40 protein-coding genes and 1 pseudogene (1 of these 41 running past the window's edge) are annotated in these 57,671 nt (G+C 38.9%); 26 read left to right on the top strand and 15 right to left on the bottom strand.

Annotated features, from left to right (window positions below):
• Window positions 1-1,204, top strand: the 3' portion of a protein-coding gene (locus tag ESZ26_RS03565) for a DUF819 family protein (protein ID WP_146798116.1). The gene continues 59 nt to the left of window position 1, outside the view; the window shows 1,204 of its 1,263 coding nt (coding positions 60-1,263); the start codon falls outside the window, past its left edge; its stop codon occupies window positions 1,202-1,204.
• Window positions 1,205-1,240: 36 nt separating this feature from the next.
• Window positions 1,241-2,089: a 3-deoxy-8-phosphooctulonate synthase gene (kdsA, locus tag ESZ26_RS03560; RefSeq protein ID WP_146798114.1), complete on the top strand. Its 849-nt coding sequence runs from the start codon at window positions 1,241-1,243 to the stop codon at window positions 2,087-2,089.
• Window positions 2,090-2,270: 181 nt separating this feature from the next.
• Here the strand turns inward: kdsA and ESZ26_RS19330 are convergent, their stop codons facing one another.
• Together ESZ26_RS19330 and ESZ26_RS03550 are read right to left on the bottom strand one after the other, a co-directional pair.
• The gene (locus ESZ26_RS19330; protein ID WP_190278379.1) at window positions 2,271-2,807 is read right to left on the bottom strand and encodes a DUF805 domain-containing protein; all 537 of its coding nucleotides are present in this window, start codon (window positions 2,805-2,807) and stop codon (window positions 2,271-2,273) included.
• Between the two features lie 418 nt (window positions 2,808-3,225).
• Window positions 3,226-4,578, bottom strand: a complete 1,353-nt coding sequence (locus ESZ26_RS03550) for a dicarboxylate/amino acid:cation symporter (protein WP_146798112.1) — start codon at window positions 4,576-4,578, stop codon at window positions 3,226-3,228.
• Window positions 4,579-7,278: 2,700 nt separating this feature from the next.
• Here ESZ26_RS03550 and ESZ26_RS19670 point away from each other — a divergent pair.
• Window positions 7,279-7,641, top strand: a pseudogene (locus ESZ26_RS19670) (hypothetical protein); the annotation flags it as partial.
• 1,506 nt (window positions 7,642-9,147) lie between these two features.
• Here ESZ26_RS19670 and ESZ26_RS03540 read toward each other — a convergent pair.
• Window positions 9,148-10,254 (bottom strand): arginase family protein, encoded by a 1,107-nt coding sequence (locus ESZ26_RS03540; protein WP_146798108.1) that lies wholly within the window; start codon window positions 10,252-10,254, stop codon window positions 9,148-9,150.
• Between the two features lie 389 nt (window positions 10,255-10,643).
• On the opposite strand from ESZ26_RS03540, the gene topA reads away from it, so the two are divergent.
• Both topA and ESZ26_RS03530 read left to right on the top strand, forming a co-directional pair.
• Window positions 10,644-13,337, top strand: a complete 2,694-nt coding sequence (gene topA / locus ESZ26_RS03535; RefSeq protein ID WP_146798106.1) for a type I DNA topoisomerase — start codon at window positions 10,644-10,646, stop codon at window positions 13,335-13,337.
• A gap of 314 nt (window positions 13,338-13,651) precedes the next feature.
• Window positions 13,652-15,727 carry a spermidine synthase gene (locus tag ESZ26_RS03530; protein ID WP_146798103.1) on the top strand — a complete coding sequence of 692 codons (2,076 nt, stop codon included), beginning with the start codon at window positions 13,652-13,654 and terminating at the stop codon, window positions 15,725-15,727.
• A 55-nt stretch (window positions 15,728-15,782) separates the two neighbouring features.
• Here ESZ26_RS03530 and ESZ26_RS03525 read toward each other — a convergent pair whose 3' ends face one another.
• A complete protein-coding gene (locus tag ESZ26_RS03525) occupies window positions 15,783-16,202 on the bottom strand; it encodes a VOC family protein (protein ID WP_146798101.1) in 420 nt (139 codons plus the stop codon).
• A 273-nt stretch (window positions 16,203-16,475) separates the two neighbouring features.
• On the opposite strand from ESZ26_RS03525, the gene ESZ26_RS03520 reads away from it, so the two are divergent.
• Window positions 16,476-17,228 (top strand): substrate-binding periplasmic protein, encoded by a 753-nt coding sequence (locus ESZ26_RS03520; protein ID WP_223271562.1) that lies wholly within the window; start codon window positions 16,476-16,478, stop codon window positions 17,226-17,228.
• 35 nt (window positions 17,229-17,263) lie between these two features.
• Here the strand turns inward: ESZ26_RS03520 and nth are convergent, their stop codons facing one another.
• The 8 genes from nth to ESZ26_RS03480 form a co-directional block, all read right to left on the bottom strand.
• Entirely contained in the window at window positions 17,264-17,923 is a 660-nt protein-coding gene (nth, locus tag ESZ26_RS03515; RefSeq protein WP_146798099.1) for an endonuclease III, read from the bottom strand.
• Window positions 17,924-17,944: 21 nt separating this feature from the next.
• Window positions 17,945-18,652 (bottom strand): electron transport complex subunit E, encoded by a 708-nt coding sequence (locus ESZ26_RS03510; RefSeq protein ID WP_146798097.1) that lies wholly within the window; start codon window positions 18,650-18,652, stop codon window positions 17,945-17,947.
• A 5-nt stretch (window positions 18,653-18,657) separates the two neighbouring features.
• On the bottom strand, window positions 18,658-19,317 hold the full coding sequence (gene rsxG, locus ESZ26_RS03505) for an electron transport complex subunit RsxG (RefSeq protein WP_146798096.1): 660 nt from the start codon (window positions 19,315-19,317) through the stop codon (window positions 18,658-18,660).
• Window positions 19,317-20,393 (bottom strand): electron transport complex subunit RsxD, encoded by a 1,077-nt coding sequence (rsxD, locus tag ESZ26_RS03500; protein ID WP_146798094.1) that lies wholly within the window; start codon window positions 20,391-20,393, stop codon window positions 19,317-19,319. The genes rsxG and rsxD overlap by 1 nt, the downstream gene beginning before the upstream one ends.
• 4 nt (window positions 20,394-20,397) lie before the next feature.
• Window positions 20,398-22,605, bottom strand: a complete 2,208-nt coding sequence (gene rsxC, locus ESZ26_RS03495; RefSeq protein WP_146798092.1) for an electron transport complex subunit RsxC — start codon at window positions 22,603-22,605, stop codon at window positions 20,398-20,400.
• 10 nt (window positions 22,606-22,615) lie between these two features.
• Window positions 22,616-23,170 carry an electron transport complex subunit RsxB gene (rsxB, locus tag ESZ26_RS03490; protein ID WP_070376178.1) on the bottom strand — a complete coding sequence of 185 codons (555 nt, stop codon included), beginning with the start codon at window positions 23,168-23,170 and terminating at the stop codon, window positions 22,616-22,618.
• Complete coding sequence (gene rsxA / locus ESZ26_RS03485) at window positions 23,170-23,751, bottom strand: electron transport complex subunit RsxA (RefSeq protein ID WP_070376179.1); 582 nt, start codon at window positions 23,749-23,751, stop codon at window positions 23,170-23,172. Before rsxA ends, rsxB begins: the two co-directional genes overlap by 1 nt.
• A gap of 156 nt (window positions 23,752-23,907) precedes the next feature.
• Window positions 23,908-25,776 carry an EAL domain-containing protein gene (locus ESZ26_RS03480; protein ID WP_146798090.1) on the bottom strand — a complete coding sequence of 623 codons (1,869 nt, stop codon included), beginning with the start codon at window positions 25,774-25,776 and terminating at the stop codon, window positions 23,908-23,910.
• Between the two features lie 476 nt (window positions 25,777-26,252).
• Here ESZ26_RS03480 and rimP point away from each other — a divergent pair, with 476 nt between their 5' ends.
• The 9 genes from rimP (at window position 26,253) to ESZ26_RS03435 (ending at window position 37,977) form a co-directional block, all read left to right on the top strand.
• Window positions 26,253-26,720 (top strand): ribosome maturation factor RimP, encoded by a 468-nt coding sequence (rimP, locus tag ESZ26_RS03475; RefSeq protein ID WP_146798088.1) that lies wholly within the window; start codon window positions 26,253-26,255, stop codon window positions 26,718-26,720.
• Between the two features lie 94 nt (window positions 26,721-26,814).
• Complete coding sequence (gene nusA / locus ESZ26_RS03470) at window positions 26,815-28,308, top strand: transcription termination factor NusA (RefSeq protein ID WP_146798086.1); 1,494 nt, start codon at window positions 26,815-26,817, stop codon at window positions 28,306-28,308.
• A 20-nt stretch (window positions 28,309-28,328) separates the two neighbouring features.
• Window positions 28,329-31,001, top strand: coding sequence for a translation initiation factor IF-2 (infB, locus tag ESZ26_RS03465; protein ID WP_146798084.1), 2,673 nt, complete (start codon window positions 28,329-28,331; stop codon window positions 30,999-31,001).
• Window positions 31,002-31,171: 170 nt separating this feature from the next.
• Entirely contained in the window at window positions 31,172-31,606 is a 435-nt protein-coding gene (rbfA, locus tag ESZ26_RS03460; protein ID WP_146798082.1) for a 30S ribosome-binding factor RbfA, read from the top strand.
• An 11-nt stretch (window positions 31,607-31,617) separates the two neighbouring features.
• Window positions 31,618-32,580 carry a tRNA pseudouridine(55) synthase TruB gene (gene truB / locus ESZ26_RS03455; RefSeq protein ID WP_146798080.1) on the top strand — a complete coding sequence of 321 codons (963 nt, stop codon included), beginning with the start codon at window positions 31,618-31,620 and terminating at the stop codon, window positions 32,578-32,580.
• A gap of 247 nt (window positions 32,581-32,827) precedes the next feature.
• On the top strand, window positions 32,828-33,097 hold the full coding sequence (rpsO, locus tag ESZ26_RS03450; RefSeq protein WP_070376186.1) for a 30S ribosomal protein S15: 270 nt from the start codon (window positions 32,828-32,830) through the stop codon (window positions 33,095-33,097).
• A gap of 345 nt (window positions 33,098-33,442) precedes the next feature.
• The gene (pnp, locus tag ESZ26_RS03445) at window positions 33,443-35,560 is read left to right on the top strand and encodes a polyribonucleotide nucleotidyltransferase (protein ID WP_146798078.1); all 2,118 of its coding nucleotides are present in this window, start codon (window positions 33,443-33,445) and stop codon (window positions 35,558-35,560) included.
• A gap of 95 nt (window positions 35,561-35,655) precedes the next feature.
• A complete protein-coding gene (gene nlpI, locus ESZ26_RS03440) occupies window positions 35,656-36,552 on the top strand; it encodes a lipoprotein NlpI (protein WP_146798076.1) in 897 nt (298 codons plus the stop codon).
• Window positions 36,553-36,582: 30 nt separating this feature from the next.
• A complete protein-coding gene (locus ESZ26_RS03435; protein WP_146798074.1) occupies window positions 36,583-37,977 on the top strand; it encodes a hypothetical protein in 1,395 nt (464 codons plus the stop codon).
• Between the two features lie 49 nt (window positions 37,978-38,026).
• Here ESZ26_RS03435 and ESZ26_RS03430 read toward each other — a convergent pair whose 3' ends face one another.
• Window positions 38,027-38,302: a hypothetical protein gene (locus tag ESZ26_RS03430; protein WP_146798072.1), complete on the bottom strand. Its 276-nt coding sequence runs from the start codon at window positions 38,300-38,302 to the stop codon at window positions 38,027-38,029.
• Window positions 38,303-38,481: 179 nt separating this feature from the next.
• Here ESZ26_RS03430 and ESZ26_RS03425 point away from each other — a divergent pair, with 179 nt between their 5' ends.
• Window positions 38,482-40,152, top strand: coding sequence for a SufS family cysteine desulfurase (locus ESZ26_RS03425; RefSeq protein ID WP_146798070.1), 1,671 nt, complete (start codon window positions 38,482-38,484; stop codon window positions 40,150-40,152).
• A gap of 2 nt (window positions 40,153-40,154) precedes the next feature.
• On the opposite strand, the gene tcdA is transcribed toward ESZ26_RS03425, so the two are convergent.
• Both tcdA and ESZ26_RS03415 read right to left on the bottom strand, forming a co-directional pair.
• On the bottom strand, window positions 40,155-40,949 hold the full coding sequence (tcdA, locus tag ESZ26_RS03420) for a tRNA cyclic N6-threonylcarbamoyladenosine(37) synthase TcdA (RefSeq protein WP_146798068.1): 795 nt from the start codon (window positions 40,947-40,949) through the stop codon (window positions 40,155-40,157).
• A 709-nt stretch (window positions 40,950-41,658) separates the two neighbouring features.
• A complete protein-coding gene (locus ESZ26_RS03415) occupies window positions 41,659-42,945 on the bottom strand; it encodes a citrate synthase (RefSeq protein WP_146798066.1) in 1,287 nt (428 codons plus the stop codon).
• Between the two features lie 410 nt (window positions 42,946-43,355).
• Here ESZ26_RS03415 and sdhC point away from each other — a divergent pair, with 410 nt between their 5' ends.
• From sdhC to ESZ26_RS03365, 10 genes are all read left to right on the top strand, one after another.
• Complete coding sequence (gene sdhC / locus ESZ26_RS03410; protein WP_146798064.1) at window positions 43,356-43,730, top strand: succinate dehydrogenase, cytochrome b556 subunit; 375 nt, start codon at window positions 43,356-43,358, stop codon at window positions 43,728-43,730.
• Complete coding sequence (gene sdhD / locus ESZ26_RS03405; RefSeq protein WP_146798062.1) at window positions 43,724-44,071, top strand: succinate dehydrogenase, hydrophobic membrane anchor protein; 348 nt, start codon at window positions 43,724-43,726, stop codon at window positions 44,069-44,071. Before sdhC ends, sdhD begins: the two co-directional genes overlap by 7 nt.
• Window positions 44,072-45,844 (top strand): succinate dehydrogenase flavoprotein subunit, encoded by a 1,773-nt coding sequence (sdhA, locus tag ESZ26_RS03400; protein ID WP_146798060.1) that lies wholly within the window; start codon window positions 44,072-44,074, stop codon window positions 45,842-45,844.
• 13 nt (window positions 45,845-45,857) lie between these two features.
• Window positions 45,858-46,568, top strand: coding sequence for a succinate dehydrogenase iron-sulfur subunit (locus ESZ26_RS03395; RefSeq protein WP_146798058.1), 711 nt, complete (start codon window positions 45,858-45,860; stop codon window positions 46,566-46,568).
• Window positions 46,569-46,727: 159 nt separating this feature from the next.
• Window positions 46,728-49,535 carry a 2-oxoglutarate dehydrogenase E1 component gene (locus ESZ26_RS03390; protein WP_146798056.1) on the top strand — a complete coding sequence of 936 codons (2,808 nt, stop codon included), beginning with the start codon at window positions 46,728-46,730 and terminating at the stop codon, window positions 49,533-49,535.
• A gap of 19 nt (window positions 49,536-49,554) precedes the next feature.
• Complete coding sequence (gene odhB, locus ESZ26_RS03385; protein WP_146798054.1) at window positions 49,555-51,042, top strand: 2-oxoglutarate dehydrogenase complex dihydrolipoyllysine-residue succinyltransferase; 1,488 nt, start codon at window positions 49,555-49,557, stop codon at window positions 51,040-51,042.
• A 188-nt stretch (window positions 51,043-51,230) separates the two neighbouring features.
• Window positions 51,231-52,397 carry an ADP-forming succinate--CoA ligase subunit beta gene (sucC, locus tag ESZ26_RS03380; protein WP_070376200.1) on the top strand — a complete coding sequence of 389 codons (1,167 nt, stop codon included), beginning with the start codon at window positions 51,231-51,233 and terminating at the stop codon, window positions 52,395-52,397.
• The gene (sucD, locus tag ESZ26_RS03375; protein ID WP_070376201.1) at window positions 52,397-53,269 is read left to right on the top strand and encodes a succinate--CoA ligase subunit alpha; all 873 of its coding nucleotides are present in this window, start codon (window positions 52,397-52,399) and stop codon (window positions 53,267-53,269) included. The genes sucC and sucD overlap by 1 nt, the downstream gene beginning before the upstream one ends.
• Window positions 53,270-54,111: 842 nt before the next feature.
• Window positions 54,112-56,106 carry a hypothetical protein gene (locus ESZ26_RS03370; protein WP_146798052.1) on the top strand — a complete coding sequence of 665 codons (1,995 nt, stop codon included), beginning with the start codon at window positions 54,112-54,114 and terminating at the stop codon, window positions 56,104-56,106.
• 1,163 nt (window positions 56,107-57,269) lie between these two features.
• Window positions 57,270-57,548: a hypothetical protein gene (locus ESZ26_RS03365; protein ID WP_146798050.1), complete on the top strand. Its 279-nt coding sequence runs from the start codon at window positions 57,270-57,272 to the stop codon at window positions 57,546-57,548.
• The last annotated feature ends 123 nt before the right edge of the window (window positions 57,549-57,671 follow it).

The raw sequence follows: 57,671 nt of genomic DNA, 5'->3' as shown, positions 1-57,671 counted from the left end.
GTTACTCGCGATAATACTTGGATTCGTTTTTTATACTTCAAATAGCGAGCATCCCGCATTTAAGAAGTTCTACAAATACGTCCCAGCATTACTTATGTGCTATTTACTGCCGTCATTGTTAAACACTTTTGGCATTGTTAGTGCCGAATTGAGTCAAGTAGACGAAGTCGCCAAGTACTATTTATTGCCGGCTTGTTTAGTTTTACTAACTTTGAGCATCGACATAAAAGCAATTGTTGGTCTTGGCAATAAAGCCATTATTATGTTTTTAACCGGCACGGTTGGTGTGGTTATTGGCGGACCCATTGCCTTATTAGTGATCTCTGCTATTTGGCCTGAACTACTTGGTGTAACTGGTCCTGAAGCCGTTTGGCGTGGTATGGCAGCGCTTGCAGGTAGTTGGATTGGTGGTGGTGCTAATATGTTAGCGATGAAAGAAATTTATGGCGCTGATGGCAAAATATTTACCATTATGGTTACTGTTGATATTGTTGTTGCCAACTTGTGGATGGCGGTATTACTTTATTTAGCTGCCAACCATAAGCGTATTGATGCAAAAAGTGGTGCCGATACTTCTGCAATTGATAGATTAATTGATAAAGTAGAATCAGCTCAACGTGAAAATACCAAGTTGCCGTTACTAAAAGACTTTATGATGATCATTGCGGTAGGTTTTGGTGCTGCTGGTTTAGCTCATTTTGCCGCTGACTTTTTAGTCCCTTATTTTCAGACAAACTTTCCTGAATTAGAAAAGTTTAGCTTACACTCAAAACTATTTTGGATCATTGTCTTAGTGACCACTATAGGTTTAACGCTTTCATTTACTAAAGTGAGAAAGCTTGAAGCCGTAGGAGCATCAAAAGTCGGTAGTAGCCTATTGTATGTGTTAGTCGCGACGATAGGTTTGCATATGGATGTTACTCAAATTGTCGAGTCACCCAAATACATCGCTATTGGTGTTATCTGGATGTTAGTCCATGTTGCTTTACTGCTTATTGTTGGCAAAATGATTAAAGCACCTATCTTCTATCTAGCTGTTGGCAGTAAAGCGAATATAGGTGGTGCAGCGTCTGCACCGGTTATCGCTTCAGCATTCCATCCTTCTTTAGCGCCGGTCGGTGTGTTACTTGCGGTGTTAGGTTATGCTTTAGGTACCTATATGGCTTGGCTATGTGGCCAGTTATTAAGAATTATTGGTAGCTAATTATTGGTTAGCACTGGACTTTATTTTGGAAAAATTATGACAATAACTTCAATTAAATTGACTAAGTACGATATTGAAATTGCAAACGATAAACCGTTTGTATTATTTGGTGGTATGAATGTCTTAGAATCGCGCGATTTAGCGATGAGCATTGCAGAGCACTACGTAGAAGTGACTCAAAAGCTCAATATTCCTTATGTATTCAAAGCGTCTTTTGATAAAGCTAACCGTTCGTCAGTTCATTCATATCGCGGACCCGGTTTAGAGGAAGGTTTGAGAATATTTGAAGAGATAAAGTCGACGTTCAATGTACCTATCATTACCGACGTGCATGAAATACATCAAGCGCAGCCTGTTGCCGAGGTGGTTGATATTATTCAGCTACCCGCCTTTTTAGCACGCCAGACTGATCTGGTAGTTGCTATGGCTAAAACCAATGCAATTATTAACGTTAAAAAGCCACAGTTTCTTGCCGCCCATGAAATGCGTCATATTATTAATAAGTTTGCCGAAGCTGGTAATGAGCAAGTTATTCTTTGTGAGCGCGGCAGCTGTTATGGTTATAATAATCTTGTTGTTGATATGCTAGCGATGGATGAAATGAAAGATTATGCACCAGTAATTTTTGATGCCACTCATGCTTTACAGCAACCGGGCGGCCGTGCTGATTCTGCAGGTGGTCGTCGTGCTAAAGCGGCTCAATTAGCGCGCAGTGGTATGGCATTAGGTTTAGCGGGTTTATTTATAGAATCACATCCCGACCCTGATAACGCTAAATGTGATGGTCCTTGTGCATTGCCGCTTGATAAACTTGAGCCTTACTTACAGCAAATGAAATCAATTGATGATTTAGTTAAATCATTCAAGCCATTATTGACTGATTAGTACAAATAAAATTTATGTTCAAACACAAAAACCTGAGTCGCTACTCAGGTTTTTTTATAGCAGATATAATATCTTGCTTAGTCAGCTTAGTCGTATTGTCTTTGTCTTGGTTATTCGCGGTAGTGCTTAGCACGAGTATGGAAAAAAGGCTAAATTGTACTGAAGTCACCGAGAGTTATCCTCATCTGGGCTCTTTTGATTTAGTCTCGTAGGTGAGTAAGTAGAGCAGTACTAGAATTCCTGCAACGGGCGCTAAACTAATGAGCTGCCACCAAATACTTAGCCCAGCGTCACGCAGACGTCGAGTGCACGCAGCGACCCACGGCAGTAAAACCAGTAATGAGCCAATTTGCATTGGCAGCGGGCTAACGAAAGCCTCGCCAAGCAATTTAGCGAAGGCGAGTAATATAGTTATGGCGAGCGCGAGCCACCAAAAATCTGCGCGTGAAGTGATACCACTAAACTCTAGGCCTTTTAATATGCCTTTGTGGATTGCCGTGAGGGCAGGTTGGTTGGGTTTAGGGACACTTAATAGTAAGCTCTCTACAGGCACTTCAAATACGGCGGCAAGCGCTCGTAAAGACTCTGTCGATATCTTAGCACCAGATTCAAGGCGCTGGATTGTCCGAAGGTTTAAGGAGCTCAGTGTTGCGAGTTGATCTTGAGACCAATGCCTGGCAAGGCGCATCTCCCTGAGTTTTGAACTATTAATGTCCATTAATTTTCCTTGTACAGGTCTGTTAAGAATTTTCGCTACTATACTGCTGCATTGTGTTATACGTGACGACAAGGCGGTGACATCAACTCGACATGGAGCTGTCGGTAACAATTTTAGCTATTATTTGTCGAAAACCAACTTCAGCTTAACGTGATGGTCTGCTGAAATTAGCATGGTCAAACTTCAATGTTAGTTTCAGCGCTCGGTTTATTCCCATTATTACACCATAAATAGTATATCGCTGATCATTTATGCATAACGTAATACCTCTAAAAATCCAATAGTATTTATCAGCGGCGCATGAGGATTATCTTTGGTGAGTATTGTCTTGTGAAAGTTGATTTTTCGGCATTCAAAAAATAAAAAGGTGCTTAAAAGCACCTTTTTTATCGTTAATATGCTGTACTTTTAATGATGGCTAATCACCGCTTTGATTTTTGTCTAGGTCTTGAAAATCAATGTTTTCAACTTTATTACCGGCATTTTCATCGTTAAAAACGCTTTCATCAAATTGATTTTCTGACTTACCAACAACAATTGATACCATGCTATCGCCAGTGACGTTAACAGCGGTACGCGTCATATCAAGTAAACGGTCAACACCAATAATCAGTCCAATACCTTCTACAGGTAAGCCAACTTGACCCAATACCATCGCAAGCATAATTAAGCCAACACCGGGAACTCCTGCTGTGCCAATTGAAGCTAGCGTGGCAGTGAGTATAACCATTAAATAATCACTTAAGCTTAAATCTACATTAAATACCTGAGCAATAAATACAGTGGCAACACCTTGCATGATGGCCGTGCCATCCATGTTAATCGTGGCACCTAGTGGAACAGTAAACGAAGCAATGGAGTTTTTAACGCCCATTTTTTTTGTCACTGTCTCTAAGGTGATAGGCAGTGTAGCGTTACTGCTTGCTGTTGAAAAAGCAAAAATAACTGTGTTGCGCATTTTTCTTAAAAATACCAGCGGGTTCAAACCGGTTAGTACTTTTAGTATTACCGAATAAGTAACGGTGGCATGTATAACAAGGGCAAAGAACACTACCAGAAAATAGACCAATAAGTTTGCAAAAATATCAGGTGACATATCGGTGAATAGCGCCGCTAATAAACAAAAGACACCATAAGGAGCAAGATTCATTAAGATGGTTACTAAACGCATGATAACCGTACTCATATCTTCAAACAAGCTAGCAATACGTTCGCCAGCCTTACCAGATAAAGCAATGGCAATACCAAATAGTAAAGCAAATATAATGACTTGTAGCATGTTTCCTTGTGCGAAAGCAGCAAAAGGGTTACTAGGGAACATTTGAATAAAAACTTGTGCAAGAGAAGGTGCTTCACGACTAGCAAAGGTTGTTTCTGCAGTCATATTAACCCCTTCACCTGGGCTTATTAATAAGGCTAAAAACATCGCAAAGCTAATCGCTATTGCGGTGGTAACTAAATAGAGCGAAATCGCTTTACCGCCAATACGGCCTAACTTTGTGGTGTCTTTTAATGAGCAAGTGCCACAAATAAGCGAAACAAAAACCAGTGGTACCACTAACATTTGTAAACTAGAAATAAAAACCTGGCCAATAACTTCAAAAAAGCCATCAATTAATAACGCCCTTAAAGAAATATCGAAGAAATAAAGTGGAATGATAAAGTCTGATTTGTCGGGCATAAGCATCTGTAAGAAAATGCCGGTAAGGATACCTGCCCCCATGCCTGTAACTATTCTAGCGGTTAAACTTGCTTTTTTTTTGTCAGTCATAATGAAATGCAACTATGTTATTTTTTTATTATAAATTATGAAGAGTAGATTAACAGGTAATCCATTGATTAAAAAGCTAAGTATTTAAAAGCAACTATAGCGCTATTTTTAATGAAATTTTTAGAATATAAGTTACTATTAATAAAGATGTAATTAAAAAAATTAAGGGATACTTGCATGGCACTTTTTCAACGTTTGGGTTTTTGGCTTTTATTTTTCGCGCTAAGCGGTTGTGGTGGCAGTGGTGATGGGGGGTTATCTAGAACTGAGACTCCGGTTGCAGGTGGTGCAGGCGAAACATCCACTATTACCCTAGTGGTGTCGATTGATGATATTGATGTGCAGAATGCTAAGCCGGCTTTAGTTATTGCAACTCTTCAAGATAATGGTGCATCATTATCAGGTAAAGTGGTCACATTTACTTCGACGTTAGGAATATTAGATCCTTTGTCTGGCACAGCTTTGACTGATGAAAATGGCCAAGCGACTATTCAAGTTCATGCAGGGGCAACGGAGGGCGCCGGCGAAATAACGGCTAGTTATGGTGAAATCAGCTCATCGGCTATTGGTTTTACTTCTGCAGGCGATGGAGGAGAAGTTGCAGGGAAAGTTATTAATATAAGCTCTTCTAATTTAGCTATTACAGCCGCAACCCCTGCGATATTAAGTGCTACTATTACTGATGGTACTGTTCCAGTGGCCGGAGAAGTCGTAACTTTTACCACTACCTTAGGTGTTTTAGATCCAGTTACAGGAACTTCTCTTACTGGTTCTGACGGTATTGCAACTATCGCTTTAGCCGCAGGAACCAAAAAAGGAGCCGGTTTAATAACAGTAAGTACTATCTCAGGAGAATATAATACTTTAGGTTTCTCAACGGAAGGTGATGGTTCAGAAGTAGGAGGTAACGCATTAACTATTACGACTTTCACAAATAGTACATCAATTTCTAATGCAAGCCCTGCCAGTATTACTATTCATTTTGAAACGGCTAATGGCACTGATTTAAGTAATGAAGTGATTACTTTTACCTCCACTTTAGGTGTACTTGACCCTGAAACAGGCACGGTACTAACCAACAGTACCGGTGATGCAACAATTACCTTATCTGCAGGCACTATTCGTGGTGCAGGTGTCTTAACAGCGACCTCTAGCGCAGGTGATGTGGTGACACAAGGCTTCTTTACCCAAGGAGATAGTCCAAAAGATGGCGGGAACGTTTTAACGATCACTAGTTTTACTAACAGCACATCAATTTCTAATGCAAGTCCTGCGACTATTACTATTCATTTTGAAACGGCTAATGGCACTGATTTACGTAATAAAGTGATTACTTTTACCTCCACTTTAGGTGTACTTGACCCTGAAACGGGCACGGTACTAACCAACAGTACCGGTGATGCAACAATTACCTTATCTGCAGGCACTACTCGTGGTGCAGGTGTCTTAACGGCTAGCTCTAGTGCTGGTGATGTGGTGACACAAGGCTTCTTTACCCAAGGTGATAGCCAAAAAGAAAGAGGTAATACTTTAACAATTACTGCTTTTACTAACAGTACATCAATTTCTAATGCAAGCCCTGCAACTATTAAAATTCATTATGAAGCATCTGATGGTACAGATTTAAGCAATAAAGTTGTTACTTTTACCTCCACTTTAGGTGTGCTTGACCCTGAAATGGGGACGGTACTAACCAACAGTACCGGTGATGCAATGATTACCTTATCTGCAGGCACTACTCGTGGTGCAGGTGTGTTAACAGCGACCTCTAGCGCAGGTGATGTTGTGACTCAGGGATTCTTTTCTGAAGGAGATAGCGTTGGTTCAGGGGTTAATGTAAGCTTATTTTTAACTGATGATAATGGTACTAGAATTGAACAAATAAGCAGTATATCTTCAGGTAAATTAGTCGCAACAGTTACCGGCGTTAATAAAGCGGTAATTGTTACTTTTACAACTGATCTAGGCACTATTCCTATTCAAACGGCCATAGCAACAACGGATAATGCTTATATCGCAACTGTTGATCTTTTAGCCGGTAACTCGCTAGGCGCTGGTACGGTAACCGCTCAATTAGTAACAGGTGAATCAGAACAGTTGGTTTTTTCAATTGGCGCATCTTCTCTCGGTATGGGAAATGCTATTGATGGTGTTACTGGTTTTCCAAATGGTTTGATAGCTGTGCCAGTTGGCGTTATTTCTGCTGGTGCAACTGCGGGATTATCGGTAAGTATTTGGGATGTTTCCAATGCTTCACCAGCTGTTCCTGCTACGCTATTCACCACAGAAACAGTAGAAGTTAGCTTTACGTCAGGTTGTAGTAGCCTATCAGTACCAACGGCGAATATTGATTCTCCTGTCGCAACCATTGCTGGTATCGCACAAAGTACTTATTTAGCTCAAGGTTGCCAAGGGCCAGATATTGTTACGGCCACGGCTAATGCAGGCGGAACTGTTTTATCTGCTGCAGGTACTGTGACAATCAGTTCGCCTGATTCAGGCAGTATTGAATTTGTTTCTGCCACTCCTGAAAGTATTAGCTTGAAAGGTGTGGGCGGCATTGAAAGCTCAACAGTAGTATTTAGAGTCAGAGATACCAATGGTAATGTGGTCGCTAATAAAGATGTTGATTTCTCATTAAATACTGAAGTTGGTGGTATTGATTGGAGTCCCAAAGCAGCAAAAACTGACAGTAATGGTTTAGTCCAAACAGTCGTTAATTCAGGAACAGTGCATACGAGTGTGCGAGTTAGAGCAGAGTTAGCTGAGGATCCATCAATTTTTACACAATCTAACCTATTAGTTATCTCAACCGGTATTCCAGATCAAGACAGTTTTAGTTTGTCAGCCAGTGTATTTAATCCTGAGGCTTGGGATATTGATGGAACAGAAGTCACTATTATAGCAAGATTAGCAGATGCATTTAATAATCCTGCACCTAATGGCACAGCTGTTGCCTTTACCACTGAAGGTGGTTCAATAGAAGATTCTTGTGTTACCACTGATGGTGTTTGTTCCGTTATCTGGACCAGTCAAAATGTAAGACCAGAAGGGCAAGAATTAGGCGAAATCAATGACGGACCGACATTAATCAAGAGTACAACTAAGATAAATAAAGGTTTTGATTTTACCTCTAAAAATATTGTTTTTTCGGTAACTACAGCCAACGGAGCGGATAATCTTTCGTTAGCGGCTAACTTTGCCTCTAAAGCTGAATTACTCACGGCAACTAATCTTTTACTCGTTAATTCTGGTGTCAAAGCTGTAGCTGGTTTTGAAAATCTATTTGAACTGATCTCAACAGAAGGTTTAGATATCACTATCGCTGATGCTTCGGTGGGTTCAGTAACCACTTTGGATGTCTTAGGTATAAGAGATGGTACTAGCTATTATAATAATGCCACTGTTGTTTTAGGGGGAAATAATATTTCAGCAGGCAGAGACTTCACAGTTAATGATATTACTTTTGATGTCGAAACAGCAACGGGTACAGATACAGTGAGTCTTAATACCGATCTTGCAAGTGCTAATGCAATAGTTAACGCCATAAACGCAGCACTAACTACCTCATCAATTGTCGCTTCTGAGTTTATCTATTCACAAAGCAGTTATTTGTTATTAACATCTCCAACTCGCCTTGACGTGAAAATAACTGATGGTGGTGGTGCTAGTTCAACTTTTGCTCAGTTAGGTGTCGCTAACGGTACCACCTTCGCATCTAGAATTAATAGCTCATCGCCAAGACGAAGTAATTTTATGGCGCAAAAATATGGTGGTCGTGCAACTATTTCTGCAACAGCTATTGGTGAAGAATCATTTCCAGATTTTAATGGTAATGGTCTTTATGACAACGCTGAAAAAGAGGCCTTTTTAGGAAATAACAACAACTCAGGATTGGATGTTAATGGTCTGCCTTATGATTTAGCTGAATCTTTTATTGATTATAATGAAGATGGTATTTATAACCCACAATCAACTGCTGGCGATGGTGAAACCGGTGGTGAACAAGAGAAATTTGATGATTTTAATTCCAGTGGTGATTTTAACTTAAAAGATCGACTATATAATGGCTCATTGTGTGGTAACGCTGATAATTGCTCCACAGAGAAGTCTATTAATGTTAGAGGATCACTTGTCTTGGTTATGTCTGGTAGTAATCCAAAATTTGTTACTACCTTTCCTACAAATGGAGCTAGTATTGATATAGTTCAAGATGGAACGGCGGCAGCTTCGGTTACTATTGCTGATTTTCATAATCAACCTATGCCTGCAGGGACAGAGGTGCAGTTTGAAGCCATCGTCGGTGGTGTTGATGGGACAATTATGAAATGGCCTAATACTAACTTTAACGGTGGTAGTAGTTTCTCTGTTACCGTAGAAGGAGTGAAAGATAAAACGGTAAGTGGCCCTCTACTGGTTCACGTGACAACTCCTTCAGGTGTTGTCACCACTTACACTGTTGCAACTATTAATATAACACCCTAGGTTGAATTAATAGCAGTTAAAAAAAGGCTCCATAAGGAGCCTTGTTATTTTTTATATTAATTGTTTATTCAATATTAAATATATTTACTTACACATTTCTTTTATTAAAAAGGCAGAGATCTCAGCGCCAGCGGCTAAGGTTTTGTCACGACTCTCTTTTCCTAAACCTGTGCTGTCAGTAAATGGAGCAATCTCCATCATGTCTGCACCGGTAATAGGGTATTTTGCGGCTAAGGCACGAAGAATATCCATCGCTTCATTTTGAAATAAACCGTCTGGCTCTGGTGTTCCTGTGGCAGCAGCGACAGTTTCATCGAGCGCATCAATATCAAAGCTTACATACAATTCATCGATATTTTCATCTTGTAATTGCGCTAAAATGTTTTCAATGATCTTTTCAACACCGAATTCTTTAACTTCATGAGCCCAATGCTGTCTTACACCAAACGTGTTTTCCCAATGCGACTTAGGACGACCGCTCGAGCGAATACCAACTTGTATTAAATGATGTTTTTCATGTAAATCATCTAAAATATGGGTACACCAAGAGCCAAAGCATAAATCAATGCCAAGACGTTCAACCAATAAATCAGTATGCGCGTCAAAATGAATAATAGCTGCACGAATGCCGCGCTTTTTCTTTGCTTGCAAGTAAGCTTTGGTTAACGGGTAGCTTACTGAATGATCGCCACCAATGCCAAAAACACCTTTTTGTGGGAACTCAGCATAAAAATCGTGTAAGACATCTTCAGTAATGGTTAATGGGCTAACCGCATAAGGGCTGTTTTCATCTTTATAAAGGGCCTTTCTACAGTTAGAAAGCGTCGCTTCATTTAAATATTTATCATGAAGTAAATGGGGAATAACGCGAACATCTCCCATATCAAATGCTTCAAGCTCAGGATATTGTTCAAGTAAAGTTGAACGGACAAATAATGGTCCCCAGTTTGCGCCACGTAAAATTCCACCGCCACAATCGGAGGCAATACCTAAAATAACGGCATTTGAGGCATCAGGAAGCGCTTTTAATGAGTCTTTCCATATATTATCAATATCGGTAGATTGACCGAATAACGCTTGATGTAATTGCTCTTTACGCTCTTTAGCGGTATTGACGGTAAAAACACCGTTACCCGCTGGGCATAAACAGTTGGCTAGTTTTTCCTGTAAATTAGTCCATGATGTTGTCATATATTTGTACTCTTATTATTTTCCCAATAATTTATACTTACTATAAGTATTAAATGGGTATTGTTTTAACCGGTGATATAGGTTTTTCAACTGACAACAATTGAATTTAATACTGAATTAAATTATCGTTGCCAATAAATTTTTTATAATGATCACGCCGAAATATTGCCACCATTATAACGAAAATAGCTTAATTAGGCGATGTTATTAAAAATAATAACTTGTCAGCTTGCTTATTTACCGATATATCTAATAGGAATTCTAATTTCAATGATTTATGGTTTTTTTGTGCTAAAAATGAGTTGCTCGGCTAATTTTTAGACAGTTATGACCTAAATGTAATTATACTGGCAAAAAAAATAGCCAGTGACGTAGGAAAGTATATATATATGGCAAAATCTCTAGTTATTGTCGAATCACCAGCCAAAGCGAAGACAATTAACAAATATCTTGGTAAAGACTTTATTGTGAAATCTAGTGTCGGTCACGTACGTGATCTTCCTCACAGTAGTACTGGTAAAAAAGTTGCTGCGAAATCTCCTGCAGAAGTCAGAAAAATGGCACCCGCAGCGAAAGCTAAATATAAAGCTAAACGTGATAAGCAAGCACTTGTTAATCGTATGGGTATTGATCCTGAAAACGATTGGGAAGCCAATTATCAGATACTCGAAGGCAAAGAAAAAGTTGTTGCTGAATTAATCAAACTTGCCAGTTCAGCCGACACTGTCTATCTCGCAACCGATTTGGATCGCGAGGGAGAAGCGATTGCCTGGCACCTGAAAGAGATTATTGGTGGCGATGACAGTAAATTTAAACGTGTTGTCTTTAATGAAATAACTGAAAACGCGATTCAACAAGCTTTCTCTACGCCCGGTGAATTAAGCATGCCTGGCGTTAATGCGCAACAAGCACGACGTTTTCTTGACCGTGTTGTCGGCTTTATGGTTAGCCCGCTATTGTGGAAAAAAGTTGCCCGTGGTTTATCTGCCGGTCGCGTACAATCGGTAGCCGTAAAACTCGTTGTTGAAAAAGAACGTGAGATTAAAGCGTTTGATCCGAAAGAATTTTGGGAAATTACCGCTGACACAAAAACCGCTTCCGGTTTAGATTTTCCATTAGATGTTACCCACGAAAATGGTAAAGCGTTTAAACCAACTAATGAAAAAGATGCGAAAATAGCATTAGCAACCTTAGAAAGTTCAGCGTATACCGTAAATAAACGTGATGATAAACCTTCAAAAAGTACGCCATCAGCACCCTTTATTACTTCAACGTTGCAACAAGCGGCAAGTACTAAATTAGGTTTTGGTGTTAAACGTACTATGGGCTTAGCTCAGCGTTTATATGAAGCCGGTCATATTACTTATATGCGAACCGACTCAACCAATTTAAGTAAAGATGCGGTTGAAATGTGTCGAGGCTATATTGCTAAGAATTTTGGCGATAATTACTTACCTGAAAAAGCAAAAGTCTATAGTAGTAAGTCGGGTGCACAAGAGGCCCATGAAGCTGTTCGCCCATCTAATGTAAAAGTAGAATTAGCTTTTATGGAAGGTATTGAAGCGGATGCTAAAAAGTTGTACGACCTCATTTGGCGTCAGTTTGTTGCCTGTCAAATGACAGCCGCGCGTTACACCGTTAGTACTATTACTGTCGGTGCCTCGGGCTTTGATTTAAAGGCCAAAGGTCGTGTAATGCAGTTTGACGGTTGGACAAGAGTTCATCCGCAATTATCAAAAGGCGACGACAAGCATTTACCTGATTTATCTGTTGGTGAAGTATTAACCTTAGAGCAATTAAATCCAGCTCAGCACTTTACTAAACCACCGGCACGTTTTGGTGAAGCATCACTCGTTAAAGAATTAGAGAAACGTTCAATTGGTCGCCCTTCAACGTATGCGTCAATTATTTCTACTATTCAAGACCGTGGTTATGCGCGCTTAGATAAAAAACGCTTTTACGCCGAAAAAATGGGTGAAATTGTTACCGACAGTTTATCTGAAAGCTTTAAAGACTTAATGAACTATGATTTTACCGCCAACATGGAGCAAGAGCTCGATGAAGTGGCTGAAGGTAAAACCAATTGGAAAGATGTCCTTAATGGTTTTTATAAAAACTTTACTAAACAGTTAAGCCAAGCAGATATGCCAACTGAAGAAGGTGGCATGCGCAACAATGAACCGGTATTAACCGATATTGATTGCCCAACCTGTAGTCGTAAAATGGGTATCCGTACAGCCTCTACTGGTGTCTTCTTAGGTTGTTCTGGTTATGCATTACCGCCAAAAGAACGTTGTACGCAAACAATGAACCTTACTTCTGGCGAAGAAGCAGTCAGTGTATTAGTCGAAGACCAAGAAACTGATGCCTTACGTGCTATGCGTCGCTGTGATAAATGTAGTACAGCGATGGACAGTTATTTGATTGACGAAACACGTAAATTGCATGTTTGTGGTAATAACCCTGTTTGTGACGGTATTGAAGTTGAAAAAGGAGAGTTTAAAATTAAGGGTTATGACGGTCCTCTTTTAGAATGTGATCGTTGTGAGGCTGAAATGGAGCTTAAGTCAGGCCGTTTTGGTAAGTATTTTGATTGTACAAATGCTGAATGTAAAAACACCCGTAAGTTATTAGCGAGTGGTGAAGCGGCTCCTCCAAAAGAAGACCCTGTGCAATTACCTGAATTACCTTGTGAAAAATCAGAGGCGCACTTTGTCTTGCGTGATGGTGCAGCGGGTATTTTCTTGGCAGCGAATACTTTCCCGCGCTCAAGAGAAACACGTGCACCTAAAGTTGAAGAGTTACAGCGTTTTAGAGACAGAATTTCGAGTAAATTTTATTATTTAGCCGATGCACCTGTTAAGGATCCCGACGGAAACTTAGCCGTTGTACGTTATAGTCGTAAAACCAAAGAACAGTATGTAATGACAGAACTTGCACCTGAAACCGAAGGCGCAAAACCTAAAGCAACAGGCTGGAATGCAAAGTATGTTGAGGGTAAATGGGTTGAAGAAGCAAAGAAAAAAGTAAAACCCAAAGCTAAGCCAAAAGCTAAGCCTAAGGCAAAAGCAAAAGCTGAATAGTATATTTAGCTTAAAATAAAAAAAGCGCTATCTAGCGCTTTTTTTATGTTCAGGATGAACGGTATGTCATGATCACATGGATGTGAAAGCATGACGATGTTCAGGATGAACGGTATGTCATGATCACATGGATGTGAAAGCATGACGATGTTCAGGATGAACGGTATGTCATTTCGGCATTAAGACTCCATGTATGTCGAAGTGAGAGAACAATGATGTTTAGAAAGAAGGGTAATTAATAATGATTACCTTAGGTAATACAAACGTAACCAGCCATTAGCTAGTTACGTTGACGATTAAGAGAAATATATTAAATGCTATATCTGGCGATAATTTTTTTAAGTGCTTTTTTATTATTCCAAGTACAACCCCTTATTGCTAAATTGATTTTGCCATACTTTGGTGGTGGAGCAGCGGTTTGGACTTCATGTTTATTATTTTTTCAAGCTTTTCTATTATTAGGATATTTTTACGCTCATTGCTTAACACAAGTTAAGTCAGTAAAAAAACAGTTAATTATTCACTCGGTCATTCTACTTGCTAGTGTAATATTTCTTCCTATTGGTATTCAAAGTTGGGGAGATATTTCACAGACAAACTCGCCACTGCAAAATATTCTCCTGTTATTAACAGTATCAATCGGTTTACCATATTTTATTTTGTCGTCAACGGGTCCGTTAATACAGCGATGGTTAACCTATATCGAAATTGGCAAACTTCCTTATCAATTATATTCATTATCTAATGTTGGTTCTTTGCTGGCGTTAATCAGTTTTCCTTTTCTATTTGAACCTTTGCTAACAACAACGCAACAATCGAACTATTGGACGTTTGGTTATGGTTGTTATGCGTTACTACTTGTGACGTTATTATTGAAAATGTCTAAATTAGGTCTTGTTTCTGTCGAGCGTAATACTGGTGATATGGAGGATAAAAGTGCCACTAAGACCTCATTGTTAGATAAAGTTTTATGGATAGGATTGGCCATGGTCGGTGTCATTTTATTAGTCGCGACCACCAATGCGATGACACAAAATATTCCTCCCGTGCCGTTTTTATGGATACTGCCGCTTTGTTTATATCTACTTACTTTTATTATTAGTTTTCATAGCGCTAAGTGGTATGTAAGAGAGTATTGGTTTGCGCTGTTTGTGCTCACTGCTTGTTTAGCTTTGTTGATGTACTTTATTGGCTCCCAACTCGACATTATTTCGCAAATTGCTATTTACGCCTGCATATTATTTATTGCCTGTATGATTTGTCATGGGGAATTAGCGCGTTTAAAACCGCAAGTTCAGCATTTAACCTTGTTTTATTTATTTATGTCACTGGGTGGTTTTCTCGGTAGTGCTTTTGTCGCTTTTATTGCGCAAAATATCTTTGATCAATTCTTAGAATTCCCTTTGGCTATTATTAGTGTCTTTGTGCTTTTAGCTCTGAGTATTCATTCACAAAGGAATACAGTAATAAAAACGCAAACTTGGTTGGTGGCAACTAATATCACTTTAGCGATCAGTTTTATGGTGGGGTTGTTTTATCTAAATACGCTTTTTGTTAAAACTAATGTGGCGAGTGAACGTAATTTTTACGGCATTTTAAGTGTTAAAGATGTAGAGATAAATAAGAAAGTGCAACGTCGTTTGATTGATGGAACCACATCGCATGGCACGCAATCATTAGAGAAAGGCAATGAAAAAACGCCACTAAGTTACTATAGAAAAAATACCGGTGTTGCTCTTGTGCTCGAACAATTGGCCAAACAAAGGTTACAAGAGGGGAGTGTTCAAAATATAAATGCCGGTTTTGTTGGTTTGGGCGCAGGCACGTTAGCCGCTTATGGTAATAACACTGATCATTATATTTTTTATGAATTAAATCCTGCGGTTATTTTTGCCGCTAATAACTATTTTAGTTACCTAAACGATTCTGCTGCCAACATTGAAGTGATTTTAGGTGATGGTCGGGTTAGCTTACAGCAACAATTTGATGATTCAGGCAGTCAGCAGTTTGATACCTTAGTCATTGACGCTTTCTCGGGTGACTCTATTCCACAGCATTTACTAACAAAAGAAGCATTGATGCTCTATTTTAAGCACTTAAAGGATGATGGTGTTTTAGCGATACACATTTCAAATTCGCACTTAAATCTAACCCCTTTAGTACGTGGCTTGGCGGATGTGCTAGATAAAACAATTGTTTATGTTGAAACGGTTGCCGATAAAGAAAATGAACATAATGTCCAGTGGGTTCTGTTAACCAACAATGCGTTTTTTCTTAATGATGCGCGAGTAAAAATATATGCGAGTGCTTGGCCAAAGCCAAATGCTAGAGAAAAGAGTCGTATAATTTGGACGGATGAACACAGCGATTTATTATCAGTACTTAAGTAATGATTAATTATCTTGTCGAGTGAAATGTCATCGACAAGATAATTAAGCCGTATTTTTACCAGCTGCCTTGATTCTCCATACTCAACCAAGGCTCTTGTGGGGCTAATGCGTCATCTTTTTGCAATAACTCAATAGATATGCCATCTGGTGACTTTACGAAAGCCATGTGGCCGTCACGGGGCGGACGGTTAATAACAACACCTGATGCCATTAATGCAGCGCAAGTTTTATATATATCAGCAACTTCAAAGGCTAGATGACCAAAGTTTCTACCTATGGTGTACTCTTCTTCAGAACCCCAGTTATGGGTAAGTTCAATTTCAGGGCCACCCACTTCTGTCGCAAGAAAGATCAATGAAAACTTTCCTTTAGGTACATCGACACGTTTTGTTTCAATGAGCCCTAGTTGATTGATATAAAAATCGAGTGACTTATCTAAATCATCTACGCGGACCATCGTATGTAAAAATTTCATTTTGTACCTGTTTTCGCTTCGTTAGCTAATAAAATTAATTGCTGATTATATTAATTGTCTACTATAAACATCAAACACTTGATTTGTTGCCTAGATAAGAATTAATTGCTGATTATATTAATTATCTACTATAAACATAAAGTATTTTATTTACTATGGTAATTAAAGTTGAATATGAGCTAATACGTCGACTGAAAAATTAAATGACTTTATCAATAGACTATTTTATATTCCCTGTATAGCCTGTTAACAATATTACAACAACTTAATGACATGATGAAAATAATACGCCTCAAATATAGTTTACTTGCCTTTAGTTTATTGTTGTCTAACGCTAGTGGAGCAGCAGAAGTATCAATGGCTTTTAGTAAAGAGATTCCTCCCTATATTTTTGAGCACAATAATAGTGGGATCGAAATAGATATTATTACGGCGGCCTTAGCTCATAAAGGCCATACGTTAAAGCCGGTGTACTTTCCATTAGGGCGCATACCTTACGCTTTTTCGAATAAATTAGTTGATGCTGTAATGGGAGACATCGGGGTAAACTTAAAATCACAAGGCGGATTCTATGCCAAGGCAGCCGTTATCTATGACAATGTATTTATTACTTTAAAAAGTAGTGCTATTTCACTGAAAAAACCTACAGACTTTGATTTGTTGAGTGTTGTCTCTTTTCAAGGCGCAGAAAAACGCTACCCTAAATGGCTAAAAAAAGTAAAAGAACAAGATAGGTTTTATGGGGTTAGTGACCAGCTAACACAAGTTAAGTTACTCTATTTTGGGCGCTATGACGTGGTACTAAGTGATCGTTATATCTTTAGATTTTTTGCAAAAAAACTCAAGTTAATGCATGGTCTAGATGTACAAGAAGTTGTTGAACACAAACTTACTATCGATAAGCCAATGGACTATCGTCCAGTATTTAGGGATAAAAATATTCGAGATGATTTTAATTTTGGATTAAATAAAGTCAAGGAAAGTGGTGAGTTTGAGCGAATATATAGCAAGTATATAAGTTTATAATTAACGGTTATACGCAGATATTAACCAAGGGCTAATTAACTGGTTTTGTCCTTAAAACCGCATAAATCTTCGATGATACAAGAACCACAGCGGGGTGTTCTTGCTATACAAGTATAACGACCATGAAGAATGAACCAGTGGTGCAAGTTATAAAAAAATTCTGTTTTTCTTGGCGTGTTTTTAATAATATTTTTTTCGGTTTCTTCAACTGTTTTACCTTTCGCATAGCCGGTACGATTTGCCAGTCGCTGGATATGGGTGTCTACTGCGATAAAGTATTTGCCTTCATTATCTTTTAGTTGACCAAAAGCGGTGTTTAAAACAACATTCGCTGTTTTTCTGCCAACGCCAGGCAAGGCTTCTAATGCCGATCTTTCTTTGGGTACTTCTCCACCATGTAAATCAACCAGCATTTGACAAGTTTTCAGGGTGTTTGCTGCTTTAGTATTAAATAAACCAATCGTTTTTATATAAAACTTTAAGCCATCAAGCCCTAAATCAAGTATAGCTTGAGGGGTATTAGCAACGGGATAAAGCTTTGCTGTGGCTTTATTAACACCAACATCAGTCGATTGTGCTGAAAGCAGCACAGCAATAAGTAACTCAAAAGGTGAAGAAAAATTAAGTTCAGTGGTTGGATGTGGATTGTTATCTCGTAACCGAGTTAATATTTCTAAACGTTGTGCTTTATTCATAGCGTTATTCTTTTGTTGTTATTATTTTTCATCAAAGTTGACACGAACTCGTGCAATTTCCTGACTTTCTGTTTTAGGCTTAGCGGCGGCAACTCGATCGTCGATGGCATTTTTTAAAGCTATAAATAAGCCCATGACAATAAAAGCTCCTGGTGGCAGTATCGCGAGTAAGAATTGGCTATCTAGCGTATATACTTCAACGCGTAATACACTTGCCCATTCGCCAAGTAATAAATTAGCACCATCAAACAAGGTTCCTTGGCCAAGTATTTCTCTTACTGCGCCTAGTAACATCAATATTAATAAAAAGCCTAAACCCATCATTAAACCGTCAAAACTTGCTTGTTTGATTGGATTTTTAGAAGCGTATGCCTCAGCTCGACCAATAATGGCACAGTTAGTAACAATTAAAGGTAAGAATATGCCAAGTGACTGATATAAGCCAAAAGTATAGGCATTCATCAGTAATTGCACACAAGTAACAAAAGAAGCAATAATCAAAACAAAAATAGGGATCCTAATTTCTTTAGGTACCCATTTACGTATGGCCGATACGGTAGTATTTGAGCAAATAAGTACAAACAAGGTTGCTAGACCTAAACCAATAGCGTTTGTTAGGGTGGAAGTTACTGCTAATAATGGACACAATCCTAAAAGCTGTACTATACCCGGATTATTTTTCCATAAACCTTGCCAAGCTAATTCTTTATATTCATCGTTAATTTTCATGACGATTAAGCTCCCTCAGCAACATCTTGATTTGAACAATTACTCGTCGCTTGAAATAATTCATCTTGGTGAGCATTAAAATAATTAACCGATTTACGCACTGCTTTTACTACAGCACGGGGAGTTATTGTCGCGCCGGTGAATTGGTCAAACATACCACCATCTTTTTTTACTAACCAGCGGTTATCATTTTTATTGACTAATTTTTTGCCAGTAAAACTATTGATCCAATCGCTTTTCTTTTCTTCAATTTTATCACCCAGTCCAGGCGTTTCTTGGTGTTTTAATGTTCTAACACCACTAATGCTACCGTCAATGTTTATGGCAACAATAAGCTCTATATTGCCACTATAACCGTCTGGAGCGACGGTAGTAATTGCTGCCGCAACGGGGCTGTTATCATTTCTTGCACGGTAAACTTTTGGTGGGTTAACGGTACCTAATGCCTCATTAGGTAAAATAAAACAGTCTTTATAGATAACATTGTTGTAGCTGTTTTTGGCAATGATACTGTTTAAATTACGCAATAAGTCTTGTTGTTGCTGTAAAATAATTTGATCTTTGGTGAGTGAGTGCACCACACCTACGATTGCCGTACAAGCAATAGCAAATAAAGCGAGGATCTTGGCATTTTTACTGACTGCGCTGGTTAGAGAAAGGACCATTATTCTTTGCCTGCTTTACTTGATGAAATATTATGCCCATAAGTACGGGGACGGGTGTATTGGTCTATCAGTGGTGCAGCCATATTACAAATCAGCACCGCAAATGCTACGCCATCAGGGTAACCGCCATACTTTCTGATAATAAAAACTAAAAAGCCTGCTAATGCACCAAAAACGATACGGCCTTTAATACTGGTAGCGCCGGAAACTGGGTCCGTTAAAATAAAGAATGCCCCAAACATACATGCGCCATTAAACCAATGGAAAAGCGTTGAGGCGTTGGTATCTTGGCTATATAAAAAAGCGATTAATGAACAAATGAAGATGCTTACTAAAAAGCTAGCGGGTGTTGCCCAATGAATGGTTTTTTTGCCGATTAAGAATAGACCGCCAAGTAAAAATCCGGCACTAACCCATTCCCAACCTACGCCATAATTTTCACCAATCACTGGGCTTGTCATACTCTCAGCAATGTTTAAGCCCAATGTTAGGTTTGTTTTTACCGTATCTAGGGGCGTTGCCATGGTGTAACCGTCGACATGGGTTCGTAGTTGTTCAACAGAATAGCCATCAATGGTAAAGCTACTAAAAATTACCGAGAGTGTATCAACAAATTTTAATGGCAAGGCCATCAATTCAAGTGGCGGTAGCCAAGATGTCATTTGTAAAGGAAATGAAATCAGTAGCATCACATAAGCGGCCATAGCCGGATTGAAAGGGTTATGACCTAGACCACCGTAAAGCTGCTTAACAACAATAATGGCAAAAGATACCCCGATAACAGTGATCCACCACGGCGCTATGGCGGGTAAACTAATCCCCAGTAATACCGCGGTTAAAATAGCGCTGCCATCAAATAACTGCGCTTTTATATTTTTTTCTCGTAAAGATAATACCGTAAACTCGGCTACTAATGCGGTGATCACCGCGAGAGATATATGGATTAAATTTCCCCAGCCAAAAAAGTACCACTGGGCAAATATCCCTGGAATAGTGGCGTAAATAACCATACGCATCATTGAAGATGTTTCACTTTGAACATGATTATGTGGTGAACTTGCTATCCAAAAGGCCATAATATTATGTCGACTCTGATTTTACGTGTTTGTTGGTTTTTTCTTCGCTAGGAGTAGCGGCTAATTTATCTTGTTGCTGAGCCAGTTTACGGGCTTTAGCTTTTGCAACCGCGGCAGCAATTTTAGCTTTTTTATCATTCGCAGGAACGACTGCTTCAGCCTGACTTGCTAACACAGCGGCTTCGTTGGTAATGTTATCATCAACGGCTAAGTCGCTATCAACTGCGTTATCGTTATTTTTTTCAGCAAGCTTACGGGCTTTTGCTTTTGCAACCGCAGCAGCAATTTTAGCTTTTTTATCATTCGCAGGAACGACTGCTTCAGCCTGACTTGCTAACACAGCGGCTTCGTTGGTAATGTTATCATCAACGGCTAAGTCGCTATCAACTGCGTTATCGTTATTTTTTTCAGTAAGCTTACGGGCTTTTGCTTTGGCAACCGCCGCAGCAATTTTAGCTTTTTTATCGTCAGCGGTGGGTTTAACATCATCCAGCTTATTTTCTGGCTCTGATTTATACGTTGCTACATTTTTTTGAGCCGCTAGCTTTTTCGCTTTCGCTCTTGCAATAGCGGCGCTAACTTGGCTTTTTTGTTCATTATCTGCTGGCGGAGCTACTGTCTGTGCCGCGACACTATCACTACCTTGAGTTTGTTGAGCTTTTTTCGCTTTAACTCGTGCTAAGGCGGCAGCAACAGCTGATTTTTCAGTTTTTGCTTCGCTGGTACCTGAGTTCATCCGCGCTTTACGTGCTTGTGCTGCTGCTTTATGTTTTTCTTCTCGCGCTATTTTATCTCTGGCTAAACGCTCTTTTCGTGCTTCAAATCTTACTTTTGCATGTTCTGCTTTAATATCTAATTGTTTTTGTTGGCGAATTTCAGACTTTGCTACACGATAATAATGCACTAAGGGAATTTGGCTCGGACAAACATAGGCACAAGCACCACATTCAATACAATCAAATAAGTTTAATTTATCAAGTTGTTGGTGATCTTTTGCTTTAGCACTCCACTGTAACTCTTGTGGTAATAATTGGCTGGGACAGACGTCACTACACTGACCACATCTGATACATTCAACCTCTTTTGTACCGGTTGAATAAGGGGAGGATATTTCCTGCTCACTTGGTGCCAGTATGCAGTTTGTTGTTTTTACAACGGGAACCTGATCTGAGGGTAAGCTATAGCCCATCATTGGGCCACCCATAATAATATGCTTTTTATCTTTATTAGGGTAACCACATTGTTCGAGCAAAAAGCCTACAGGGGTGCCGAGTAATGACCAGACATTCTGCGGCTTCTGTAAGGCTTGGCCACTGACAGTTACCACTCTTTTAATTAAGGGGATATCGTTTATTACCGCATCAGCTATTGCAAAGCAAGTGGCGATGTTTTGCATAACAATACCCAGAGAGCTAGGAAAGACGCCGGAAGGAACTTCCTGACCTGTTAATATTTGAATTAATTGCTTTTCGCCACCCGTCGGGTATTTAGTGGGTAGTACACACACTTGAATTTTTTCATTGTTAGCGGTTGCTTGCTGCAGTACTTTTATCGCTTCAGGTTTATTATTTTCAATACCAATAAGAATATGTTCAGGTGAAAGAATACGATCAAGTATATTAATACCATCAAGAATTGATGGGCTGTGCTCGCGAATTAATAAATCGTCAGCACTAATATAAGGTTCACATTCAGCGGCATTAATAATAAGAAATTGTATTTTGTCCCGAGTGCTTATTTTAACTTGTGTAGGAAAACCAGCACCGCCCATGCCCGATATACCCGCTGAAGAAATTTTATCAATTATTTCATTATGGGATAATTTACTTACATCAGTACATATATGACGTTCTTGCCATGTATCTTCACCGTCAGGCGTAATAAATAAGCATAATTCGCTTAAGCCTGAGGGATGAGCAATAACGGCATCTTTGATTGCAGTAATAGTGCCACTGGTAGGAGCGTGAATAGGAACAGCCATAGGATGCATACTTTGGGTGAGTGCTTGGCCCTTAAGTACTTTATCACCTATTTTTACTCGTAAATCTGCAGCAATACCTATATGTTGCTGCAATGGCAGTATTAGCTGTTCAGGTATACTAACCGCTCTGATAGGCTTATCAGTGGTTAAGAACTTCTGTTCTGGTGGATGTATACCGCCATGAAAAGTCCAAAAATTAGCGCGCTTTATACGTTCAATAACTGATCCCACGAATCCTCACCTAATCAAGCTGTACCACAGGTATATTATTAAGATCCCATTGCCAGTTTTGTGGTGTTTTAGCGATAGGTATCATTATTATGCAATCAACCGGACAAGGGTCTATACATAAGTCACAGCCAGTACATTCGTCGGCTATTATGGTGTGCATTTGTTTGGTCGTACCTAAGATCGCATCAACTGGGCAAGCTTGAATACATTTAGTACAACCAATACAGTCTTCTTCAATAATAAAAGCAACTTTAGGAGAATTGTCTGTATCATGATTTTCGTCAAGAGGTGGTGGTTCAACCCCCATTAAGTCTGCTATTTTTTTGATGGTATCTTCGCCGCCAGGTGCGCATTTATTAATAGCCTCACCGTTAGCGACTGCTTCTGCATAAGGTTTACAACCGGGGTAACCACATTGTCCACACTGCGTTTGTGGTAAAATAGCATCAACCTGCTCGGCAAGAGGGTCGCCCTCAACATGAAATTTTACAGAAGCAAAGCCAAGAATGGCGCCAAAGACTAACGCCATACAGCCAAGTACTAGTATTGCTAATAGTGTGGTCATTACAACTTCACCAAACCAGTGAAACCCATAAAGGCAAGTGACATTAAGCCAGCGGTTATCATAGCGATAGCGGAACCTTTAAAAGGCTTAGGGATATCAGCATTAGCAAGTTTTTCGCGCATCGCTGAAAACATAATAAGTACAAGAGAAAAACCGACAGCCGCGCCAAAGCCATATACTATCGACTCAAGGAAATTATGTTGCTCATAAATATTTAATAAAGCAACACCTAATACCGCACAGTTAGTGGTAATTAAAGGCAAGAAAATACCCAGTAAGCGATACAAGTTGGCACTGGTTTTATGTACGACCATTTCGGTAAATTGTACAACAACAGCGATGACTAAAATAAACATCATAGTCGTTAGATATTCGAGTCCCAGAGGAGTAAGAATATAGGTATTTACGATGTAGCTGAGTAACGAAGCAATAGTCATTACAAAGGTGGTGGCAAATGACATACCGATTGCAGTTTCAGTACGCGAAGACACCCCCATAAATGGGCATAAACCTAGGAACTTTACGAGAACAAAGTTATTGACTAATACTGTGCTAACTAACAGCAGTAGATAATCTGTCATTTGAAAATTAATTTTATGAGATAATTCACGCTATTATCCGACTTTATTAGCCAGATGACAACCGCTCAATGCCTTAATTTTTATTGCATATGCACTATCTTCTTGCCATGCTTGGCCTTTATTAACATGGAACGTTTAGCTTTAAGTTATACTCAATTAAATCGCTTCGGGCTTTCCTAAATAAAATCCTTGGCAACCATCAATAAATAACTTCTCTAAAGTGAACTTTTCTTCTTGGCTTTCAACACTTTCAGCTAAAACAGTAATACTGAGGCGATGAGCAAGATCAACCATTAATCGGATGAAGTACTGGTTGTTTTTATCATCATCAATATCACGTGTGTAGGTGCTATCCATTTTAATAAAGTCCGGTTTAAGGTCACGAAAAAACTTAAAAGAGGTTAAACCTACGCCAAAACGCTCAACGGTAATACGAGAACCAACCCTGTGGATCATATCAATAAAGCGCTTACTGGTTTTGATGTTTTGTTGAAGACCATATTCCGTTATTTCAAAGATTAACTTTGCCGCAATAGTGGATTCTTTTAATAAGCGACGCTCCAACCAAATTAAAAAATGTTCATCATGAATACTTCGAGCGCTGATGTTAATACCAAAGAATTGATCGTGTAAATTTTTTGCTTTAATTTCACTGATCACTTTTTCAATAATCATTTTGTCGACGGCGACCATTTTATCAAGCTTTTCCGCCATGGCTATAAAAGAAGCGGTTGGTAACATTTCATCCGTCGAATTTAAAAAACGAGCGAGAATTTCACCATAGACTTTATTGTTACGACTATTGGGCTTTATCGGCTGGACAAGTAACTTAACCCGTTGGTTTTCGAGAACGCTGTCGATTTCTTGACGCCAATTTTGGTTACCGTAGTTAGCACTAGAGCTATGCAAGATGTCATTGTCGCTTTGTGAAAACCAAGAATTTATTTGCTGAGTTTGTGCAATACTTATACCGGTATCTGCGAGTGCTAATAATTCACCGAGTGGCTTGTCTTTCTCGAAATAGACTAATCCGGTATAGCCAACTGAATCTAAATCTGATGATTGTTGATAAGCGTTAAATTTACTTGATATTTCATTCGCTAAGTTCTCCGCTTCTTTTAAGGTTACGTTAGGCAGTAAGGTGGCAAAATCAGAGCTATTAAGACGATAAACATTTGCGCCTCGATAGGTTGCAGTGACGCCTTTAATAATGTCGGCTACTTTGCAAATATAATTATCGCCTTCACTATAACCGTGTATTTGATTAATGGTTTGTAGTTCAGAGCAACGTGTTATCGCTAAAACACCAAATTCAACTTGGTTCTCATCATTAGCAAAAAACTGGATAAAACGATTACGGTTTTCTAACTTTGTCAGTGGCTCTATATAAGCTTGTTTTTCTAGCGCACTAGCATCATTAACATGTGACGACAGCAGTGCCGCAACTTTTTTTAGTCCGCTCGTTAACTCTGGAATATCAAGAATTTCATCATCAGCTTCCAGTTTATTCATCGAGATGACTTGAGCGATGCCATGTTTAATTTTCTTATTAACCACAAAGACAAGCTTTTTGGCGTGTCTAACACTTAACGTACAAGCAATAACAATAATGACAAGGCTAGTTAAAATTGATACCAGCATGATTTTAAGAATCAATGCAGCGGCTTGAACAGTGTTTATTTGATAACTGACGCTAGTATTAGATTTGTTGGTAAAAACCACTGTTTTAGGTGAAATATAAGGGACAAGCATGTTGGTGCTAGCGATCTTGTAATTAACAATTTCTTTGCTTTCTTTTTGTAGCGAAAAAAATTGAAAATCGGCTAGATTAATTAAGTTTTCAACTTGCTCTAATTGATTGCTTTTATCTGCTATATCGATAATGGCTGAAATTGAACTTTGCATCATTAATTGCCTACTCGATAGCGAGGAAGCAAAGAAGTAACTGACCATAGCAACAATAAGAATATTAAAAAACATCCCTAAAATGATGTTGCGCATTAATAATTGAGAATAACTATACATAATAAGTTGATTAACTGAAAAGACTAGGCCTACATTAATATATAGCATGCTTGATAAAAAATTACTAACTTACTGTTATTTAATGTGATATATAATGTTGAAGTAAATGAGCACTATAAGTTGAGCTTTTATTGCTTATCCTATCAATTAGGCTTGCGATTCGGCGGTAGTCGCTATATAATTCGCCCAGCTTAAATATAACAATATTTCACTGAAATTCATTTTTGGCTATTGCTTGAAGCAAAGTTATAAAATAATTTTATATTGTTGTATCGATTTGACGGCTTATTTATAAGTCACTAGGTTAAATCAACATCGTGGGTTCAGTGTAATAAGCCCCGCGTAATGGGGCTTTTTCGTATCTGAGACATTCGTTCAGCACGATAAGCTTTAAGAATTGCTGGGCTATAAGCCCTTTTTTTGTATCTGGATGTTGATACATGAAGACAAAGTAAGATTTTATTTGGAGAAAATGATTGGCTAAGTTTGAACATAAATTAACAGACATGTTACGTCCTGCTGTTGAAGAAGTTGGCAAGGAATTGTTAGGTATTGAATATATTAGTGCCGGTAATAATTCAGTATTACGTTTGTTTATCGACCATGAAAATGGCATTGATGTTGATGATTGTGCTGAAGTTAGCCGTCAAGTAGGCGCTATTCTAGACGTTGAAGACCCTATCAGCAGTGAGTTTAATTTAGAAGTTTCATCACCCGGTTTAGACCGACCGTTATTTGATAAGCCACACTATGAAGCAGTGATTGGTGAAATTATTGAAGTCAAACTATCTATACCATTAAACGGTCGTCGTAAATTTAAAGGTCGCTTAGCTGCCGTTGAGAACGATACCTTAGTAGTAGCGGTCGACGGTGAAGACTATGACTTAGTGCTTGGTAATATTGTTAAGGCCAATTTGGTTTTTAACCATAATAAAAAAAGCTAAGCAAATAATAACAATAAAATAAAAATACGTAGTTGTTCAACGTCATTACATAAATAGTTGAACTGTTCAGAAACGATTAAAAAGGCTAAGTAGCATGAGTAAGGAAATATTACTGGTTGTAGATGCCGTATCTAACGAAAAAGCATTACCCCGTGAAAGCATTTTTGAAGCAATGGAAACCGCTTTAGAAACAGCAACAAAGAAAAAATATGAAGGCGACATTATTGTTCGTGTTGCTATTGACCGTACCAACGGTGAATTTGATACTTTCCGTCGTTGGTTGGTTGTTGCCGATGATGCCGTAGCAGAAAACCCATTTGCAGAAATGAGTTTGTCAGCTGCACAGTACGACAATGAAGAATTGCAGTTAGGCGATTACATTGAAGATCAAATTGAATCAGTTAAATTTGACCGTGTAACTACGCAAACAGCAAAACAAGTTATTGTTCAAAAAATTCGTGAAGCAGAACGTGCGCTAATTGTTGAAGCTTACCAAGAACAAATTGGCGAGCTAGTGACAGGTGTTGTTAAAAAAGCCAGTCGCGATAGCATCATTATCGATTTAGGTAATAATGCAGAAGCGGTTATCTACCGTGACGATATGTTACCTCGTGAAACATTCCGTCCAGGGGATCGTGTTCGTGGTTTGTTATACGAAATTAAAACAGAAACGCGCGGCGCACAATTATTAGTGACTCGTTCTAAGCCAGAAATGTTAATTGAGCTTTTCCGTGTGGAAGTGCCAGAAATTGGCGAAGAAATGCTAGAAATTAAAGGTGCGGCTCGCGATCCAGGTTCACGTGCAAAAATTTCTGTGAAATCTAATGATAAGCGTATTGACCCAGTTGGTGCTTGTGTTGGTATGCGTGGTTCACGTGTGCAAGCCGTATCAACTGAGCTTGGTGGTGAACGTGTTGATATCGTTTTATATGACGACAATCCTGCACAATATGTTATCAACGCAATGGCTCCAGCTGAAGTTGCATCAATTATTGTTGATGAAGACAAAGGCACTATGGATATTGCCGTTGAAGAAGGCAATTTAGCGATGGCCATTGGTCGTAGTGGTCAAAATATCCGTTTAGCTAGCCAATTAACTGGCTGGGAATTAAACGTGATGACTGTTGCTGATATGAACGAGAAGCATCAAGCTGAAAACGATAAAGTTATTTCATTGTTTACAGATAACTTAGATATCGACGATGACTTTGCTAATTTATTAGCAGAAGAAGGTTTTGCTACGTTAGAAGAAATTGCATACGTACCAGCAGCTGAAATGTTAGAAATTGATGGCATGGATGAAGAGATCGTTGAAGCGCTTCGTGAACGTGCAAAAGCGGCATTAACAACACGTGCATTAGCAAGTGAAGAGTCTCTTGAAAATGCAGAACCAGCGGCTGACTTATTAGCATTAGATGGTTTAGAGCGTCACTTAGCATTTGTATTGGCGAGTCGTGGTGTAATTACCCTTGAAGACTTAGCTGAACAAGGCGTTGACGAAATTGCCGATATTGAAGAATTAGATGAAACCAAAGCGGGCGAGTTAATTATGGCTGCGCGTAATATTTGTTGGTTTAACGAAGAATAATTCCCGGGAGAATATAGTAGATGTCAAACACAACTGTAGCAGAACTTGCTCAAGAAATTGGTACACCGGTGGACCGCTTAGTTAGCCAATTGGCTGACTCTGGCGTGAATAAATCCGCGACCGATTCTGTATCACAAGATGAAAAAGAAGCATTGTTAGACCACTTGAAAAAGCAACATGGTGACGACTCAACAGCCGGCCCACTAAAAATGACGCTTAACCGTAAATCTAAATCAACGTTAACGATGGGACATGGCAGTAAAGCTAAGTCAGTTAATGTTGAAGTGCGTAAAAAACGCACTTATGTTAAGCGCAGCGAAGTTGAAGAGCAACAGCAAGCTGAAGCTGAAGCTAAAGTAGCAGCAGAAGCTGAAATTGCCGCTCAAGCAGCAGCCGAAGCAAAAGCAATTGCTGATGCTAAAGAAGCAGAAAATGGCAAAGCAGTCGCTGCAGCAAAAGCAGAAGCAGAAGCAGAACGTAAAGCAGCTGCAAAAGCCGAAGCCGAAACTAAAGCTAAGCAAACAGCCGCAGCGAAAGCAAAAAATGCTGAAGAAGCACCAGTAAAAATTGCAGAAACTGAAGAAGCTAAAAAAGTTCGTCTTGCGCTAGAAGCTGAAACAAAAGCTAAGCTTGAAGAAGAAGCTAAAGAAGCAACAGCCGCCGCTAAAAAATTAGCAGAAGAAAATGAAGCGCGCTGGAAAGAACAAGAAGCTGAACGTAAAGCTAAAGAGAAAGAAGTTGTGCATTTAACTTCTTCTAAATATGCTCAAGAAGCTGAAGATAAAAGTGACTCTGCTGATGAAAGTGGTCGTCGCCGTAAGAAGAAAAAAGCACCTGCAGACCGTAATGCTCGTGGCCGCAACAATGGTCGCGGTAAAGGTAAAACTTTATCTTCACCTGACAGCTTAAAACATGGTTTTACCAAACCTGTTGAAACAAAAGTACAAGATATTCGCATAGGCGAAACTATTTCAGTTGCTGAACTTGCCAACAAAATGGCTAAGAAAGGCGCGGAAGTTGTTAAGGCTATGTTCAAACTAGGCGCGATGGCAACTATTAACCAAGTTATTGACCAAGAAACAGCAGCGCTTGTTGCTGAAGATATGGGCTTTGAAGTGGTACTTGTTAAAGAAAATGCTTTAGAAGAAGCAGTACTTGCCGATCGTCACCATACCGGTGAAGAAATTACTCGTGCACCTGTTGTTACTATTATGGGTCACGTTGATCACGGTAAAACATCATTACTTGATTACATTCGTAAAGCGAAAGTAGCAGACGGTGAAGCCGGTGGTATTACTCAGCATATTGGTGCTTATCACGTAGAAACCGGTCATGGTATGATCACTTTCTTAGATACTCCAGGTCATGCTGCCTTTACTTCAATGCGTTCTCGTGGTGCTAAAGCCACTGATATCGTTATCATTGTTGTTGCTGCAGATGATGGTGTTATGCCACAGACTGTTGAAGCGATTCAACATGCTAAAGCTTCTGATGCGCCTATTATCATCGCCGTAAACAAGATGGATAAAGAAGGTGTTGATATCGAACGTGTTAAGAGTGAATTATCTCAACACGGCGTTTTATCTGAAGAGTGGGGCGGTGAAGTTCAATTCTGTCATGTCTCAGCTAAAACAGGTTTAGGTATTGATGACTTACTTGATTCAATATTACTACAGTCGGAAGTACTAGAGTTAACTGCTGTTGTCGATAAAATGGCAAGCGGCGTAGTTATAGAATCTAAATTAGATAAAGGCCGTGGCCCAGTAGCAACTATTTTGGTTCAAGAAGGTACTTTGAAGCAAGGTGATATTGTTCTTTGTGGTTTAGAATATGGCCGTGTTCGTGCAATGCGCGATGAAAATGGTAAAGATATTCAATCAGCAGGTCCATCTATCCCCGTTGAAATTATCGGCTTAAGTGGTGTGCCACAATCTGGTGATGAAGCGACTGTTGTGAAAGATGAGAAGAAAGCACGTGAAGTTGCTTTATTCCGTCAAGGTAAATTCCGTGATGTGAAACTTGCTCGTCAACAAAAAGCTAAACTTGAAAATATGTTTGCAAGTATGGCTGAAGGCGAAATTTCTGAAGTAAACGTTGTAATTAAGTCAGATGTTCAAGGTTCACTTGAAGCAATTAGTGACTCATTACTTAAGTTATCTACTGATGAAGTTAAAGTAAGAATTATAGGTTCAGGTGTTGGTGCTATCACTGAAACTGATGCAACATTAGCGGCGGCTTCAAATGCTATCGTGGTTGGTTTCAATGTTCGTGCCGATGCATCTGCACGTAAAGTGATTGAATCTGAAAACATCGATTTACGTTACTACAGTGTTATTTACGCATTGATCGATGAAGTTAAACAAGCCATGAGCGGCATGTTAGCGCCAGAGTTCAAACAAGAAATTATTGGTCTTGCACAAGTACGTGACGTATTTAAGTCTCCTAAAATTGGCGCTATCGCTGGTTGTATGGTTACTGAAGGCCTTATCAAGCGTAGCGCACCAATTCGTGTATTACGTGACTTGGTTGTTATATACGAAGGTGAGCTTGAATCACTTCGTCGTTTCAAAGACGATGTAGCTGAAGTTCGTAACGGTACAGAGTGTGGTATCGGTGTTAAGAACTACAACGATGTACGTGTTGGTGACCAAATTGAAGTATTCGAAACAATAGAAATTAAGCGTACGCTGTAGCTTTATATTATTGCTGATTGACTGCTTTTATTGGTTAATCAGCGTTAATGTAATGAGATAGCTCACTGACTGTTGTACAAATACTAAATGGGGGCTTTGCCTCCATTTTTGTTTATATATTAAAGGTTATCAGGTAAAAATCCTCGATAACTTTATTAGGAGAATTTCCTATGGCAAGAGAATTTGCCCGTACCGACCGTGTCGGACAAGAAATACAAAAAGAAATCGCCACTATTTTAATGCGCGAAGTTAAAGACCCACGTTTGGTAATGACGACAGTTTCTGCGGTCGAGTTGACACGTGATTTAGCTTACGCAAAAATATTTGTGACATTTTTTACCAATGAAGCATCAGAAATAAAAAGCTCCATTGAAGTGTTAAATGAAGCTGCTGGTTTTATTCGCTCGTTATTAGCGAAGAAATTACGTGCCCGTATTATGCCGCATTTACGTTTTGTTTATGATAGCTCTATGGCTGAAGGTGTTCGTATGAGTTCATTGGTTGATGAAGCTGTCGCTAGCGACAAGCATATCGCTGAAAGCTCAGAGCGAGATGCTACCGCTTCTAACGAAGCAACTGATATCAACAACGAAGAAAATACATAGGGTACAGCTAGATGGCTAAACGCAGAAAAGGTCGCCCAATTAATGGGGTGATCCTACTTGATAAACCCTATGATATGTCATCGAACAGTGCTTTACAAAAAGTTAAGCGTATCTTCTTTGCACAAAAAGCCGGCCACACGGGAGCATTAGATCCACTTGCTACCGGTATGTTGCCGATTTGTTTAGGTGAAGGGACTAAGTTCTCTCAATTTTTACTCGATACTGATAAAACCTATCAAGTAACAGCAAAATTGGGGGTACGCACCACAACAAGTGATGCAGACGGTGAAGTTGTTGCGGAAAAACCGGTTGATGTTTCAAGTGAGCAATTAGCAATAGCACTTGAGTCTTTTCGCGGTACAACACAGCAAATTCCTTCCATGTACTCAGCGTTAAAATATAAAGGTCAGCCTTTATATAAATATGCCCGAGAAGGAGTGGAAGTACCTCGTGAGTCACGAGATATTACCGTTTTTCGTTTAGACTTATTACGCTTTGAAAATGACGAAGTTGATTTAGATATTCATGTATCTAAAGGGACTTATATTCGTACTATTATCGACGATTTAGGCGAACTGCTTGGTTGTGGCGCACACGTTGCTAATTTACGCAGAAGTGCTGTCGGCAATTATCCAACAGAAAAAATGGTGACGTTAGAGCAGTTACAAGCATTAGTTGTACAAGCAGAAGAGCAAGAAGTAGCACCATCAACTTTACTTGATCCCTTATTATTACCAATGACGACTGCCTGTGATGGCATTCCTGTCGTTTTTATAGATGATATGTCTGCCAACTTTCTGCGCCATGGTAACCCAGTACAAGCAGCCAACGTTCCTGCGGAAGGTTTAGTACAAGTTTTTGTTGGTGACAATATCAATGATGGCGAGTTTATTGGTGTTGGTCATATAGACGACAACGGTTTAATTGCACCGAAACGTATTGTTGTTTTAGACGAATTTTTGAAAACGCTGTAAACAAATTATTTAACACTTGATAACGTAGAGTGGTTATTACTTGAATCACTAACAATTGAAGCATAGTTTACTTATAGCTAAACGTTATTTAGCCTAACGATAAGTTAATAACGCTGCGATACAAATATCAGTTGCAATTTAGTCTTGTGCTGATAGAATACGCGCTCTTTTGTCACCTTAGCTGAATTAGTGTTTGGCGAGGTGCGAATTTTAAGTACTTTCGGGTACATCACACTAAGGATTTATTATGTCTTTAAATGCTACAGAAAAAGCTGCAATCGTTGCAGAATATGCTCAAAAAGAAGGTGATACTGGTTCACCTGAAGTACAAGTTGCTTTGTTAACTACACAAATCAACCATTTACAAGGTCACTTCAAAGAGCACATCCATGATCATCACTCACGTCGTGGTTTATTACGCATGGTTGCACAACGTCGTAAGTTACTTGATTACTTAAAAGGCAAAAACGTTGAGCGTTACACCACAGTAATCGCTAAATTAGGTCTACGTCGTTAAGATGTGACTTATTTGTTACCTTTTTTCAAGGTAATATCAAATAAAGGAGCTTTTTAGCTCCTTTTTTTATTGCTCATTTACCGAGTAAGTTGCCCAAACTTAGTCAAAGCACGCTTTTTTGTCTTTTCTTAATAACAATTCCCCTTTCTGGCTAGTAAATAGCGCGTTTGATAGTATAATGTGCCTGCAAATTTTTAGAATTTTTAAGCTTTTGCAAAACTAATCAATCCAAACTGTATAATTTTTTGTTCAACTTAAGCGCTTCAAATTTTGCTTTAAGTGAATAAATAATTGTACAGATTGGTTAATCAATGAAAATTTATATTTAGCTAAAAAGGAACATTTATGTTCAATACAGTTACAAAAACATTTGAATTCGGTCAACATACCGTCACTTTAGAAACCGGTGCTATCGCACGTCAAGCAACTTGTGCTGTTATGGCAAGCATGGACGATACGTGTGTATTAGTCTCTGTTGTTGGCAAGAAAGAAGCAAAACCAGGACAAGATTTTTTCCCATTAACGGTTAACTACCAAGAGCGTACATACGCAGCGGGTAAAATCCCAGGTGGTTTCTTTAAACGTGAAGGCCGTCCTTCTGAAGAAGAAACATTAATTTGTCGTTTAATTGACCGTCCAATTCGTCCACTTTTCCCAGATGGCTTTACTAACGAAGTTCAAGTTGTTATTACGGTTGTTTCTGCTAACCCAGAAATTGCCCCTGACATCATTTCTTTATTAGGTACGTCTGCAGCTTTAGCTATTTCAGGTATGCCATTTAGTGGTCCTGTTGGCGCAGCACGTGTTGGTTACACTGACGGTAAATACATTCTTAACCCATTACAATCTGAATTAGAAACGTCTAAGTTGAACTTAGTGGTTTCAGGTACTGATTCTGCGGTATTAATGGTTGAATCTGAAGCTGATGTTTTATCTGAAGAAGTTATGCTTGGCGCTGTTATGTATGGTCATGAGCAAATGCAAACGGCTATCACAGCAATTAAAGAAATGGCTGCAGAAGTTAACAATCCTAAATGGGATTGGGTTGCACCAGTTAAAAACGCTGACCTTATTGCTAAAATTGCAGAATTGAGTGAAGCACAAGTTAACGAAGCTTACCAAATTACTGAAAAAGCAGTTCGTTACGAGAAAATTAAAGAAATCCGCGATGGTGTTGTTGAAACATTATTAGCAAGCGACGCTGATCTTAACGTTCAAGAAGCAAAAGATTTATTCCACGACTTAGAGAAAACGGTTGTTCGTGGCCGTATCACTAAAGGCATGCCTCGCATCGATGGTCGTGACCCTGAAATGATCCGTGCCCTAGACGTAATGACGGGCGTATTGCCAAGAACTCACGGTTCTGCGGTATTTACTCGTGGTGAAACACAAGCGTTAGTTACTGCTACTTTAGGTACACAACGTGATGCACAGCGTCTTGATACAATTATGGGTGAGAAGACTGATGCATTTATGCTTCATTATAACTTCCCTCCATACTGTGTTGGTGAAACCGGTTTTGTTGGTTCTCCAAAACGTCGTGAAATCGGCCATGGTCGTTTAGCAAAACGCGGTATGTTAGCGGTTATGCCTTCACTTGAAGAATTCCCATACGCGGTGCGTATCGTTTCTGAAATTACAGAATCTAACGGTTCATCTTCAATGGCTTCAGTTTGTGGTGCTTCATTAGCATTAATGGATGCTGGTGTACCAATTAAAGCTTCTGTTGCTGGTATTGCAATGGGCTTAGTTAAAGAAGGCGACGACTTTGTTGTTCTTTCTGACATTTTAGGTGATGAAGATCACTTAGGTGATATGGACTTTAAAGTAGCGGGTACTACCGGTGGTATTACTGCACTTCAAATGGACATTAAAATTGAAGGCATCACTAAAGAAATCATGCAACTTGCTTTAAACCAAGCAAAAGCTGCACGTACTCATATCTTATCTGTAATGGATGAAGCTATCTCTGGTCACCGTGATGATATTTCACAGTTTGCACCACGCATTCATACTATCAAAGTTAGCCAAGATAAAATTCGTGACATCATAGGTAAAGGCGGTGCAACTATCCGTATGCTTACAGAAGAAACAGGTACAACTATCGAGATTGATGACGATGGTACTGTTAAAATTGCGGCAACTAATGGTGAGCAAGCTGAAGATGCGATTAACCGTATTAAAGCATTAACGGCTGAAATTGAAGTAGGTACCATTTACCAAGGTAAAGTAGTACGTATCGTTGATTTCGGTGCCTTTGTTAACGTACTTCCGGGTAAAGACGGTTTAGTTCACATCTCTCAAATCTCTGACGAACGTGTTAATGCGGTAAGTGATGTATTAACTGAAGGTCAAGAAGTTACCGTTAAAGTACTTGAAGTCGACCGTCAAGGCCGTGTACGTTTAAGTATTAAAGAAGCGACTGAGAAAAAAGAAGCACCAGTAGCTGACGCTGCTGAATAGCTTACTTAAAAAGTTAGATAAAAAGGGAGCCTGATGGCTCCCTTTTTTATATACTAAAATCAGTTAATAAAAATTTCATTAGGTACCTTATTTCTGTGAATAAATTCTTTAAAGTCGCGTTTGTCATCGTCATCTCTTCTCTACAAGGTTGTACGAGCAACCAACAAGATGTCTCTTCGCTCGCCATGAACCAACTTATCATTGCCGAACCATTAGCCATAAATTATAAAAGTGAAATAGCGATAGCGCGTCTAACTGATGTTATCCAAAGAGCAGAAATAACCGATGCACAACGAGCTGAGCTTTATTATGACCGTGGCGTTGTTTATGACAGTGTCGGTTTACGTTCATTAGCCCGTCTTGATTTCAATCGAGCTTTGCGCTTAAAGCCAGACTTTGTCGATGCCTATAATTTTTTAGGGATACATTTTACCCAATTACAAGAATTCAACCAAGCTTATGAGGCTTTTGATTCGGCTATAGATTTAGCGCCTGATCATGAATATGCCTACTTAAACAGAGGCATTGCTTTATATTATGGTGGTCGCGCCAGACTATCTATTGATGATTTTAGTACTTTTCAACAACGAAAAAGTAATGACCCTTACCGTATTTTATGGATGTATTTAGCCGAGTCAGCTGCAAATAAACTTAATGCACAAGCATCATTGAAACAGGCTGCAGAGCAAGTTGATGATAGTGTTTGGGCTAAAAATATCATTCAACTTTATTTGGGGGAAATCACACAGCAAGAATTTATCAGTCAATTATCAATAGGCGTAAATTCTAACAAGGCCTTGAGTGAGCGTTTGTGTGAGGCGTATTTCTACTTAGCGAAATACTATCAACTAAAAGATAATAATCAACTTGCTGCAAACTTTTTTAAATTAGCCTTGAGTACTAACGTCTACGAATTTGTTGAACACAGATACGCCAGACTTGAATTAGACTTAATGAGGCAAAAAATCGTCAAAGCAGCTAAATCGTCTTAATGTGCTGATGCACTTTATTTATATCTGCTAATGAAATATAAAGTCAGCCTAACCATCATGAGCTTATTGACCGTTATATCAATAAGCGCTTTTTTATCGGTAAAATCCTTAATAAAAGCGGTAGAAAATGATGATGCTAATCACTCACAAATAACACTTATAAATGACTTTGGCTTAAATACTCTGTTGTATAAGCGCTTGAATAGTTATGTTGAGGACGACCAACGATGGCAAAATATTGCCAAGACGCTGGCAAAAATTGATGGTGAGGTCGCATTCAAATTAGCCAAGTATTATAAAAATAAGCAAGGAGAAAATAATTTCAACATCGAGCTCTGGCTTTCACAAGCTATTCGATTAGGTCATCAGCAAGCAAGAATTGACTTAGCAAAAATTTATGTCGATAAAAAGAAGCTATTTGACGCTAAAAAATTATTACTACCAATAACGTCTAATGGCGCTGCCTTAAAAATTTTACTTGAGATCATTATTTCAATAGGTGAAAAGCAAGAGATAGCTCGTTATATCAAACAGCTTCAGGCGATAAGTACTGATGAACAATCTGAAGAACAATCTGAAGAACTGCAAGATTTTTCCAAAAAATTAACACGTTATAATGTCTTAAATACGCCAAGTATACCGTCACCAGTAAATTGTTTGGCAATGATTGCACCTTTTGCGACTAATCTAAGCGACTTAGCTCATTTTGAACAACTTATATCTTCATCAACATTAGCAACATTAGCACCTTACCTTTGTTTTTCACCGGTACAATATGTCAGTAAAATAACACTTGCTTGTCGTCAAAATGACAATGAAGCGATTCGATGTGATGAGTCTATTTGGCAGAATAAGAAGCTAGCACCTAATAATCGTTTTATTGCGGTGCTTGTTGAAAAAGGTGGCGCTAACGTAAACTCGGGTATTTTATATATCGATAGCAATGATAATGCAGAAGTCTTTTATCATGAGCTGGCTCATCTACTGGGCTTTATCGATGAATATGCGCTGCCCAAGAATCACTCTCGTTGTTTGGCTATTCAAAAATCTATGTTCTCCCACAACATTGCAATTTTACCGCGTTTTTATCAAGGTTCCCAAGAGAGCGTTCGGGCAGAAATTCTCAACGAATTACCCTGGGCTAAATATATATCGAGTAAGACGGCGTTAGTGATCCATACAGCAAAAGGTTGGAAGTTAGGCACAATGTCTGAAGAGGTCGATACTGTAGGAGCTTTTATTGCTGAAAGCTGTAATGAAATAGATTTTGTTGCAATAAAACCTCTAAATCAAAGAACTACGATGCGCTATTATCAAGCTGGCTTTCCAGCGTTATACTTAAAACTGCTAGCCGAAAACCCCGAAAAATTTTTAATGCCACACTATTTATATAATGTCAGCAGCGCTTTGAATGCAAAAAAATAACGCTTTCGCGCTACTTTTATCAGCTTAGGTGATTTAAAAGTACCTATGCTTAACCTAAGGGAATAGTGATAATAAATGGTTTAGCTCCTTTAGTGTTAGTCTCGTATTTCTTGGTACTTTGAGACGTATTCATTTTTTTATTTGGCTTCTTAATAATCATCGTTGTGGTTTTAACTTTTGCTATTGGCCACATCGTATTGTTATTAAATGTCTTCATTTCTTCGTCTGTAGTCTTTATTACTACTTCTGTTGTTATTGTTGATAACTCTTCTTGTGCCGCTTTTACCTGCTTATTTGCTTTAATGAACCATGAAAATAACTTCATACTTATCACCCTTTATTTTCTTTACTGTTTAACTCTAGTTTAAAACGGTTAAATTCTCCTGTTATTTTCAGCGATTGTTTAATTAAACTAGTGAGACTGTTGATTGTTTAAATGATCATGTTTGTTAGCATTATCAGGTATAATTATGTCAGTAATATTATCTTCAAATGTAATTTTTTATGAACCAATTCGATGTCAGTACTTTTCGCCAGCATTTCCCTTTGCTCAGTAACCGCGTTAATAACTTACCTTTAGTTTATTTTGACAATGGCGCTACTACTCAAAAACCTAATATAGTTATTGATACTGAAAGTGAGGTGTATCAACAATATAATGCTAATGTACACCGCGCTTCACATGCTCTAAGTGCTAAAGCTACTTTAGCTTTTGAACAAGCTCGTGCGAAGGTGCAACGCTTTATCCAAGCCGAGTACTTAGAAGAAATTATTTGGACCTCAGGTACAACTGGAGGAATTAATTTAATTGCGCAGAGTTGGGGACAAAAAAATCTAAAAACGGGAGATGAAATATTATTAAGCCATGCTGAGCACCACGCTAACATCGTGCCTTGGCAAATGATTGCCGAAAAAACTGGCGCTATTATTAAAGTTTTACCTTTAGATGCTAGCGGTCTTATCGATGAAAATGGCTTAGCTGGTTATTTTAATGAAAAAACTAAGGTGGTTAGTTTTTCGCATATTTCTAACGTGATTGGTAAAGTTAATCCCGTTAAAAAAATTATCACCTTAGCTAAAAAATATAAAGCGATAACTGTTATCGACGGTGCTCAAGCTTGTGCTCATCTGCCACTCAATATGCAAACCCTAGATTGTGACTTCTATGTTTTTTCAGCGCATAAAATGTTTGGTCCAACGGGCGTTGGTGTTTTGTATGGTCGCCGTGACTTATTAACGGCTATGCCTCCTTATCAAGGAGGCGGAGAAATGATAAAAAAAGTTAGTTTTCTAGGAACATCATTTAATCAACTACCTTTTAAATTTGAAGCTGGAACACCCAACTATGCTGGTGTCATTGCTTTTTCAGCCAGTATTGAGTTCATCAATTCATTTAGCCTAGCTGAGCTAGCAAAATATGAAAATCTGCTAACAACTTACTGTTATGAAAAATTAAAAAATATTAAAGCAGTAAAATTTGTTGTTGAGGAAAAACCCGATATCGGCGTACTTTCATTTACCGTGAGTGATTCACATAATTACGACATTGCCAGTGGATTAGATGCCTATGGTATTGCTATTAGAAGCGGCCATCATTGCGCAATGCCTTTAATGGATTATTTACAATTAAGTGGCTGTATTAGAGTTTCATTAGCGGCTTATAATACTTATGCTGAAGTTGATTTTTTTATTGATAAACTAACGTTGTTGATTGATGGCAATGTTGATGAAGTTATTGTTGAGCCGCCAAGGCGAGAAGAGTCGGCTAACTCAACTAATGAATTAGCCATGATTGAACAGTTTAGCTTATTAAAAGGTTGGGATTCACGTCATCGAGAAATAATGATACTGGGTAAGTCTTTAGCAAGGATGGATAAAGACCTCCGCAATAACACGTCATTGATCGCCGGGTGTGAAAGTCATGCTTGGCTGCTAGGCACTAAGAATGCTCAAGGTAAATTTTATTTTAGCTGCGACAGCGACGCTAAAGTCATTCGAGGTTTACTGGTCATTATATTAGCAGCGTTTCAACAGCAGTCCGCAGCACAAATATTAGCGTTTGATGACCAATCTTATTTTTCAAAATTGGGTTTGTCACAGCACTTGAGCCCATCACGTAGTAATGGTGTAAAAGCCATAGTTGACAAAATTAAAACCTTGGCAAGCCAACATTAAAGCTAATGTTTAGCTAAATACTTCTTAATTGCGCGACTGGTTGCAAAGAAAGCAAAGGTCGCGGTAACATGAGTAACCGCGCCAAAACCTGAGCTACAATCTAACCGCACTGTGCCATTTTGAGTTTGTTTTGCGTGACATACATTGCCTTCGTCATCGGGATATACCAACTGTTCAGTAGAAAAAACCGCATCAATTGAAAATTTACGTTTATTACTCGTTTTTGCATCCGCTTTAGGGAAATTGAATTCACGACGCAGTTGATTTTTTACTTTGGCGAGTAATGGATCCTGATAAGTTTGGCTTAAATCACAAAGCTGAATTTTGCTTGGGTCTGTTTGACCCCCAGCACCACCAATAGTGATCATGGGTATTTTATTACGTTTACAATGTGCAATAATCGCTGTTTTTATTTTTACTGAATCAATAGCATCAATAACATAATCAAAATTTTTGCTTAATAGTTCACGCAAATTATCAAAAGTGACAAAGTCTTCAATGACATTAACCTGACAGTCAGGATTAATTTGCTTAACTCGATCAGCCATAACATCCACTTTACTTTCACCAATCGTTTCAGTAAGTGCATGAATTTGTCGATTAATATTTGTTGTACAGATATCATCTAAATCGATTAAGGTTATCGAACCAATCCCGGTTCTCGCTAAAGACTCAGCAGCCCAAGAACCAACACCACCAATGCCAATCACACAGAAGTGTGCTTTTTCTAATAAGGCTGCACCCGCAGTACCATAAAGGCGGGCAATACCACCAAATCTCATTTGATATTCAGACATACCGATATAATTAACTCATAAAGTTTTCAACATTATAAGGGTGAATTAAGGGTGAAGACAGTAAATCCCGTAGTGAATTAACACTTTTTCTTTATCTTGCTATTTTTACCCGCATTACTGGCTATCTTATCTGCTCATTGTGGTTGGATATAGTTTGTTAAGATAGCGATAAAGGTAATGGTCAGGGTAAATCAGTTATTGATAAGCTCGATTTTTACGATTAAATATTTTATTGAATGGATAATAATTAAATAATTAAGGTAATTATTGCTCGATATAGTTTATAAAAAATGAAAGTACCCGGGAAATATATTAATAAATTGGTCAGCCAGCTAATAAAATCATCAGTATTTCAAGACAATTATTGTGATAGTTATTGGTCATTATTGTTAAGAATATGACGGTATATTTGTTGAAATGTAGATTTTTAGTTTTTTTAAAGGATTGTTTTTTATATTTATTTTTTATATGTATAGTTGGTATTCTTAATTGGTATAACGTGCGTTTTTCGAGCTATATTGCCACTCTATCGAAATAATGCTTTTATTGCTGTGGTGGTGGCGTAAATTTTACTATGAGAAAGTACCAAGATAATCTAAATAACGAAAGCCAAAAAGGTCAGTAAACTGCTTCATCGAGTGACTAAAATTGAAGAAATAAAAAAGGTAGCCGAAGCTACCTTTTGAAGCGTTATTTATAAAATAAATAATTATCTTTTATTTAATGGTATAAATTCACGGTCAATTTCACCAATATAGTTTTGACGAGGACGACCAATTTTTTGTCCCGCCTGACCTAACATCTCATCCCAGTGAGAAATCCAACCAACGGTACGAGACATTGCAAATACCACTGTGAACATATTGGTAGGAATACCGATAGCTTTCAAGATGATACCTGAGTAAAAATCAACATTCGGGTAAAGTTTTTTCTCGATAAAATATGGGTCTTCAAGGGCAACTTTTTCAAGCGCCATTGCCACGTCTAACAGTGGATCTTTTATGCCAAGTTCTTTCAATACTTCATGACATGTTTCACGCATTACCGTTGCGCGTGGATCAAAGTTTTTGTAAACACGATGTCCAAAACCCATTAAGCGGAATGAATCAGCCTTGTCTTTAGCACGAGCTACAAATTCATCAACACGGTCTAAACTACCTATTTCTTCAAGCATTTTTAAACAGGCTTCATTTGCTCCGCCATGTGCTGGGCCCCATAAAGATGCAACGCCTGCAGCGATACATGCATAAGGGTTAGCACCAGAAGAACCGGCTAAGCGTACTGTTGACGTTGAAGCGTTTTGTTCATGATCAGCATGCAATGTGAATATTCTATCCATGGCACGGGCAACAGTCGGACTAACAACATACTCTTCTGCAGGCACAGAGAACATCATATGTAAGAAGTTTTCTGCATAGCTTAAGTCATTTCGTGGGTAAACGAATGGCTGGCCAATGCTGTACTTGTAAGCCATGGCTGAAATAGTTGGCATTTTAGCAATTAAACGATGCGCACTGCGCATACGTTGCACAGGGTCTTCTATGTCTAAATCACTATGATAAAATGAAGACATAGCGCCAACAACACCACAAAGCATCGCCATTGGATGTGCGTCTGGTAAGAAACCTTGGAAGAAATGAGCAAGTTTCTCGTGAACCATAGTATGGTTGGTAATAATATCAACAAATTCATCATATTGAGTCATTGTTGGTGCATCACCATTTAACAATATATAACAAACTTCTAAATAATTAGCTTGTTTAGCTAAACTGTCAATTGGATAACCACGATGTTGTAAAATACCTTTACCACCATCGATATAAGTAATAGCTGATTCACATGAAGCGGTTGCTAAGAAACCCGGGTCATAAGTGAAATAACCATAATTACCCAAAGTTCTGATGTCTATTACGTCGTTACCGGCGCTACCTGAAAGTATTGGTAAATCTGCAACTACGTTACCATCAATACTGAGAGTGGCTTTAGATTCAGCCATATGTTTAATCCCCTATAAATTATTTAATTCGCTTTGCTGAACTTACTTTTGAAAAGTTAGTCAGTTTTTATGAATATAAAACTGACCGTATTCTACTTCATTATACCCCTATAAAGTCAAACCAATTGTTTCAACATTAGACTAAAGTTAAAGAATTGCTAAAGTTGATTAAATAATAGTCTAAGGCCTTTGAAATAAAGGTGAAATTCTCGCGTAAGAAAATTGTAATTAAAAATGTTCAGCTATATAATCAGGGTGATCTAATTTTTATTTGTAGATTATTTCATTTATATACAAATATTGACTAAGATCGCTAGGGGATTGCTCAATCGATTGTAAACACGTTTACTTATTCTATTGAGCAATAAAAAAAACAAGTTGAAGGCTCAAAGAACTCTTTAGGCGAAATTGTGAAAAAACAACGTCCTGTAAACCTAGATCTGACTACAATTAAAATGCATCCTTCGGCAAACGCCTCGATATTGCACCGTGTTTCTGGTGTCATTATGGTATTTGCTATCGGTATATTATTGTGGGCACTTTCATTATCTCTATCTTCCGCTGAAGGATTTGCTCAAGTTCAAGCATGTCTGGATGGTTTCTTATTTAAATTCATTATGTTTGGCATAATCTCTGCTCTAACGTTCCATATATTAATGGGTGTTCGTCACTTATTTATGGACTTAGGCCATTTTGAAGAATTAGCTTCAGGTAACACCAGTGCTAAATTTGCTATGGCACTTTGGTTTGTACTTACCGTCGTAGTAGGAGTTTGGTTATGGTAAACAACATTGCTACTGTAGGCCGAAATGGCGTACATGATTTTATTCTTATAAGAGCAAGCGCTATTATTTTAACGTTATATACGTTATTAATCGCTGGCTTTTTTGTAGTTACTCCAGAGGTAACTTATGACGCTTGGCATAGCTTTTTTGGCTTGATGTCAGTAAAAATAGCAACATTACTTGCTGTTCTGTCAGTTGTTGTTCATGCGTGGATTGGTATTTGGCAAGTATTGTCTGATTATATTAAGCCAGCTTTTTTGCGCGGGTCATTACAATTCTTCTTTTCTGTTACTTTATTAGCTTACCTCGCGGCAGGCTTTTTAATTGTGTGGGGTGTATAAGTGGGCGTTCCAATTCGTGAATTTGACGCTATAGTTATTGGCGCCGGTGGTGCAGGTATGCGCGCTGCATTAGCTATTTCTGAATCAGGTAAATCTTGTGCCTTGATTTCTAAAGTTTTTCCTACTCGTTCTCATACAGTATCTGCTCAAGGTGGTATTACTGTTGCGCTAGGTAATGCGCATGAAGATCATTGGGAACAACATATGTACGATACGGTTAAGGGTTCTGATTATATCGGAGACCAAGACGCCATTGAATACATGTGTAAAACTGGTCCTGAATCTATTATTGAGCTAGAGAAAATGGGTCTGCCTTTTTCTCGTACTGAAGAAGGTAAGATTTATCAACGTCCTTTCGGTGGCCAATCTAAAAACTTTGGTGGCGAACAAGCTGCACGTACAGCGGCTGCAGCCGATCGTACAGGCCATGCTTTATTACATTGTTTGTACCAACAAAACGTTAAAAATAAAACTAATGTCTACTCTGAGTGGTATGCACTAGATTTAGTTAAAAACAGTGACGGTGCTATTGTTGGTACAACTGCTATTTGTATCGAAACAGGCGAAATAGTTTACTTCAAAGCCCGTGCTACGGTATTAGCTACCGGTGGTGCTGGTCGTATCTATGCATCAACAACGAATGCTCACATCAATACCGGTGACGGTGTTGGCATGGCAGTTCGTGCTGGTATACAGATGCAAGACATGGAAATGTGGCAGTTCCATCCAACGGGAATCGCCGGTGCAGGTACGCTTGTTACTGAAGGTTGTCGTGGAGAAGGTGGTTATCTTCTTAATAAAGATGGTGAACGTTTCATGGAGCGTTACGCGCCAAATGCTAAAGATTTAGCTGGTCGTGACGTAGTTGCTCGTTCTATGATGACAGAAATCCGTGAAGGTCGTGGCTTTGATGGTCCTATGGGTCCACATCTTAAGCTTAAACTTGATCATTTAGGCCGTGAAACGCTTGAAAAACGTTTACCTGGTGTTTGTGATTTATCGAAAACATTTGCTCACGTAGATCCAGCAATAGAACCTATTCCAGTTATACCAACCTGTCATTATCAAATGGGTGGTGTACCTTGTAACGTTAATGGTCAAGCGATTAACTTTAACCCAGAAACGGGTAAAGAAACTATAGTTGAAGGGCTTTTCGCCGTTGGTGAGATTGCTTGTGTATCTGTTCATGGTGCGAACCGCTTAGGTGGTAATTCTCTGCTTGATTTAGTGGTCTTTGGCCGTGCAGCGGGTAACTTCTTAGGAACTTACTTAAATGATACGCAAAGTGGCAAAGATGCCTCTGAGTCTGACTTAGAAGCTTCATTAGCACGTACTAATCGTTGGGAGTCATCTGTAAAAGGTGGAGAAAGCCCAACTCAAATACGTAAAGACTTGCAAAAATGTATGCAGTTTAACTTCTCGGTATTCCGTGAAGGTGATGCTATGGCCGAAGGCATGAAAGAGTTGACTGATATCCGTGAACGTCTTCAGCATGCAAGCCTAGATGATAAGTCTTCAGAATTTAACACGCAACGTATCGAGTGTTTAGAATTAGATAACTTGATGGAAACAGCTTTTTGTACAGCTAAAGCGTCTAACTTCCGTACTGAATCACGTGGTGCTCATGCGCGCGCAGATTTTTCTGTTCGTGATGATGAAAACTGGTTATGTCATAGTATTTATACGCCAGAGACACAAGCTATGTCTAAGCGTAAAGTAAATATGGCACCCGTTCACCGTGAAGCTTTCCCACCGAAAGCCCGCGTATATTAATAGGAGCATTGCAATGAAACAAATTTTTTCGATTTATCGTTACAACCCTGATGTTGATAATGCACCTTACATGAAAGATTATGAGCTGGAAATTCCAGAAGGCTCAGATATGATGGTACTTGATGCACTTATCTTATTAAAAGAGCAAGATGCTACTATCTCTTTCCGTCGTTCATGTCGTGAGGGTGTATGTGGCTCAGATGGTATGAATATTAACGGTAAAAATGGTTTAGGTTGTATTACACCATTATCAGCTGTTCCAGCAAAGAAAATAGTGTTACGCCCTTTACCCGGTTTACCGGTTGTACGTGATTTAGTTATTGATATGACACAGTTTTATAATCAATATGAAAAAATCAAGCCGTTTTTAATTAATGATGGTAAAAATCCACCAGCACGTGAGCATCTTCAATCTATTGAAGAGCGCGAAAAGCTTGATGGTTTATACGAGTGTATTTTATGTGCTTGTTGTTCAACTTCTTGTCCGTCTTTCTGGTGGAATCCAGATAAGTTTATCGGGCCAGCAGGTTTGTTGCATGCTTATCGCTTCTTAATTGATAGCCGTGATACCGCAACAGAAGAACGTTTAGATGGTTTACAAGATGCCTACAGCGTATTCCGTTGTCATGGTATTATGAACTGTGTTGATGTTTGTCCAAAAGGATTAAACCCAACGAAAGCTATCGGCCACATTAAGTCGATGTTGATTTCACGCGCAGTATAAAATTAAATAGCGGAGTGTTAGAAACGATTTTCTAGCGCTCTGTTGTTTTAAAACAGGAATAGTCATCATTAGCCGATGACAATTAGCCATTAGTCTAATTGACTTGCTAACGATAATTGTTTATTTTTTTATTGCTTTTATCCCATAAAGGAACAGGCAATGCCCGAAGGTACAATGAAGGCTTGGTTAGAGTCTTCTCATTTAAGTGGTGCTAACGCTACTTACATTGAAGAATTATACGAATCTTATTTGGATAACTCCCAATCTGTTTCTGCAGAATGGCGAACATTATTCCAACAACTTCCAAAAATTGAAGGTGCTGACTTAGAGTTTAGGCACTCTGAAATCCGCAACGAATTTAAAGAATTAGCTAAGCAATCCCATAAAACTGTTGTTGTTTCTGGTAGCAGTGATGCCAAACAAGTTAAAGTTTTACAGCTAATTAATGCTTTTCGTTTTCGTGGACATCAAAATGCCAATCTTGACCCCTTAGGTTTGTGGAAACGAGATAAGGTACGCGACTTACAACTGTCGCATCACGAACTTTCAGAAAATGACTTTGACACAGAGTTCAACGTCGGCTCCTTTGCTACTTCTCAAGATGCGATGAAGTTAGGTGACCTATATAATGCCCTTAAAACCACTTACTGTGGTTCTATTGGTGCTGAATATATGCACATTACTGATACCGATGAAAAACGTTGGATCCAACAACGCTTAGAGTCTGTGCAGTCGCAAGCAAAATTTTCTGTCGAGCAAAAAGAAGAAATTCTTAAAGGTCTTATAGCTGCCGATGGTATTTGTAAATACCTTGGGGCTAAATTTCCAGGCGCGAAACGTTTCTCCCTTGAAGGTGGTGATGCGCTAGTCCCTATGCTGAAAGAGCTTATTTCTCGTGCCGGTACACAAGGCACTAAAGAAGTTGTTATTGGCATGGCTCACCGTGGCCGTTTAAATGTCTTAGTTAACGTGATGGGCAAAAACCCGTCGAAGTTATTTGACGAATTTGGCGGAAAACACGATGAAATTTTATCTTCGGGCGATGTTAAATATCACCAAGGTTATTCATCAGATTTCGTAACACCTGGCGGCAATGTTCATTTAGCTTTGGCCTTTAATCCATCGCATCTAGAAATTGTTAACCCTGTTGTTATTGGCTCAGTTCGTGCGCGTCAAGACAGACGTGGCGATAAAGTCGGTGATACGGTTCTTCCGGTTACTATTCATGGTGACGCTGCTATTGCCGGTCAAGGTGTGGTGCAAGAAACGTTTAATATGTCACAAGCGCGTGCATTTAAAGTCGGTGGAACGATTCGTATCGTTATTAATAATCAGGTAGGTTTTACAACGTCTAATCCTCAAGATACGCGCAGTGGTGAATATTGTACTGAAATCGCCAAAATGGTTTCAGCGCCAATTTTACATGTAAATGGCGATGATCCCGAAGCCGTTATCTTGGCAACACAAATTGCCCTTGATTATCGTAACGAATTTAAGCGTGATGTTGTTATCGACCTCGTTTGTTACCGTCGCCATGGTCACAATGAAGCTGATGAGCCTAGTGCAACACAGCCATTGATGTACAAAAAAATCAAGAAACACCCAACACCTCGTCAATTATATGCACAGCAACTTGATACTGAAGGTTCAGTTAGCTTGGATAAGTCGAACGAATTAACGGCATATTATCGTAAATTGCTTGACGAAGGTCAGTGTACGGTTGAACAATGGCGTCCTATGACAGAGCATTCTGTCGATTGGACTCCATATCTTGGCCATGACTGGGATGATGATTACGATAAAGAAATTTCTGTTGAAAAACTGAAAGAACTTGCCGGTAAGCTGTCAACCTATCCTGAGTCTCATCCTGTCCAGGGGCGTGTTAAGAAGATATACGATGACCGCGTTAAAATGGCATCGGGTGAAAAATTACTTGATTGGGGGATGGCAGAAAATTTAGCTTACGCCTCGATCGTTGATTTAGGTAAACGTGTTCGTATTACTGGACAAGACTCTGGCCGTGGTACTTTTTTCCATCGTCATGCTGTTTTACATAATCAAGATGACGCTAGCAAATATTTACCTTTACAAAATATTCGCGAAGGACAAGGCCCGTTTGATATTCATGACTCAGTATTGTCAGAAGTCTCAGTGGTCGCTTTTGAATATGGTTATACTACTGCAGAACCAGCAGGGCTTACTATTTGGGAAGCGCAATTTGGCGATTTTGCCAACTGTGCACAAGTAGTCTTTGACCAATTTATTAGTTCAGGTGAGCAAAAATGGGGCCGTTTATGTGGCTTAACTATGTTGTTACCACATGGCTATGAAGGTCAAGGTCCAGAACATTCATCAGCACGCTTAGAGCGTTTTTTACAACTTTGTGCCGATCACAATATGCAAGTATGTGTGCCATCGACACCTGCGCAAGTATTTAACATGCTGCGTCGTCAAGTGGTTCGTCCTATGCGTCGTCCATTGGTTGTTATGTCGCCTAAGTCATTATTAAGACATCCGTTAGCAGTCTCTTCATTAGAAGAACTATCGACCGGTGTTTTCCATAATGTGATTGGTGAAGTTGATGATATCGATCCGAAAAAAGTGACACGTGTCGTTTTTTGTAGTGGTAAAGTTTACTACGAATTACTTGATCAGCGTCGCAAGAGTGAGCAAGAAAATGTTGTTATCATTCGAATCGAGCAGCTATATCCATTTCCAGAAGTAGAGCTTCAGGCAGAGTTGGCGAAATACCAGCATGTGAAGCAATTCGTTTGGTGTCAGGAAGAACCGCAAAACCAAGGTGCATGGTATTGTTCACAGCATCACTTTAGAGCGGCAATACCTGAAGGTACTTATTTGACATATGCTGGTCGAAAGGCCTCTGCAGCACCAGCTGTAGGTTATATGTCAGTCCATGTAAAAGAACAACAAGCGCTAGTCAATGACGCGCTATCTGTTGAAGACTAGTGAGTAAGGAATAAAATAAATGACCACCGAAATTAAGGTTCCCGTTTTACCTGAATCAGTTGCTGACGCAACCGTAGCTACTTGGCATGTACAAGTAGGTGATAAAGTTTCACGTGACCAAGTATTAGTAGATATTGAAACTGACAAAGTTGTGCTTGAAGTTCAAGCCGTCGTTGATGGAGTGATCACTGAAATTTCTCAAGCTGAAGGCGCAACAGTATTAGGCGAGCAAGTTATTGCTATCCTGACTGAAGGCGACGCATCAGCAGAGGTTTCAGCCCCTGCAGCGGCAAAACCTGCAGCGGCGGCAAAATCAGTTCCTGCGGCAACAGCTGTGAAAGTTATCGACATCATCGTCCCGGTTTTACCTGAGTCTGTTGCTGATGCAACAGTTGCTACTTGGCATGTTGCGACAGGTGATACAGTTTCTGTTGACCAAAACTTGGTTGATATCGAAACGGATAAAGTTGTTCTAGAAGTTGTTGCACAAGACAATGGTGTGATTGGTAAAATCATCCACGTTGAAGGTGACACCGTATTAGGTTCACAAGTTATTGGCCAATTAAATGCCGGTGCAACAGCAAGTGCTCCTGCAGCTACTTCAGAAGATGCCATTAGCTCTGACGAATTAGCTAGCCCTTCTGTTCGTCGTTTGATGACAGAAAAAGGCTTAACGGCTGCTAATGTTACAGGTACTGGTAAAGGCGGACGTATCTCTAAAGAAGATGTTGAAGCAGCGGCTAATAAACCAGCACCAGCACCAGCGGCCAAACCTGCTGCAGCACCTGTTGCACAAGATTTAGGCGAACGTACGCAAAAACGTGTACCTATGACGCGTTTACGTAAGACAATTGCTAAACGTTTATTAGAAGCTAAAAATTCAACGGCAATGCTAACAACATTTAACGAAGTTAACATGAAGCCAATTATGGATCTTCGTAAGCAATACAAAGATTTATTTGAGAAAACGCATGATACGCGTTTAGGCTTTATGTCATTTTATGTTAAAGCGGTTACTGAAGCATTGAAACGCTTCCCTGCGGTAAATGCTTCAATTGACGGTGATGATATTGTTTATCATAACTTTTTTGATATTTCTATTGCCGTATCTACGCCACGTGGCTTAGTAACGCCAGTATTGCGTGATGCCGATCAATTAGGTATGGCAGCGATTGAAAATGGTATTCGCGACTTAGCAATAAAAGGTCGTGATGGTAAGCTTTCAATTGAAGATATGACTGGCGGTAATTTCACGATTACTAACGGTGGTGTTTTTGGTTCATTACTTTCAACACCTATCTTAAACTTACCGCAAGCGGCTATTTTAGGAATGCATAAAATCCAAGACAGACCTATGGCTGTTGATGGAAAAGTTGAAATATTGCCGATGATGTACTTAGCACTTTCTTATGATCATCGTTTAATTGATGGTAAAGAATCTGTTGGCTTCTTAGTAGCAATTAAAGACTTGTTAGAAGATCCAACACGTCTACTTCTTGATATATAATCGAGAATAATAAATCTTTTGATTTAGACTATAGTATTAGCTCTGGGGACTTTGTTCCTTAGGGCTTTTATACTATAATCGGTCAACTTTTTTCGATGATAGCAAATTTTATTTATGATTAAGATTTTACTTATATTTATAACTAAGAACAGCTGTCATTATCATTCACAGATAAATGGAAATACACCATGAATTTGCATGAGTATCAAGCGAAACAATTATTCGCTGAATATGGTTTACCAGTTTCTGAAGGTTTCGCTTGCGATACACCTCAGGAAGCGGCAGAAGCGGCTGATAAAATCGGCGGCACTATGTGGGTTGTTAAAACTCAAGTTCACGCGGGCGGTCGCGGTAAAGCTGGCGGCGTTAAGCTAGTTAAATCTAAGCAAGAAATCAAAGATTTTGCTCAAAACTGGTTAGGTAAGAACTTAGTTACTTACCAAACTGACGCGAACGGTCAGCCAGTTGCTAAAATTTTAGTAGAAAGCTGTACAGATATTGCTAACGAATTATACCTTGGTGCTGTTGTTGACCGCGCTAGTCGTAGAGTAGTATTCATGGCCTCTACTGAAGGCGGTGTTGATATTGAGAAGATTGCTGAAGAAACGCCTGAGTTAATTCACCAAGCTGAAATCGATCCACTTGTTGGTGCTCAACCGTACCAAGCTCGTGAATTAGGTTTTAAGTTAGGTTTAAACCCAACGCAAATGAAGCAATTTGTTAAGATCTTTTTAGGTCTTGCAAAAATGTTTGAAGATTTCGATTTCGCTTTACTAGAAATTAACCCGTTAGTTATTACTGACGAAGGTAATCTTCACTGTCTAGACGGTAAAATTGGTATCGATGGTAATGCTTTATACCGTCAACCTAAAATGCGTGCGTTCCATGATCCATCTCAAGAAGATGAACGTGAAGCTCATGCTGCACGTTTTGAATTAAACTACGTAGCCTTAGATGGTAACGTTGGTTGTATGGTTAACGGTGCCGGCCTAGCAATGGGCACTATGGATATCGTTAATTTACACGGTGGCAAGCCAGCTAACTTCCTAGATGTTGGCGGCGGAGCAACGAAAGAACGTGTTTCTGAAGCATTCAAAATTATTCTTTCTGACGACAACGTTAAAGCTGTTTTAGTTAACATCTTTGGTGGCATCGTACGTTGTGACATGATTGCTGAAGGTATTATCGCTGCAGTTAAAGATGTAGGCGTTAAAGTACCGGTAGTTGTACGTTTAGAAGGTACAAATGCTGAAGAAGGTCGTGAAGTTCTTAAAAAATCTGGCTTAGACATCATTGCTGCTGAGTCATTAACTGATGCAGCGACTAAAGTTGTAGCAGCTGCGGAGGGCAAATAATGTCTATCTTAATCAATAAAGATACTAAAGTAATCTGTCAAGGTTTCACGGGTGGTCAAGGTACATTCCATTCAGAACAAGCACTTGAATACGGTACACAAATGGTTGGTGGCGTAAGCCCAGGTAAAGGCGGTCAAACGCATTTAGGCCTACCAGTATTTAACACAGTACGTGAAGCTGTAGAAGCAACTGGCGCAACAGCAACAGTTATCTACGTTCCAGCTCCTTTCTGTAAAGATGCAATTTTAGAAGCAATTGATGCAGGCATCGAGCTTATCGTTACTATCACTGAAGGTATTCCTACTTTAGATATGGTTGACGTTAAAGCTAAGCTTGATCAATCTGGCGTTCGTATGATCGGTCCTAACTGCCCAGGTGTTATTACTCCTGGCGAAACTAAGATTGGTATCATGCCTGGTCACATCCACAAGCCTGGTAAAGTAGGTATTGTTTCACGTTCTGGTACGTTAACGTACGAAGCCGTTAAGCAAACGACTGATGCAGGTTTTGGCCAATCTACTTGTGTAGGTATTGGTGGTGACCCGATTCCAGGAACTAACTTCATCGACGTATTGGAAATGTTCCAAAACGATCCACAAACTGAAGCAATTGTAATGATTGGTGAAATTGGCGGAACTGCTGAAGAAGAAGCGGCTGAATATATCAAAGCACACGTTACTAAACCTGTTGTATCTTACATTGCTGGTGTTACTGCACCAGAAGGTAAGCGTATGGGTCACGCTGGCGCGATTATCGCCGGTGGTAAAGGTACAGCTGATGAGAAATTCGCAGCACTTGAAGCGGCCGGTGTTAAAACTGTTCGTTCTTTAGCTGATATCGGTGTAGCACTTAAAGAGAAAACAGGCTGGTAATCAGTTATTGTTATCCTGACGAAAGGCAGGATAACAATTGATAGCTCAGTATTTCTTAATAAAAAACCCGCATTTTCTGATAGAGAATGTGGGTTTTTTGTATCTGTAATTTAATAAAACTCTTAAACAACAAATGAGATCAGGTATACATTAAGTTTTCATTATTTCTTATCTAAGTTGTCGCTGTAGCGACTACACCCAAAATATGAAAGAATATTCAAAGGCCCGTTACTATAATTACTTGCTTGGAAATTGTTTATTGCCTTGGCATCTGGGCGCTAACTGTACCTAGAGAGGGTTAAACGCCGAAGCTTTTCGGGGTTAAAAGGGCGCTGTTGCATAAATGAGTATTCAACCATATCAAGACCCCAAGCCGTTATTTCGTATTTTTTTTATACGGAAATCGGGGAGATAAGACATAGATCCTCGATTAAGTCACCACGAGGATGACGGAAAAAAGCGAAAGAAATTACACGGACACTCATTGTAATTTACAGGCTTGGATTTTGTTAAAGGGTTTGAGTATCCGGGCGCTAACGGCACTTAAAGAAGGTTAAACGCCGAAGTCTCTTTAAGCTCAAAGGGCGCTGTTGCATAAATGAGTATTCAACCATACCAAGACCCCAAGTTATCATTCCGTAAGTTTCTTATACGGAATCTAGAAGATAACTGGTTAGCTTCATGTTAAATACTATTTTTATTTATTATTAAAATCAATAATTACACTAGAGGTGTTAACTGTAATTTAATCTTGTGTTAACATTCGCGATCTATTGAAGGGAATTCGATATAACAATGATTGTATAATTTTTTCCCTTCTAAATTTTAAAAGGAAAATAAAATTGAAGTATGTAAACCTAGTGATAATAAGCGTTTCTTTATGTTTATTAACAGCATGTTTGGAAGTGGAAAACGACAATAAGAACGAAGATATCGCGCAAGCAATCCAAACGCAAAATGAAATTCTTAGTAGTACTAATAGTTCAAACAATTCTGGTTCTCCAGTAGCTTCTGTTACATTAACGGGTATTGTTGTTAATGCACTTGATGGTCAAGCAGTATCAACCACTAATATTACGATTATTGCTGCTGATGTCGTCCTCGTAGATAGCCTTAACTTTGTCGGTGGTGAATTTAAATTAGAAAATATCCCTGCTAATTCTGATATTGAATTGATCATTGAAAGTAGCAATGATCAATTTTTATCTCGTGCCTTTTTTATTAATACCGGTCATTCAAGTGCAGTAAATACCGCTAATGACTTTGGTCAATTTGAAGTGTCTGCAGCTAAAGATATGCAAATCACTGTTATTAATAAAACATCAGGATTGCCTCTTGCTGGATTAGCGTTTTCGGCTTCTTCGCATTACGGTAGTAGTTCAAGAGCGAATAAATATCAGCATCACTCAACTTATAATGAAGCTAATGGCATTTACCATATCACCATACCTAAGTATCTAAATACCATGGTTAGAGCCAGCTTAGATATCAATAAAGATGGCGAAATAGATTATAATCCTGAGTTATATAACAACCGTAATAGCAATGATTTATACTTTTTATCATCGAATGCTGATGAATCATTAACGCTTTATGTAGAAGAAGAAATGCCACTAACTGAGATTGAATTTCGCATAACTATGATTGACGCAAGTGCAAATATTATTTTAGGTGCTGAGTTTTTCTCAACAGATTCTGAGGGCGAGGAGACGACTTCTTCTTTTGATACTACAACAGAACAGTATGTGATATCAGCAAATTTTGGTGATTACTCACGTGTAGAAATCCCTTCATTTATGGCAAATGACATCTCTTATCAGAGTGCTTCAATCGAACTGAATAAGAATGATGATGACAGCCTAAGAGTTAACATTTCGGGTGCTTTAGAAAACTGTTGTTATAACATTGCTAATACTCAAATTGTTGAGTTAGCGGTTATGCCAAGAGTAGTTAATAATGTTAGTTCTTCTTTAGAGGTAGTTATTGCAGCGAATGAAGTAAACTATACAGATAAAAGTTTCAGTATATTCTATTCTCAAGCTATTACTCCATTAGCAAGCAGCTTGTCACTTATTAACACGTCTGGTTTTACTGTAATTAAAGGTAATGATGCACTCAATGATGTGATTTTACCTGGCACGACGTTAGTAAGCGGCATGGTCGATATTCCAGTGTCATTTGAGACAAGTTTAAATGAGACCAAACTGACGATTACCCCTGTTAACCCTTTGTCTAAAGGTCAGGATTACCAGTACAATGTAAACACTTTAGTGGTGAAGTCTACAGAACAATCTGTCGATGTTAATGGCGATTCTCTTTCATTTTATATCGAAAATAATAATGATGACTTTGATATTAATGATGTGCGTTTAGATAACAATAACTTTACCACTAATGGGCAAGCGATAACTGCCTCAAATTCAGCGGGTGATAGTTCAGCACCCTCTGATTATGACCGCAGTGTTTACTTCTATTTACCATCATCAATTGAAACGTTACAAAGCTTTTCAATGCGCCTTTATTCTGTAACATCAGACGGTGTAAGTTATAATGCAGTAAGAAACTATACTTTAGTTAGAAATGGTAACCCTTATAATGTTTCACCATTGGGGTTAGTAAAGCTTGCTGAAAATGAAACGTTAATTAATGAAAGACTGCAAACGTCGATTGAAACTGGAACGGCTCAACTTGACAGTCAAAAAGTTTACCGCGCTTCAACGTCTATATATGAATCCGATGATTTAGATAATTCGGAAAACAGTTTAACTTTTGAATATGTTTATGAAACAAAAGCGGGTGATGTTGTAACCGGCACTATCAATATCCCGGTACAATAATCATCGCTGATGGTTATCGTACATAAGTAAGTTAAGTAGATTACTTCACCTTAAAAACCCGCTATTCAGCGGGTTTTTTATTTTAAATCTAGCGACTATTGTCGCGGTGGCGATGCTATTTATAAAAATGCCAAGTCTGTGTAGCTGACAGGTTATTAATATCGTCATTACGTAAGTTTCTGATACGAAATCTGGGAGATAAGACATAGAACCTCGATTAAGCGACTACTAGGATGACGGGAATAAGCGAACAAATTAGAAAGACACTCATTGTAATCTACAGGCTTGGATTTTGTTCAAGTGTTTGAGTGTCCGGGCGCTAACTACACCCAGAGAAGGTTAAAGGCCAAAGCCTCTTTGGGCTCAAAGGGCGCTGCTGCAATAATCTAGGAGAAATTACATGGACACTCACTTTAATTTAAAAATTACACGGACACTCATTGTAATCTACAGGCTTGGATTTGTTAAAGGGTTTGAATATCCGGGCGCTAACGGCACTCAAAGAAGGTTAAACGCCGAAGTCTCTTTAAGCTCAAAGGGCGCTGTTGCATAAATGAGTATTCAACCATATCAAGACCCCAAGCCGTTATTTCGTATTTTTTTATACGGAAATCTGGGAGATAAGACATAGATCCTCGATTAAGTCACCACGAGGATGACGGGAAAAAGCGAAAGAAATTACACGGACACTTATTGTAATTTACAGGCTTGGATTTTGTTAAAGGGTTTGGCGTAGGGGCGCTAACTGCTCCCAGAAAGGATTAAACGCCAAAGCTTTTCGGGGCTCAAAGGGCGCTGTTGCATAAATGAGTATTAAACCATCTCGCAACCCCAAAGCGTTATTCCGTAAGTTTCTTATACGGAATCTGAGAGATAAGACATAGGACCTCAATTAAGCAACTTTTAGGATGGTGGGTGCTGGCTAATAAGCAGGTCAACATAGCTGTTATACCCGATAGTGTAAAGTATGTAGGGTAGTAGCTTAAAGGTATTACTTGTCATTTTACTCTCCAATTTATATTATAGTCCTATTGAATAGACTCTATATCGTCGTTTAACATTCCCAATGTTGCTGCTACTGCGTAAAGTCTGAAAAAACATACAAGGAGGTCATTATTAAGAACGTTATATTTTATAAGCATTAATTTGAAGGGGAAGTTTAAGTGAAAGTAATATTCAGTCTTTATTTTTTACTTAGTGGTGCATGCTTCATTTCGATAGTATCTCCAAATGTTCTGGCCCGTTCAATTTTGCCGCCTACTTATATTTTATATGCAAGTTCAGCTATTAATCTAAGACACAGTTCTCCTGAACTGCCCCAAACTATTCACTATAACTTTGCTTCTATTGAATTACTGATAGAGCAAGAAGTAGGTCGGATTGTTTTGCCTCAAATTTACAAAAATATCGGTATAGATATTACTATCACACCTTTACCGTAAGCGTCTGGCAAAGTGCATCTAAATATTCACTCGTGATCAAGTTAAGTTACTTCAAACAATTATTTGGAGTAACTTATGAAAATAACGCGAAGCCATGAGCAATGGCGAACTATCCTTAACGAA

Origin of the sequence: Colwellia hornerae, assembly GCF_007954355.1 — a bacterium.
Lineage (GTDB): Bacteria > Pseudomonadota > Gammaproteobacteria > Enterobacterales > Alteromonadaceae > Colwellia_A > Colwellia_A hornerae.
The sequence above is the reverse complement of the archived record's forward strand: the minus strand, read 5'-3'. Positions and strand labels throughout refer to the sequence as shown.

Bases quoted from the DNA above. Each gene is read 5' to 3' on its own strand.
- ESZ26_RS03480 (WP_146798090.1), bottom strand. From the start codon at position 25,776: ATGTATAGTTATTCTCAATTATTAATGCGCAACATCATTTTAGGGATG.
- ESZ26_RS03390 (WP_146798056.1), top strand. From the start codon at position 46,728: ATGCCCGAAGGTACAATGAAGGCTTGGTTAGAGTCTTCTCATTTAAGT.
- topA (WP_146798106.1), top strand. From the start codon at position 10,644: ATGGCAAAATCTCTAGTTATTGTCGAATCACCAGCCAAAGCGAAGACA.
- truB (WP_146798080.1), top strand. From the start codon at position 31,618: ATGGCTAAACGCAGAAAAGGTCGCCCAATTAATGGGGTGATCCTACTT.
- ESZ26_RS03550 (WP_146798112.1), bottom strand. From the start codon at position 4,578: ATGACTGACAAAAAAAAAGCAAGTTTAACCGCTAGAATAGTTACAGGC.
- sucC (WP_070376200.1), top strand. From the start codon at position 51,231: ATGAATTTGCATGAGTATCAAGCGAAACAATTATTCGCTGAATATGGT.
- ESZ26_RS03425 (WP_146798070.1), top strand. From the start codon at position 38,482: ATGAACCAATTCGATGTCAGTACTTTTCGCCAGCATTTCCCTTTGCTC.
- ESZ26_RS19330 (WP_190278379.1), bottom strand. From the start codon at position 2,807: ATGGACATTAATAGTTCAAAACTCAGGGAGATGCGCCTTGCCAGGCAT.
- kdsA (WP_146798114.1), top strand. From the start codon at position 1,241: ATGACAATAACTTCAATTAAATTGACTAAGTACGATATTGAAATTGCA.
- sucD (WP_070376201.1), top strand. From the start codon at position 52,397: ATGTCTATCTTAATCAATAAAGATACTAAAGTAATCTGTCAAGGTTTC.
- pnp (WP_146798078.1), top strand. From the start codon at position 33,443: ATGTTCAATACAGTTACAAAAACATTTGAATTCGGTCAACATACCGTC.
- rsxG (WP_146798096.1), bottom strand. From the start codon at position 19,317: ATGGTCCTTTCTCTAACCAGCGCAGTCAGTAAAAATGCCAAGATCCTC.
- nusA (WP_146798086.1), top strand. From the start codon at position 26,815: ATGAGTAAGGAAATATTACTGGTTGTAGATGCCGTATCTAACGAAAAA.
- rsxA (WP_070376179.1), bottom strand. From the start codon at position 23,751: ATGACAGATTATCTACTGCTGTTAGTTAGCACAGTATTAGTCAATAAC.
- sdhD (WP_146798062.1), top strand. From the start codon at position 43,724: ATGGTAAACAACATTGCTACTGTAGGCCGAAATGGCGTACATGATTTT.
- ESZ26_RS03415 (WP_146798066.1), bottom strand. From the start codon at position 42,945: ATGGCTGAATCTAAAGCCACTCTCAGTATTGATGGTAACGTAGTTGCA.
- ESZ26_RS03525 (WP_146798101.1), bottom strand. From the start codon at position 16,202: ATGAAATTTTTACATACGATGGTCCGCGTAGATGATTTAGATAAGTCA.
- rpsO (WP_070376186.1), top strand. From the start codon at position 32,828: ATGTCTTTAAATGCTACAGAAAAAGCTGCAATCGTTGCAGAATATGCT.
- ESZ26_RS03530 (WP_146798103.1), top strand. From the start codon at position 13,652: ATGCTATATCTGGCGATAATTTTTTTAAGTGCTTTTTTATTATTCCAA.
- ESZ26_RS03435 (WP_146798074.1), top strand. From the start codon at position 36,583: ATGAAATATAAAGTCAGCCTAACCATCATGAGCTTATTGACCGTTATA.
- rsxB (WP_070376178.1), bottom strand. From the start codon at position 23,170: ATGACCACACTATTAGCAATACTAGTACTTGGCTGTATGGCGTTAGTC.
- odhB (WP_146798054.1), top strand. From the start codon at position 49,555: ATGACCACCGAAATTAAGGTTCCCGTTTTACCTGAATCAGTTGCTGAC.
- ESZ26_RS03540 (WP_146798108.1), bottom strand. From the start codon at position 10,254: ATGACAACATCATGGACTAATTTACAGGAAAAACTAGCCAACTGTTTA.
- ESZ26_RS03395 (WP_146798058.1), top strand. From the start codon at position 45,858: ATGAAACAAATTTTTTCGATTTATCGTTACAACCCTGATGTTGATAAT.
- rbfA (WP_146798082.1), top strand. From the start codon at position 31,172: ATGGCAAGAGAATTTGCCCGTACCGACCGTGTCGGACAAGAAATACAA.
- infB (WP_146798084.1), top strand. From the start codon at position 28,329: ATGTCAAACACAACTGTAGCAGAACTTGCTCAAGAAATTGGTACACCG.
- nth (WP_146798099.1), bottom strand. From the start codon at position 17,923: ATGAATAAAGCACAACGTTTAGAAATATTAACTCGGTTACGAGATAAC.
- ESZ26_RS03510 (WP_146798097.1), bottom strand. From the start codon at position 18,652: ATGAAAATTAACGATGAATATAAAGAATTAGCTTGGCAAGGTTTATGG.
- ESZ26_RS03520 (WP_223271562.1), top strand. From the start codon at position 16,476: ATGATGAAAATAATACGCCTCAAATATAGTTTACTTGCCTTTAGTTTA.
- ESZ26_RS03430 (WP_146798072.1), bottom strand. From the start codon at position 38,302: ATGAAGTTATTTTCATGGTTCATTAAAGCAAATAAGCAGGTAAAAGCG.
- rsxD (WP_146798094.1), bottom strand. From the start codon at position 20,393: ATGGCCTTTTGGATAGCAAGTTCACCACATAATCATGTTCAAAGTGAA.
- tcdA (WP_146798068.1), bottom strand. From the start codon at position 40,949: ATGTCTGAATATCAAATGAGATTTGGTGGTATTGCCCGCCTTTATGGT.